This window comes from Vibrio frigidus, assembly GCF_042465995.1.
Classification (GTDB): Bacteria; Pseudomonadota; Gammaproteobacteria; order Enterobacterales; family Vibrionaceae; genus Vibrio.
This window is the reverse complement of record NZ_JBCDMC010000011.1, coordinates 115,343-164,456: the sequence shown is the minus strand read 5'-3', so window position 1 is coordinate 164,456 and position 49,114 is coordinate 115,343. Positions and strand designations below refer to the sequence as shown.

At 41.7% G+C, this 49,114-nt stretch carries 51 protein-coding genes (1 of these 51 only partly in view); 14 read left to right on the top strand and 37 right to left on the bottom strand.

Annotated features, from left to right (window positions below; genetic code table 11):
* Positions 1–457: 457 nt before the first annotated feature.
* The 7 genes from AACW90_RS18500 to dusA form a co-directional block, all read right to left on the bottom strand.
* Positions 458–1,237 carry a phosphoadenylyl-sulfate reductase gene (locus AACW90_RS18500; protein WP_390237375.1) on the bottom strand — a complete coding sequence of 260 codons (780 nt, stop codon included), beginning with the start codon at positions 1,235–1,237 and terminating at the stop codon, positions 458–460.
* Positions 1,230–2,945 carry an assimilatory sulfite reductase (NADPH) hemoprotein subunit gene (gene cysI / locus AACW90_RS18495; protein WP_390237372.1) on the bottom strand — a complete coding sequence of 572 codons (1,716 nt, stop codon included), beginning with the start codon at positions 2,943–2,945 and terminating at the stop codon, positions 1,230–1,232. Before cysI ends, AACW90_RS18500 begins: the two co-directional genes overlap by 8 nt.
* Positions 2,945–4,762 (bottom strand): assimilatory sulfite reductase (NADPH) flavoprotein subunit, encoded by a 1,818-nt coding sequence (locus AACW90_RS18490; protein ID WP_390237369.1) that lies wholly within the window; start codon positions 4,760–4,762, stop codon positions 2,945–2,947. The genes cysI and AACW90_RS18490 overlap by 1 nt, the downstream gene beginning before the upstream one ends.
* A gap of 123 nt (positions 4,763–4,885) precedes the next feature.
* Positions 4,886–5,116, bottom strand: coding sequence for a hypothetical protein (locus AACW90_RS18485; RefSeq protein WP_195704494.1), 231 nt, complete (start codon positions 5,114–5,116; stop codon positions 4,886–4,888).
* Between the two features lie 186 nt (positions 5,117–5,302).
* Positions 5,303–5,950, bottom strand: coding sequence for a TIGR04219 family outer membrane beta-barrel protein (locus AACW90_RS18480; protein WP_390237366.1), 648 nt, complete (start codon positions 5,948–5,950; stop codon positions 5,303–5,305).
* An 83-nt stretch (positions 5,951–6,033) separates the two neighbouring features.
* The gene (gene pspG, locus AACW90_RS18475) at positions 6,034–6,243 is read right to left on the bottom strand and encodes an envelope stress response protein PspG (RefSeq protein ID WP_195704496.1); all 210 of its coding nucleotides are present in this window, start codon (positions 6,241–6,243) and stop codon (positions 6,034–6,036) included.
* Positions 6,244–6,435: 192 nt separating this feature from the next.
* A complete protein-coding gene (gene dusA, locus AACW90_RS18470) occupies positions 6,436–7,437 on the bottom strand; it encodes a tRNA dihydrouridine(20/20a) synthase DusA (protein ID WP_390237363.1) in 1,002 nt (333 codons plus the stop codon).
* A 450-nt stretch (positions 7,438–7,887) separates the two neighbouring features.
* Here dusA and zur point away from each other — a divergent pair, with 450 nt between their 5' ends.
* Together zur and AACW90_RS18460 are read left to right on the top strand one after the other, a co-directional pair.
* Positions 7,888–8,325 (top strand): zinc uptake transcriptional repressor Zur, encoded by a 438-nt coding sequence (zur, locus tag AACW90_RS18465; RefSeq protein WP_390237396.1) that lies wholly within the window; start codon positions 7,888–7,890, stop codon positions 8,323–8,325.
* Between the two features lie 11 nt (positions 8,326–8,336).
* Positions 8,337–8,798 carry a chemotaxis protein CheX gene (locus tag AACW90_RS18460; protein ID WP_195704499.1) on the top strand — a complete coding sequence of 154 codons (462 nt, stop codon included), beginning with the start codon at positions 8,337–8,339 and terminating at the stop codon, positions 8,796–8,798.
* Positions 8,799–8,926: 128 nt separating this feature from the next.
* On the opposite strand, the gene pgi is transcribed toward AACW90_RS18460, so the two are convergent.
* Positions 8,927–10,579 (bottom strand): glucose-6-phosphate isomerase, encoded by a 1,653-nt coding sequence (gene pgi / locus AACW90_RS18455; RefSeq protein ID WP_390237360.1) that lies wholly within the window; start codon positions 10,577–10,579, stop codon positions 8,927–8,929.
* A 317-nt stretch (positions 10,580–10,896) separates the two neighbouring features.
* On the opposite strand from pgi, the gene AACW90_RS18450 reads away from it, so the two are divergent.
* Complete coding sequence (locus AACW90_RS18450; protein ID WP_390237393.1) at positions 10,897–11,316, top strand: secondary thiamine-phosphate synthase enzyme YjbQ; 420 nt, start codon at positions 10,897–10,899, stop codon at positions 11,314–11,316.
* 48 nt (positions 11,317–11,364) lie between these two features.
* Here AACW90_RS18450 and AACW90_RS18445 read toward each other — a convergent pair whose 3' ends face one another.
* The 3 genes from AACW90_RS18445 to AACW90_RS18435 are packed head-to-tail and all read right to left on the bottom strand — an operon-like array spanning position 11,365 to position 15,082.
* Positions 11,365–12,579: a BamA/TamA family outer membrane protein gene (locus tag AACW90_RS18445; RefSeq protein WP_390237357.1), complete on the bottom strand. Its 1,215-nt coding sequence runs from the start codon at positions 12,577–12,579 to the stop codon at positions 11,365–11,367.
* The gene (gene alr / locus AACW90_RS18440; protein WP_390237354.1) at positions 12,576–13,673 is read right to left on the bottom strand and encodes an alanine racemase; all 1,098 of its coding nucleotides are present in this window, start codon (positions 13,671–13,673) and stop codon (positions 12,576–12,578) included. The genes AACW90_RS18445 and alr overlap by 4 nt, the downstream gene beginning before the upstream one ends.
* A 14-nt stretch (positions 13,674–13,687) precedes the next feature.
* Positions 13,688–15,082 carry a replicative DNA helicase gene (locus AACW90_RS18435; RefSeq protein ID WP_195704504.1) on the bottom strand — a complete coding sequence of 465 codons (1,395 nt, stop codon included), beginning with the start codon at positions 15,080–15,082 and terminating at the stop codon, positions 13,688–13,690.
* A gap of 214 nt (positions 15,083–15,296) precedes the next feature.
* Here AACW90_RS18435 and AACW90_RS18430 point away from each other — a divergent pair, with 214 nt between their 5' ends.
* The gene (locus tag AACW90_RS18430) at positions 15,297–16,037 is read left to right on the top strand and encodes a DUF481 domain-containing protein (RefSeq protein ID WP_390237351.1); all 741 of its coding nucleotides are present in this window, start codon (positions 15,297–15,299) and stop codon (positions 16,035–16,037) included.
* Between the two features lie 72 nt (positions 16,038–16,109).
* Here the strand turns inward: AACW90_RS18430 and rplI are convergent, their stop codons facing one another.
* From rplI to fkpA, 17 genes are all read right to left on the bottom strand, one after another.
* On the bottom strand, positions 16,110–16,562 hold the full coding sequence (gene rplI / locus AACW90_RS18425) for a 50S ribosomal protein L9 (RefSeq protein ID WP_390237349.1): 453 nt from the start codon (positions 16,560–16,562) through the stop codon (positions 16,110–16,112).
* A gap of 33 nt (positions 16,563–16,595) precedes the next feature.
* Entirely contained in the window at positions 16,596–16,823 is a 228-nt protein-coding gene (gene rpsR / locus AACW90_RS18420; RefSeq protein ID WP_000090471.1) for a 30S ribosomal protein S18, read from the bottom strand.
* A 71-nt stretch (positions 16,824–16,894) separates the two neighbouring features.
* Positions 16,895–17,314 (bottom strand): 30S ribosomal protein S6, encoded by a 420-nt coding sequence (gene rpsF / locus AACW90_RS18415; protein WP_195704507.1) that lies wholly within the window; start codon positions 17,312–17,314, stop codon positions 16,895–16,897.
* Between the two features lie 264 nt (positions 17,315–17,578).
* Positions 17,579–18,313 (bottom strand): 23S rRNA (guanosine(2251)-2'-O)-methyltransferase RlmB, encoded by a 735-nt coding sequence (gene rlmB, locus AACW90_RS18410; RefSeq protein WP_390237317.1) that lies wholly within the window; start codon positions 18,311–18,313, stop codon positions 17,579–17,581.
* 33 nt (positions 18,314–18,346) lie between these two features.
* Positions 18,347–20,839 carry a ribonuclease R gene (rnr, locus tag AACW90_RS18405; protein WP_390237315.1) on the bottom strand — a complete coding sequence of 831 codons (2,493 nt, stop codon included), beginning with the start codon at positions 20,837–20,839 and terminating at the stop codon, positions 18,347–18,349.
* 143 nt (positions 20,840–20,982) lie between these two features.
* Positions 20,983–21,621: a flagellar protein MotX gene (motX, locus tag AACW90_RS18400; protein ID WP_390237313.1), complete on the bottom strand. Its 639-nt coding sequence runs from the start codon at positions 21,619–21,621 to the stop codon at positions 20,983–20,985.
* Positions 21,622–21,900: 279 nt separating this feature from the next.
* Positions 21,901–23,199 (bottom strand): adenylosuccinate synthase, encoded by a 1,299-nt coding sequence (locus AACW90_RS18395; RefSeq protein WP_390237311.1) that lies wholly within the window; start codon positions 23,197–23,199, stop codon positions 21,901–21,903.
* Between the two features lie 124 nt (positions 23,200–23,323).
* Positions 23,324–24,256 carry a ChaN family lipoprotein gene (locus AACW90_RS18390; protein ID WP_390237309.1) on the bottom strand — a complete coding sequence of 311 codons (933 nt, stop codon included), beginning with the start codon at positions 24,254–24,256 and terminating at the stop codon, positions 23,324–23,326.
* Positions 24,257–24,527: 271 nt separating this feature from the next.
* A complete protein-coding gene (gene tuf / locus AACW90_RS18385) occupies positions 24,528–25,712 on the bottom strand; it encodes an elongation factor Tu (RefSeq protein WP_275134997.1) in 1,185 nt (394 codons plus the stop codon).
* Positions 25,713–25,856: 144 nt separating this feature from the next.
* Positions 25,857–27,953, bottom strand: a complete 2,097-nt coding sequence (gene fusA, locus AACW90_RS18380; protein WP_390237307.1) for an elongation factor G — start codon at positions 27,951–27,953, stop codon at positions 25,857–25,859.
* 170 nt (positions 27,954–28,123) lie between these two features.
* Positions 28,124–28,594 carry a 30S ribosomal protein S7 gene (gene rpsG / locus AACW90_RS18375; RefSeq protein ID WP_195704514.1) on the bottom strand — a complete coding sequence of 157 codons (471 nt, stop codon included), beginning with the start codon at positions 28,592–28,594 and terminating at the stop codon, positions 28,124–28,126.
* A gap of 111 nt (positions 28,595–28,705) precedes the next feature.
* Positions 28,706–29,080: a 30S ribosomal protein S12 gene (rpsL, locus tag AACW90_RS18370; RefSeq protein ID WP_005417208.1), complete on the bottom strand. Its 375-nt coding sequence runs from the start codon at positions 29,078–29,080 to the stop codon at positions 28,706–28,708.
* 240 nt (positions 29,081–29,320) lie between these two features.
* Positions 29,321–29,596, bottom strand: a complete 276-nt coding sequence (gene tusB / locus AACW90_RS18365; RefSeq protein ID WP_390237300.1) for a sulfurtransferase complex subunit TusB — start codon at positions 29,594–29,596, stop codon at positions 29,321–29,323.
* Between the two features lie 9 nt (positions 29,597–29,605).
* Positions 29,606–29,965 carry a sulfurtransferase complex subunit TusC gene (gene tusC / locus AACW90_RS18360; protein WP_390237296.1) on the bottom strand — a complete coding sequence of 120 codons (360 nt, stop codon included), beginning with the start codon at positions 29,963–29,965 and terminating at the stop codon, positions 29,606–29,608.
* On the bottom strand, positions 29,962–30,354 hold the full coding sequence (gene tusD / locus AACW90_RS18355) for a sulfurtransferase complex subunit TusD (RefSeq protein WP_390237293.1): 393 nt from the start codon (positions 30,352–30,354) through the stop codon (positions 29,962–29,964). Before tusD ends, tusC begins: the two co-directional genes overlap by 4 nt.
* Positions 30,351–31,031: a helix-turn-helix transcriptional regulator gene (locus tag AACW90_RS18350; RefSeq protein ID WP_390237390.1), complete on the bottom strand. Its 681-nt coding sequence runs from the start codon at positions 31,029–31,031 to the stop codon at positions 30,351–30,353. The genes tusD and AACW90_RS18350 overlap by 4 nt, the downstream gene beginning before the upstream one ends.
* A gap of 189 nt (positions 31,032–31,220) precedes the next feature.
* Positions 31,221–32,033 carry an FKBP-type peptidyl-prolyl cis-trans isomerase gene (gene fkpA, locus AACW90_RS18345; protein WP_390237291.1) on the bottom strand — a complete coding sequence of 271 codons (813 nt, stop codon included), beginning with the start codon at positions 32,031–32,033 and terminating at the stop codon, positions 31,221–31,223.
* Positions 32,034–32,169: 136 nt separating this feature from the next.
* Here fkpA and AACW90_RS18340 point away from each other — a divergent pair, with 136 nt between their 5' ends.
* On the top strand, positions 32,170–33,153 hold the full coding sequence (locus AACW90_RS18340) for a WD40 repeat domain-containing protein (protein WP_390237289.1): 984 nt from the start codon (positions 32,170–32,172) through the stop codon (positions 33,151–33,153).
* Positions 33,146–33,373 carry a SlyX family protein gene (locus AACW90_RS18335; protein ID WP_390237286.1) on the top strand — a complete coding sequence of 76 codons (228 nt, stop codon included), beginning with the start codon at positions 33,146–33,148 and terminating at the stop codon, positions 33,371–33,373. The genes AACW90_RS18340 and AACW90_RS18335 overlap by 8 nt, the downstream gene beginning before the upstream one ends.
* 64 nt (positions 33,374–33,437) lie before the next feature.
* Here AACW90_RS18335 and AACW90_RS18330 read toward each other — a convergent pair whose 3' ends face one another.
* From AACW90_RS18330 to kefG, 5 genes are all read right to left on the bottom strand, one after another.
* Positions 33,438–34,391 carry an isoaspartyl peptidase/L-asparaginase family protein gene (locus AACW90_RS18330; protein ID WP_390237284.1) on the bottom strand — a complete coding sequence of 318 codons (954 nt, stop codon included), beginning with the start codon at positions 34,389–34,391 and terminating at the stop codon, positions 33,438–33,440.
* 119 nt (positions 34,392–34,510) lie between these two features.
* Positions 34,511–35,122, bottom strand: coding sequence for a peptidylprolyl isomerase (gene slyD / locus AACW90_RS18325; protein ID WP_390237281.1), 612 nt, complete (start codon positions 35,120–35,122; stop codon positions 34,511–34,513).
* 104 nt (positions 35,123–35,226) lie between these two features.
* A complete protein-coding gene (locus AACW90_RS18320) occupies positions 35,227–35,424 on the bottom strand; it encodes a YheV family putative zinc ribbon protein (protein WP_390237279.1) in 198 nt (65 codons plus the stop codon).
* A gap of 22 nt (positions 35,425–35,446) precedes the next feature.
* Complete coding sequence (gene kefB, locus AACW90_RS18315; RefSeq protein WP_390237277.1) at positions 35,447–37,243, bottom strand: glutathione-regulated potassium-efflux system protein KefB; 1,797 nt, start codon at positions 37,241–37,243, stop codon at positions 35,447–35,449.
* On the bottom strand, positions 37,227–37,847 hold the full coding sequence (gene kefG, locus AACW90_RS18310) for a glutathione-regulated potassium-efflux system ancillary protein KefG (protein WP_390237273.1): 621 nt from the start codon (positions 37,845–37,847) through the stop codon (positions 37,227–37,229). Before kefG ends, kefB begins: the two co-directional genes overlap by 17 nt.
* Before the next feature lie 157 nt (positions 37,848–38,004).
* Between kefG and AACW90_RS18305 the strand changes: the two genes are divergently transcribed.
* The 3 genes from AACW90_RS18305 (at position 38,005) to AACW90_RS18295 (ending at position 41,265) form a co-directional block, all read left to right on the top strand.
* Positions 38,005–39,921 (top strand): ABC transporter ATP-binding protein, encoded by a 1,917-nt coding sequence (locus AACW90_RS18305; protein ID WP_390237270.1) that lies wholly within the window; start codon positions 38,005–38,007, stop codon positions 39,919–39,921.
* Complete coding sequence (locus AACW90_RS18300; protein WP_390237267.1) at positions 39,918–40,379, top strand: TIGR02444 family protein; 462 nt, start codon at positions 39,918–39,920, stop codon at positions 40,377–40,379. Before AACW90_RS18305 ends, AACW90_RS18300 begins: the two co-directional genes overlap by 4 nt.
* 166 nt (positions 40,380–40,545) lie before the next feature.
* Positions 40,546–41,265 carry a glutamine amidotransferase gene (locus tag AACW90_RS18295; RefSeq protein ID WP_390237264.1) on the top strand — a complete coding sequence of 240 codons (720 nt, stop codon included), beginning with the start codon at positions 40,546–40,548 and terminating at the stop codon, positions 41,263–41,265.
* Between the two features lie 139 nt (positions 41,266–41,404).
* Here the strand turns inward: AACW90_RS18295 and AACW90_RS18290 are convergent, their stop codons facing one another.
* Positions 41,405–42,001: a LysE family translocator gene (locus AACW90_RS18290; RefSeq protein WP_390237261.1), complete on the bottom strand. Its 597-nt coding sequence runs from the start codon at positions 41,999–42,001 to the stop codon at positions 41,405–41,407.
* 127 nt (positions 42,002–42,128) lie between these two features.
* Between AACW90_RS18290 and AACW90_RS18285 the strand changes: the two genes are divergently transcribed.
* From AACW90_RS18285 to crp, 5 genes are all read left to right on the top strand, one after another.
* Positions 42,129–43,520, top strand: a complete 1,392-nt coding sequence (locus tag AACW90_RS18285; RefSeq protein WP_390237258.1) for an aminotransferase-like domain-containing protein — start codon at positions 42,129–42,131, stop codon at positions 43,518–43,520.
* Entirely contained in the window at positions 43,517–44,488 is a 972-nt protein-coding gene (locus tag AACW90_RS18280) for a hydrolase (RefSeq protein WP_390237255.1), read from the top strand. Before AACW90_RS18285 ends, AACW90_RS18280 begins: the two co-directional genes overlap by 4 nt.
* Before the next feature lie 15 nt (positions 44,489–44,503).
* A complete protein-coding gene (locus AACW90_RS18275) occupies positions 44,504–44,716 on the top strand; it encodes a YheU family protein (protein ID WP_390237252.1) in 213 nt (70 codons plus the stop codon).
* Positions 44,717–44,806: 90 nt separating this feature from the next.
* Positions 44,807–45,676, top strand: a complete 870-nt coding sequence (locus AACW90_RS18270) for a phosphoribulokinase (RefSeq protein ID WP_390237249.1) — start codon at positions 44,807–44,809, stop codon at positions 45,674–45,676.
* A 246-nt stretch (positions 45,677–45,922) separates the two neighbouring features.
* Positions 45,923–46,555 carry a cAMP-activated global transcriptional regulator CRP gene (gene crp, locus AACW90_RS18265; RefSeq protein ID WP_102523323.1) on the top strand — a complete coding sequence of 211 codons (633 nt, stop codon included), beginning with the start codon at positions 45,923–45,925 and terminating at the stop codon, positions 46,553–46,555.
* Between the two features lie 78 nt (positions 46,556–46,633).
* Here crp and AACW90_RS18260 read toward each other — a convergent pair whose 3' ends face one another.
* The 3 genes from AACW90_RS18260 to AACW90_RS18250 form a co-directional block, all read right to left on the bottom strand.
* Positions 46,634–47,098: a GNAT family N-acetyltransferase gene (locus AACW90_RS18260; RefSeq protein WP_390237387.1), complete on the bottom strand. Its 465-nt coding sequence runs from the start codon at positions 47,096–47,098 to the stop codon at positions 46,634–46,636.
* Between the two features lie 211 nt (positions 47,099–47,309).
* Entirely contained in the window at positions 47,310–48,956 is a 1,647-nt protein-coding gene (gene groL / locus AACW90_RS18255; protein WP_390237245.1) for a chaperonin GroEL, read from the bottom strand.
* A gap of 69 nt (positions 48,957–49,025) precedes the next feature.
* Positions 49,026–49,114: the 3' portion of a co-chaperone GroES gene (locus AACW90_RS18250; protein ID WP_195704535.1), read on the bottom strand. It continues 202 nt past the right edge of the window; 89 of the gene's 291 nt are visible here — the last part of the coding sequence; the start codon falls outside the window, past its right edge — the gene reads right to left on this strand; its stop codon occupies positions 49,026–49,028.

The following is a 49,114-nucleotide window of genomic DNA, read 5'->3' as shown; positions in this document are numbered from 1 at the left end:
TCAAATTAGGTCACTCAGTTCATTGAAACCGTTGTTGATTTCGTGCCCTAAGGCAGAGAATCATCTTCGATTGTCATCAACGAGTGCCCACACAGATTGATATAGGTTTAAATTGTTAAAGAGCGTTACTTCTCGGTTGCTGTAAAGCTTTCCTTGAAGCGGACGTGCATTCTAGCGATTTAAAGTGAAGAGTCAAATACTTTTTCATTTTAATTTCGAAGGCTTTTTCAAGCTGCTCGTCTTACTGATTTATCCGCAAAGCCTTGTGGGCTCTACCGTGTCAGTGAGGCGCATTATAGAGAACGAATTATCTTTGGCAATACTTTTTTTGCCTTTTTTGAAGAAAAAATGACACTTGAATCTAATTCCTATTCTACGTGTCATTTTTACCATTTTACTCATAGGTGGCTAACAAGTTATCCACAGACTTATTATAAACTGATTATAAAATAATCATTTATATGCCTGAACCAGCTTCTTGGAAGTCGTCGTCTTCATGAAGTCCACATTCTCTTTTCAGCCCGAAAAATCGTGTTTCTTCTTCTGTCATTCCCGCTTCCCACTTTTTTGTCGTGTGAGTATCGCCGACAGACAAGTAACCTTGATCTCGTAACGGATGATATGAGAGGCCGTTTTCTACTATATAGTAGTGCACGTCTTTATTAGTCCAGTCTGCGATGGGCAAAAACTTGAACACACCATTTTGTATAGACAAGATGGGCAGGTTTGCCCGAGAGCTGGATTGCTCTCTTCTTAATCCAGAAAACCAAACCTTCGCTGAAAGTTCATTGAGTGCCCTTCTCATAGGCTCGACTTTATTTATCTTATTATATTTCTCTATTCCGCTTACGCCTTGTTCCCATAATTTACCGTGTCTCGCTTCTTGCCAAACCGAACTTTCTATTGCACGAAAAACCTTCAGGTTTAGATTCAGCTTTTCTGCCAGCTCGTCGATAAAAAGGTAAGTCTCAGGAAACAAGTAACCTGTATCGGTTAAGATTACGGGAATGTCTGGCTTAATCTCATTCGATAGGTGCAGCATCACTGCGGCTTGAACACCGAAACTCGATGAGACTACATGGTTCCCAGATAGGTTTTCTATTGCCCACCTCACACGCTGTTGAGCTGATAGCAATTCTAACTCACCATTAATTTCAGCCAATTTCAGGCTTTGTTCCACCTTATTTAGTGCTAACAGTTCACGTAAGTTAAGCGTTGCATTAAAAGTATCACGCATAAAAGTCTCTCTTAGAGATAATCACTTCCTCGATAATTCCGACTCGTATGGTGAAGTCACCAAAACTCTCATTTTCGTCACGTTCTATTGCCCACCTACCGATCAAGGTATCTAACTCTTCTAGAATCTGCTTGTCCGTGATGTTCTCTTTATACATCTTTGGCACCCGAGTCCCAGCTCTATTCCCGCCTATATGTAGATTGTATCTGCTTGGTGCCTTACCGACTAAACCAACTTCCGCTAACATTGCGCGGCCACAGCCATTTGGACACCCCGTCACTCTTAGAATAATGTTGTCTTGTTCTGGAAGGCTATGTTTCTTCAAAATGCCTTCAACATCGGTAACAAATTGAGGCAGGATTCGCTCCGCTTCCGCCATCGCTAATGGACAAGTGGGAAAAGCAACGCAGGCCATAGAGTTTTGTCTTTGAAGTGAAACTGTGTCATCAACTAATCCATGAGCGCGAGCGATAGCATCAATTTTGTCTTTTTGGTCAGCCGTCACTCCTGCAACAATTAGGTTCTGATTCGCGGTCATTCGAAAATCACCTTTATGAATCTTGGCTATTTGAGCCACACCTGATTTTAGCGGCTTATTCGGAAAATCAAGTAATCGGCCGTTTTCGATGAATAGAGATAGGTGATACTTACCGTCAATTCCTTTTAGCCAACCAATACGATCTCCGCGTGTTTTAAACTCATACGGACGACTATTTAGAAATTGAACATTCGCCCTTTTTTCTACCTCCGCCTTAAACACGTCAATACCCACTCTATCTAGGGTATATTTGGTTTTTGCATTTTTACGGTTAGATCGATTCCCCCAGTCACGCTGGGTCGTAACGACCGCAGCGGCAACGTCTAACGTTTTATCCAAAGAGATAAAACCAAAGTCGTCCGCTTTTCTTGGGTATGTAGAAGTATCGCCATGCGTCATAGCAAGTCCACCCCCAACAAGTACGTTAAACCCTATAAGCTTTCCATCTTCTGCTATGGCCACAAAATTAAGGTCATTCGCATGAACATCAATATCGTTGTTTGGAGGAATAACCACTGTGGTTTTGAATTTACGAGGCAGATAGTTACTTCCGAGGATCGGCTCTTCGTCTGTCGTTTCAACTTTTTCGCCGTCTAACCAAATTTCAGCATAGGCACGGGATTTTGGTAACAAGTGCTCACTTATTTTCTTCGCCCACTCATAAGCTTCTTGATGTAATTCCGATTCAATCGGGTTGCTAGTACACAGTACGTTCCGATTAACATCACCAGCAGTAGCAATGGAGTCAATACCAATGGCATTAAGTGTTTGATGCATTAACTTAATGTTTGGCTTTAAGACACCATGAAACTGGAATGTCTGCCTTGTTGTGAGTCGAATGCTTCCATAAGAGGTGTGCTCATCTGAAAACTTATCTATGGCTAACCATTGTTGCGGAGAAATAATTCCACCCGGCATACGCGCTCTAAGCATGACATTATGCAATGGCTCTAACTTCTGCTTTGCACGTTCCGCACGAATATCTCTATCATCTTGCTGATACATGCCATGAAAACGAATTAGCTGAAAATTGTCATTTGTAAACCCACCAGTAATTTGGTTTTTCAAGTCCAATTTAATTGTTCCGCGAAGGAAGTTACTCTCTCTTTTAAGGCGCTCATTATCAGAAAGAGGTCCTAATTCTTCACCTATTACTACTTGCTCATTCATTAGTACACATCCCTCTGATAACGCTTCTGCTTGCGTAAATTGTTGATAAATTCTTCTGCGATTTCTTGGCTTAGCTGACCATGCTCTTTAGCAATAGTAATTAGCGCATCATTAACATCTTTGGCCATTTGAGTCGCGTCTCCGCATACGTAGATATATGCGCCTTGTTCAATCCATTGCCAAACCTGTTCTGCATTTTCTAATAGCCGATTTTGAACATAGACTTTTTCTTTTTGATCTCGACTAAAAGCGACATCTAGCTTTGTCAAAAGACCAGATTTAAGGTGTTTCTGCCATTCAACCTGATAAAGAAAATCTTGCGTTAAGGTTCTATCGCCAAAAAATAACCAATTCTTACCCTCAGCACCTCTATTATCACGTTCCTGCACGAAACTTCTGAATGGCGCGATACCAGTACCAGGCCCTATCATGATAAGCGGTGCATTATCGTCCGCTGGTAATTTAAAGTTATTATTGTTCTCAACGAATACCTTCACTTTGCTCCCTTCTTCAAGGCGCTGTGAAAGGAAACCTGATGCTCCACCATGACGTTGTTCTTCACCTTTTTTATACTCGACAAGTCCAACGGTTAAATGGACTTCATCTTCAACTTCGGTTTGAGCTGAAGCGATAGAATAGAGGCGTGGTGTTATTTTGCGGAAAAGCCCAACCAATTCTTCAGCTGATAGCTTTGTTTTCTTTTCAGTAAGTACATCAATCACCTGAGTATTCGATGCGTATTGACGTAACTTATCTTTATCTTCAACAAGTTTTTGTAACTTTTTGCTACCTGAAAGCTCTGCATATTTAGTGACAAGTTGCGGGTTACTCGCAGTAATTTCAAATTTGGAAATAAGTGCATCACGAAGTGATACGCTTTCCCCTGATACATTCACACTCTCAACACCTGAGAGTCCAACTTGATTAAGAACCGCGTCAACAAGATCCGTTCCGTTTTCATACCATACACCCAGAGCATCACCTGGCTGATAAGTGATACCTGAACCATCCAAATCGATTTCGATATGACGGACATCTTTACCAGAATCACGACCTGTAATTTTTTGATTGGTCAGCAGAGAAGCTGTGTATGGGCTCTGTTTTGTATAAAGACTAAGACCCGTCTGGGTAGAATTCAGCGTCTGAACGGCTCCAAAAGAAATGGAACTAGATAACGCTTCTTTAACTTTACTTAATGCATCAGTACTCCATTGTTCCGTTGATTCATCATAATCAACATCGCAATCAAGTCGCTCGATAAATGAAGTTGCTCCCAATTTGGCTAAATACGTATCAAAGTCTTTGCCCGTTTGACAATAATACTCGTAGCTTGAATCACCTAGAGCGACAACGCCATATTGTAAACCATCCAATTTTGGTGCCTTTTTCGATTGCAAGAATTCATGCAATTCAATGGCATTATCTGGCGGTTCACCTTCACCATTGGTCGAGGCCACAAAAATCACATGTGTTTCTTTAGCTAGGTTCTTACCTTTATAATCACTTGCATCAAATAACTTTACAGCGATACCTTGAGCTTCTGCTGCCGATTTAATGGACTCCGCAACACCTTTTGCATTACCTGTTTGGGATGCAAAAATAATAGATAGCTTGCCCGTTGGCTCAGAGCCATTTTCAGCCAATGTTTGGATATTCGGTGCATTTACTTCAGAAGACTGAGTCTGACTTAGACCCCAAAAATAACCGCTAACCCAAGCTAACTGCTGGGGAGACAGTTCTGATATGGCTTGTTTTAACTGACCTGTTTGTTGGTCATTTAGCGGACTTGCTAGTGCTGAGAGTTCCTTCGATAACATTGTCACGACATTCCTATTAGTTGCGTGACTATAGATTAACCACTCACGCTAATAACAAGAAAGAATAGAAGTTCATGTTTTATAACTTTTTGAGATAAGGAAGCTTAAAAAAGCGGTATTTCGTTATTTTTGTTCAACCCTAACTTGATTAAATCCAACGGCCATTGCCGATTTAGAAGCCAAATCCAAATCAAGATATTGACATCCTTCACCTTCAGAGTCGGTCAATAACACAAGCCCACCATGAGCATGTCTAAATTCAACTATCCAGCTTCCATCTTGCACCGAAGGTTCGATAATGGCTTCGATAAGCTGATTTTCCCTATATAGCGTTCTTAATTCTGTCAGCGTCATAGCAACTTTCCTTATCGCCCATTAGCCAAATAATGCCGCATTCGAGTGAATATTATCTGTAACACGTAAATTAAGCATGGCTCATAAGCTTACATATGTTAAATAATTTTTAGTTTTTATTACTAACAGGTATAAAAAAACACCACGTAATAACGTGATGCTTTAAAAATCAAACAATGTTGTTATCTACAAAATAACACTGACACCAATAAACCAACCATCTACGAATACCGTCGCCTCATTCTCTTTATCTTCATAGAAAGTGTAGTCCATGACTCGATACCCTGTTCTCAAAGCAACATCCACCGTCTGTAGAGCAAGGGTGTATTCGAAGCCTGCAATAAAGTCGGCTGTTTTTTTATTGCCACTATTATAAAAATCGAACTGCCCTATGATATCGATATCGGTCTTGGGGATACCTATTGCTCCATTCGCGTATAAGCCCCATGTTGTCATATTGAAACTTTCATCCGTACCTAAATAGGTATATCGACTATTTTGGTAATTTGATGCATTAATACCAAGATCGAGAGCTAAAGTATCGTGCTCTATAACATCGTAATAAAACGTAAAATCATATTTATCAAAAGCCGTTTGCTGAGAATCAATTTCACTGTATCTAAACTTGAAATGCGGAGCGTATGGGAGATCGGTTTCTAATATGAGGGTTAAGAAAGGCGTTTTGTCTTCATCATAACGTACATCATTGACCTTAGTACTTCCCCACCAATAATCTAAACCAACCTCACCACGGTAAAAATCGTCTGCCATTGCCGATTGAGCAAACAGTGCCATTACACAGCCAAACAACAACTTTTGTCCCATTTGTACCATTTCAATCTCCCTTTCATTAACCCTTCAGTAACTCTTTGATACTAGCATAGTTAATAATATAGAAATTCAACAGGTTCAATCCATTAACGAGCAGACACAATGTAATTTTTGTAAACCCACACACCAATTGCGATCACAATAATCCAAGGCAACAATTTAATTATAAAACCGACCATACCCATCAAAAACATGACAAATATTGAAACGCCTAGTGCAATAAACACCGTCATCATACTAAGCCCAGTAAAAAATAGGATACCGATAAACATGATAAAAAATAGTAATTCGAACATAACACTCTCCCGTAGATTCCCACACCTGATTGATTCGATTAAACATGGGATTGGTAGATAACATAGCAGGATCCAAGCCACATTTTATTTAAATAAAAGTTCTTACATATCAAGTAATAAAGAACTATCAACATGAGCCTTGGTGGTTAATTGCTTTTTTACTGGTAAATTTCACCACCAATATGGTGAAATTTACACGTTAAGTTCTTTTGGTATTTTTGCTAATGCCGTTTCTACCACTTCAACACCTGCCCCTTTTTTATGCGCATTTTCACTAATGTAACGACGCCATTGACGCGCTCCAGGCATACTTTGAAAAAGCCCCAACATATGACGTGTGATATGCCCCAACTGAGCCCCGTTTTCTAATTGGCTTTCGATATAAGGGTACATTTCATGGACCACTTCACTGCGTTTCTTAATTGGCTTTTCTCGTCCGAAAATTTGTTGATCAACTTGAGCAAGAATATAAGGGCTCTGATAGGCTTCTCTACCAACCATAACACCATCAACATGCTTTAGATGCTCAATGGATTCTTCTAATGTTTTCACTCCGCCATTTAAGCCTATATTCAAATGTGGAAAGTCCAGTTTCAACTGATACGCTCTTTCGTAATCTAGAGGTGGAATCTCTCTGTTTTCCTTCGGGCTTAAACCACTTAACCACGCCTTACGTGCATGGATAGTAAAATCATTACAACCACCAAGTTCATGCACTTTAGTAATAAAAGTAGTTAAAAACTCATAGGAATCCAAATCATCAATACCAATGCGAGTTTTAACGGTAACTGGTATATCAACCACATCTTTCATTGCTTTGATACAATCAACAACAAGATCGGGCTCTGCCATCAAACAGGCCCCAAAACGTCCGTTTTGAACACGATCAGAAGGACAACCTACATTCAGATTAATCTCATCATAACCACGTGTTTGCGCCAATTTTGCACAGGCAGCTAAATCAGCCGAATTAGAACCTCCTAACTGTAACGCAAGAGGATGCTCCTCTTCGTTATAAGCTAAAAAGTCACCTTTGCCATGAATGATCGCGCCTGTTGTCACCATTTCTGTATAGAGCAACGCCTCTTGAGTCAACAAGCGATGGAAGTACCGACAATGCCTATCCGTCCAATCGAGCATGGGCGCAATGGAGAAGCGTGAACTAGCGTATTTACTGGGTTTATCGGTGTTCATTAAGATTTAGTCTCAAAATATGTTACGTAATAAAGCCACAAACTACCCAAAATTTACCTGAGTTATTTTCTATAACGCTCTTAAAGTCCTCCTTTATTGAAAGCAGGACAATGACGAACTGCATCATCAAAACACGTCAACGATAAAGCGGTGACTTAAGGTTTAAGGTAATCGTTAAAAAGAGTTCGCGCATTATACACAGAGAAAGCAAAACTCTAAAAAGAAAGTATACGCTAAGTCATTCCTCTCACTTGTAATTTGGTTTTCCCATAAACATAAGAGATCTAGAGAAGGCTAGCATTTTTACCTTAAATATTAATTTTGATTTTCGATTAACTTGATCCCTCATTACCTTTCGCTTAGGGTATGAATTGCTTTCCAAGTATTATGTTTGGAAAATTAGTGTATTATTATAAAAGTCCAGTTTTAAAGGTGGCTGATTTGGACATTATGTTACTTGAGCATGTATCAGGTATTTGTGAGGCTCGAGGGGTTAGATTTACACCCCAGAGAAAAAGAGTATTTGAACTGATTTGCACCAATAAAAGTGCATCAAGTGCTTACGATCTGCTGGAACAACTAAAAAAGAGTGAACCTCAAGCTAAGCCACCAACAATATATAGAGCACTAGATTTTTTGCTAGAACAAGGGTTCATCCATAAAGTTGAATCTAATAATAGCTTTATATCCTGTTGCTCATGTGGTCAAAATGAGCATTACTCCCAACTTCTAATTTGTGACCAGTGTGGTAATGTTGCTGAACTACAAGATGATAATCTGATGACCTTGCTTGCTGGCAATGCCGAAAAGCACGGGTTCAAAATAACAAATCATGTCCTTGAAACACACGGTACTTGTAAAGCGTGTCTTTCAATCATGAAACAATAAGAAAGAGTGTTATGCGCGCTGAATTTGTAAACCCGTTTTTAGCTTCTTTGATGAACGTATTAAAAACAATGGCCTCCCTAGAGCTGAAACCGCTAAAACCGAGAGTCAAAAAAGATGAAATCGCTCGTGGTGATGTATCTGGTCTGATTGGTATGGTCGGTGACAAAAGTAAAGGCTCGATGTCTATTACTTTTGATGAAGGTCTCGCACTAGAGATCATGCAGAATATGCTGGGTGAACGTCCAAACGGTATTAATGAAGAAGTCACTGATATGGTGGGTGAAATCACAAATATGGTTACTGGTGGAGCGAAACGAATTTTATCTGATAGTGGCTTTGAATTTGATATGGCGACCCCTATCGTTGTATCCGGTAAAGGGCATACTATTCGCCATAAATGCGACGGGGCAATAATTATAATGCCTTTCACCTCCGAATGGGGTAACGCGTTTATTGAGATTTGTTTTGAATAAAACTGATTTTTAAAACCAAAAATAAAAAAGGTTGATGTGATACATCAACCTTTTTTTGTTTTCCAAAACGTAATGCGTAAATAGCTTGCTCTCGATAAACAGGAACAAGCTATTTAACATCTCATCTATTAAGCTTTGTACGTTTTAAATGCGTTAATTAGACCATTTGTTGAGCTGTCATGTGAATCGATTGGTGATTCATCGGCTAGTTCAGGAAGAATTTGGCTCGCTAGCTGCTTACCAAGCTCCACACCCCATTGGTCAAATGAGAAGATATTCCAAATAACACCCTGAACAAAGATTTTATGCTCATACATGGCAAGTAAGTTGCCTAGTGTACGGGGGGTAATTTGTTTAACCAAGATAGAGTTAGTTGGTCTATTACCTTCGAACACTTTAAATGGTACAAGGTCTTTGACTTCTTCTGCTGTTTTACCTGCTGCGATAAATTCAGCTTCTACTTGTTCTTTGCTCTTACCGAAAGCAAGGGCTTCCGTTTGAGCAAAGAAATTAGACATCAGTTTCTGATGGTGATCACCGGCTGGATTGTGGCTGATTGCAGGCGCAATGAAATCACAAGGAATCAATTTAGTGCCTTGGTGAATTAACTGATAAAACGCATGTTGTCCATTTGTACCAGGTTCACCCCAAATAATTGGGCCTGTTTGGTAGTCAACAGCTTCGCCATTGCGATCAGTGTATTTACCATTCGACTCCATGTTACCTTGTTGAAAATAGGCCGCAAAACGATGCATATATTGGTCATAAGGTAAGATTGCCTCTGATTCTGCACCATGGAAATTGTTGTACCAAAGACCTATCAAAGCAAGAATAACGGGGACGTTTTTCTCAAATGCAGTGTCAGAAAAATGATTATCCATATCGTGAGCACCGGCCAACAGCTCAATGTAATTATCATAACCGACACAAAGTGCAATGGACATACCAATGGCTGACCAAAGTGAGTAACGACCACCAACCCAGTCCCAAAATTCAAACATGTTTTCAGTATCAATTCCGAACTCTGCTACTGCTTTTCCATTTGTAGAAAGCGCTGCGAAATGTTTCGCTACGTGGGCTTCGTCACCCGCAGAGTCAAGGAACCAAGTACGTGCTGAGTGCGCGTTTGTCATCGTTTCTTGAGTAGTAAATGTTTTTGATGCAACCAAGAACAATGTTGTCTCAGGATTCACTTTTTTCAATGTTTCTACGATATGAGTACCATCAACATTCGAAACGAAGTGCATGTTTAAATGGTTTTTATAAGGTGTTAACGCTTCTGTTACCATATAAGGGCCAAGGTCCGAACCGCCGATACCAATGTTTACAACATCAGTAATCGCTTTGCCTGTATAGCCTTTCCAGTCACCTGAAATAACGCGATCGGTAAAGCCTTCGATCTTTGTCAAAACCGCATTTACATCAGGCATGATATCTTTGCCTTCTAGCATGACTGGTTTGTTACTACGGTTACGAAGAGCACAATGTAATACTGCGCGTCCTTCTGTTTGGTTGATTTTCTCACCTGAGAACATCGCGTCGATTGCTGCCTTCAATTCTGTCTCATCGGCAAGAGCAAACAATTTTTCCATTGTCTCTTGATTGATTAAGTTTTTTGAGTAATCAACCAGAATGTCGTCACCAAACTTAGTAGAAAAGTTTTCAAAACGATCTTCGTCTAATGCAAATAACGTATCAAGCTCCATATCTTGTGCTGATTCAAAATGCGTTGTTAAAGCCTTCCAAGCCTTTGTTTGCGTTGGATTAATATTTTTCAACATAGTCTCTGTCCCGATGCCACAGTAGGTTAAATTCAATTAAACGTAGACGAATTTCTACGATAACTGAATAGCCAAATTAAAAATAAAATTTTCTCGTTATTGAAAAATGAGCGTTTATTTCGATGAAAACTCACTTTGAAAGCCGTATTTTCAACGATCGACAGTCTCAATTGGCTCTTTTATTATAATTAGAGTGAGATTATGACGTAACTGCACAGATTTAGTATTGAGTTACATCAGTTCTCAATTTGATCACTAGTTTTACCTGTTCGGCGTTATAATTTAAAGTACTTTCTATAAAGTTGAGTAACTTTCCTATGTGGCAACAGGCGACAATTCACTTACAACCTAAAAGCAGGGGCTTTCATCTCATTACAGATGAAATCCAGCAAAACGTTCAAGAAATTTCGGCCATTTCAATAGGCCTTCTTCATCTGTTTATTCAACATACCTCAGCAAGTTTGACACTTAATGAAAATGCAGATCCAACGGTACGATCCGATATGGAAAGTCACTTTCATAAGTTTGTGCCAGAAAGAGCGAGTTATTATCAGCACATATATGAAGGAGATGATGATATGCCTGCACACATAAAAGCATCACTACTTGGTGCCAGTATTACCATCCCTATCAGTAATGGAAACTTGGCTCTGGGTACTTGGCAAGGTATCTATTTAGGAGAACATAGAGAGTATGGCGGTTCAAGAACCATCATTGCGACAATTTCTGGAGAATAACCGTAAACTCTATTCGTAGCGGAGGTTCTATTGATGCCTCCGATAACATTAAAATGGTTGATTCACCATTACACGAAAAATACTATCTTCACTTCCCCATGCAACCTCAGTACGAACAACGACGCCCTCTACTTGAAAACGAATCGCACCACCGGCGCTCCATTTCATATCTTCATGCAGGGTCTTTAAGTCATATTCATCTGCTACTCGTCCTACATCCGTAAACGCGACCCATTGCCACCATGGCACATTATATAGGCTGAATACTGGCCATGAACCCAAGGGTTGCCATTCAGGCATCACTCTATATTCCGCGGTGTAACTGATAGCAGATCGACCATGAAAACGCCCGGCAGTAAAACTTCGCAATCGAAATAATCCACCAAGCTTTACACTTTCATATTCAGGAGGGCGTTGGCATTGATTGTTTGAACAATTATTCCATGTCGGGGTATCTGCCGTATAAACACTGAATGCCAGAACTTGCTTATTGAAAAAATCGTTTAGGGGGCCGATATCCCAGTACTGACTATTATGTAAGGCCACTACCGCCCATTGGCTATCGTTTTTATATTCTGGAGAATAGGTTACTTCGACTTGCGTTCTAGACCCTTCTGTTGGGTTCCTATTATCATTCTGATTATTCCAATCAAATTCTAATTTAACTCCCCACGTTTCTTCGGCACTTTGGTCGTTTGTACTTAACTCTCTAGAGGCAAAAAAAGGTTGGATTTCAAATGAGCTAACACCACTTGTAAATGGGTTTGATCCTTTGACCTCTCGATTAGGCGTATACCCCGCTGCTACACCAAGGTTTTTACCTTCTCCCCACGGCAAAATATATCGAAAAGAAAAACGATACTTCTCTTCAATACCTGTTGTCTCTGTTACATCCAATGACGAGGAGTTATTGTTGCCTTGATCTCCAAGGTAATAATCGTAATCTACAAATTTACCATTATACAATTCAACGCCTAATAGCCAGTTTCCAGGCGCTTGATAATTAGCAAGTGCGCCGTAAGTAACATAAGTATCTTTGTCAGAATAGAGCCCCATGACCAATAGACTCATCTGGGGTTGTAGAATACCCGTCGCTACACCAGCAACACCAACGGTATTACCCATGGAATCCGAGGTGAAAAAGAAGGGAACAACAGCAGAATCTGGAACCCAATTTGGCCAACCATTACTGTATGCAGGTGTACTGCATACCAATAAAATAAAAGATGAAATGAGGCTGACAAGGAAGGTTAAAGCTTTCATTCCTTTCGCTCAGTGAGATATTGCATCTCAACTCGAGGAGTTAACTTAGTAACCAGTTCATAGGCGATCGTACCGATATGTTTCGCGACGTTTTCCACTGGCAGTGGCGCTCCCCATAGAATGACCTCATCGCCTACGCAATCTATTGCTTCTGGCCCAAGATCGATAGTAAGCATGTCCATTGATACTCGCCCCGCAATAGGCGCGATTCTACCGTTAACCCAAACGGGTGTTCCATACGGAGCCGTTCTAGGATAACCATCACCGTATCCAATTGCGACAACCCCGATCTTAGTATCACGTTTGCTGGTCCAGATAGCACCGTAACCCACGCTTTCACCCGCCTTAACGTCTCGTACAGCAATTAAGCATGATTTAAGGGTCATAACAGGCTTGCAGTGGTAATCTGTCGCGTCATCGTCTGAGAACGGTGACACACCATACATAATAATCCCGGAGCGATTCCATTCTAAGCGGCTTTCCGGCCACACAAGAATACCAGCTGACGCCGCAATCGAACGTTCACCTTCATACGGTTCGGTTAGTTCTAGAAATAATTTCGTTTGCTCTAACGTGACTGGGCTTTGTCGTTCATCAGCGCAGGCAAAATGGCTCATAAAACGAATCGGCTTGGCAATATTATCGCAACGATTAATTCGATCAACAAAGTCAGAAAAATGTTCCGGCCTAACACCAAGTCGATGCATACCGCTATCAAGCTTAACCCATACTTTGACTGGCGTTTCGAGTGTTGCCTGCTCTAAAGCCTCAAGTTGTTCAATGCTATGAACCGCGGTCTGAATATTATTCGTCGTCAAAATAGGCAAATCAAGAGAAGAGTAGAATCCTTCTAAAAGCAGAATAGGTTTTACTATCCCTCCCGCCCTTAATTGCAGAGCTTCTTCTATACGAGCGACACCGAACGCGTCCGCGCTGTCTGAATTTTGAGCGATTTTCAATAAGCCATGACCATAGCCATTAGCCTTCACTACAGCCAATAACTTACTGTTAGGCGATTTTTGACGAATGATATCTAGGTTGTGTCTAAGTGCTCGTAAATCAATAACGGCAGTGGCTGCTTTCATATAGCTCATGGACTATAACCTTATTATTCGTCGTCAAATGCAGGGCCTGCATAGTTATCAAATCGAGAATATTGACCTTGAAAGGTAAGCCGAACAGAACCGATTGGGCCGTTACGTTGCTTACCAAGAATAATCTCAGCTATACCTTTCATCGTACTATCTGGATGGTAGACCTCATCCCTATAGATAAACATGATCAAGTCGGCATCCTGCTCGATAGAACCCGATTCACGTAAATCGGAGTTTACTGGTCGTTTATCAGCACGTTGTTCTAGGGAACGGTTTAACTGCGAAAGCGCAACAACCGGGACATTCAGTTCTTTAGCCAAGGCTTTAAGCGAGCGTGAAATTTCTGCAATTTCTAACGTACGATTTTCGCTAATTGAAGGGACGCGCATTAATTGAAGGTAATCTATCATTATCATGCTTAGGCCTCCATGTTCACGTGCCACTCGTCTTGCACGCGAACGAAGTTCAGTCGGTGTTAGACCTGAACTATCGTCAATCAGCATATTTTTCTTTTCCATTAGAATACCCATGGAAGAAGAAATACGAGCCCAATCTTCATCATCTAATTGACCCGTACGAATCTTGGTTTGATCGACTCGAGAAAGTGAAGCAAGCATACGCATCATTAGCTGTTCTGCGGGCATCTCTAATGAGAATATAAGTACTGGTTTATCTTGAGACATTGCCGCGTTTTCACACAGGTTCATTGCGAACGTCGTTTTACCCATAGATGGACGAGCTGCGACGATGATTAAGTCGGAACCTTGTAAGCCTGCCGTTTTTTTATTGAGGTCAGCAAAACCCGTATTTAGCCCAGTAACACCATCTTGAGGTGATTTGTAAAGTATCTCAATACGTTCAAGCGTTTTTTCCAAGATGGAATCCACACTTTGAGGGCCTTCATTTTCACCTGTTCTTTCTTCGGCAATGGCAAATACTTTACTTTCTGCAAGGTCTAGCAAATCTTCAGATGTTCTACCTTGAGGATCATAGCCCGCATCCGCAATTTCATTCGCGACACCAATAAGGTTACGTACTAATGCTCTCTCGGCAACGATATCTGCATAAGCATTAATGTTCGCTGCACTTGGTGTATTTTTGGCAAGATCCGCTAGGTAAGCAAAACCGCCAACCTCTTCAAGCTGTTCTCTTTGCTCTAGGAACTCAGATAACGTAATAAGATCTAATGGGTTGCTATCTTCTAATATCGCTTTGACACCTTCAAAAATATGACGATGCGGTCGACTATAAAAATCTTTTGCTACCACTCTTTCTGAGACAGTATCCCAACGTTCATTATCCAGAAGCAATCCCCCTATCACTGACTGCTCAGCTTCCAGAGAATGAGGTGGAACCTTAATTGCGTCTACTTGGGTGTCGGCAATATTTTTGTTTCGGATTTCGACCATGGTGATACTCAATAACTAGTTATAGCGCCACATTATAGCGGTATTACATCATTTGTAATCCCCAAATAAAAAAAACGAGAATTAACATCGCATTGACGATTAGATATGCTACATACTTATACTATTATGCCCATTCTTTCAGCGAGCGTATTTCGTGTATTTTAGGTTATTCCCACCATGCATCCGGATTGCTAACGGATTGAGAACTTGCGGATTGATAGTAAGCGGACTATTTTTCAGCCCATCAACGTTGGCAGAAGATAGCCTTAATGACAACCACGAAAACTCACCGTTAAAATCCGAGATTGAATTTGGTTATCAGTCCCATACAGGAAATACTGATTCTCAAGCATTAAATTCACGTGTGGATGCAGAATACACCTCTGGTCGTCACCGACATTCCGGCGAGTTTAAACTTCATAAACTAGACAAAAATGGGGAAGAGGATAAATTTCAACTGACATATGAGGCACAAAGTGACTACAAATTAGGTATAGGCATTTACTTGTATGGCGGATTCAAAGGCATTGACTCTAGGCACAGCGCCTACTACAAAGATTACACCTTATCAGGTGGCCTCGGTTATCAGGTTGTAAATTCAAAAGACTTATTGGTGGAAGTAGAAATCGGGCCAGGTTACCGGTATCAGGAACCGAATCTAGATGAATTAGATGATGATGACATTATCTTCCCAAATATCGTACAAGAGCCTATTTTTAGAGGGCAATTCAGCTCCAACTGGCAAATAATTGATAGCTTTTCCCTTTCTGCTAAGGTGACATTAACGACGGGTGAAAGTAACTCTAAAGTGGATACGGAATTGAGTGCGATCAATAATATTACTGATGATATTGCTTTGAAAATCGTTCATGAAAAGCAATCCCATAGCAAAGTGCCTAATGGTTTAAGCGATACAGAGTCTAGCTTGTCGGTAAACTTATTATTTATTTTCTAAACGCTGAATAACAGACATAAAAAAACACCAGCCAATGGCTGATGTTTTTTTCGTAGTCATCTGGTACTGAAATTACTCAGCAGCAACAACTTGTAGAGTAACAGTAGCAAATACTTCTGAATGAAGTTGGATGCTAATGTCAAACTCACCAATGTTGCGAAGAGCGCCTTCAGGAAGACGAACTTCACTTTTAGCGACTTCAACGCCTGCCGCAGTAATTGCGTCAGCGATGTCACGAGTACCGATAGAACCGAATAGTTTGCCTTCGTCACCAGCTTTAGATGCGATAACAACCGCTTCTAGAGCATTAACTGTCTCAGCGCGAGCTTCTGAAGCAGATAACTGCTCAGCAACTTTAGCTTCAAGTTCAGCACGACGAGCTTCGAACATTTCAATGTTAGACTTAGTTGCCATAACTGCTTTATTCTGTGGAATAAGGAAGTTACGAGCATAACCAGATTTAACATTAACTGTATCGCCAAGGCTACCTAGGTTACCGATTTTATCAAGTAGAATAACTTGCATTGTTTAATCCTCTCTCTTAATAAAACGTACCGATTACTGATGCTTATCAGTATAAGGTAGTAGTGCTAGGTAGCGCGCACGCTTAATAGCGCGAGCTAATTGACGCTGATATTTTGCGCTTGTACCAGTAATACGACTAGGTACAATTTTACCAGCTTCAGTGATGTAATTTTTAAGAGTTGCTACGTCTTTGTAATCAATCTCTTGTACGCCTTCTGCAGTAAAACGGCAGAATTTACGACGACGGAAGAAACGAGCCATGGGCTATCTCCTGATCTTAAATTTTTGATTAAGTATGTTGAGAATTATTAACGACCTAAGGTCAATAATAATTACTCAGCTGCTTCTGGCTTAGCTTCTGTACGTTCTTCACGGTCATCACGACGTGGAGCACGTTCATCATCACGACGTGGAGCACGTTCTGCACGCTCTTCACGTTGTTTAAGCATAATAGACTGCTCAGTAACTGCAGCTTTAGTACGCATGATCATGTTACGTAGAACTGCATCGTTAAAACGGAAAGCAGTTTCTAGTTCGTCAATCACATCTTGACCAGCTTCTACGTTCATAAGAACGTAATGAGCTTTATGAAGCTTGTTGATTGGGTATGCCATTTGACGACGACCCCAGTCTTCTAAACGGTGAACTGTACCGCCAGCTTCAGTGATAGAACCAGTGTAACGCTCGATCATGCCAGCAACTTGCTCGCTTTGATCAGGGTGCACCATGAATACGATTTCGTAATTTCGCATGTTTGCTCCTCACGGATTAGTAGCTTCCACAAATGGCCCGGTCGTCCAAGGGAAGCAAGGAACTAGTATAAAATGACCGAGAATTAAGGACGGCAAATATTATAGAAAAAAGGTGTCAATGACAAGGGGTATTTTGGCTATTGAATCTAGAATATCGAGCAGGCTCCACCCTATTAGAAATATTATACGATTTAGCACGTTATATAACGAATAGAGGGAGCTCAAACAGTGGGTGTTTACGAACACCTACGAGAAAAACAGAAACTAACTTCTTTGCCTAATTGCTTCGAATAGACAAACGCCTGACGCAACGGAGACATTTAAACTCGACACACTGCCCGCCATTGGAATCTTAATTAGATCATCACACGTTTCTCGAGTTAAACGGCGCATTCCGTCACCTTCTGATCCCATAACAATTGCCAACGGCCCCGTTAATTTGGCTTGATATATGTCGTGCGTAGCTTCACCTGCGGTACCTACAATCCATACTCCTTGCTCTTGAATTGCACGCATAGTACGAGCCAAGTTTGTCACACGAATGAAAGGAATCGTTTCTGCGGCACCACATGCAACTTTGCTTACTGCAGCCGTCAATGGTGCTGACTTATCTTTTGGCACAATCACAGCGGCAACACCCGCAGCGTCTGCATTGCGTAAGCAGGCCCCTAGGTTATGAGGATCGGTTACCCCATCTAGAATAAGAAATAGGGGTTGCTTTTGTGTCGCTAATATTTCATCTAAGTCATTTTCGTTCAGCGTTTTCGCCGACTTAACGCGACCAATAATACCTTGGTGGTTTGCACCTTGCGCTTTGTCATCCAACGCTTTTCGGCCCATTTGCTGAACTGAAATACCAAACTGTTGCAATTGCTTAATTAGCGGCATCAAACGATCATCGTGACGACCTTTCAATACAAAGGCTTCAATAATACGCGCAGGGTCTTTCTCTAACACTGCTTTTACTGCATGGATACCGTAGATAAATTCGTTACTCATTTTTTACTCTTTTTAGATGCTTTATTTAGATAATTAGCTTTTACTATTAGATTGATTATTTTCGGTTTTTTTAGCCTTAGCTTTTTTTGACCTTGGCTTTTTTTTTCGCACTTTTTGAGCCTTGCTTTTTTTATCAGCTGACTCAGGTTTCCCAGCCGCTTCTGTTATTCCATCAGGTCGCTTGGTTGGCTCAACCATCGCTTTTGCTTTTCCACCTCGTCGTTTTGATTTCGACGCTGGTTTTCTATCTGCTGGCGCTTTTTTATCTGCTTCTGTCGCTCGTTTCTTAGCGGTTTTACCTTTGCCACGCGGTTGACGACTTGTTTCAACTAATTCAAAGTCTATCTGCCTATCATCAAGGTTAACAGATCGCACTTTAACTTTAACGCTATCACCCAAACGGTAAATATTACCAAAACTTTCACCTTTCAGGCGTTGGCCTATAGCATCAAAGATGTAGTAATCGTTAGCCAGCGAAGATATATGAACTAAACCATCAATGTGTAAATCAGATAAACGTACAAAGAAGCCGAAACCAGTTACGTTAGCGATAACACCGTCGAGTTCTTGACCCACGTGATCTTGCATATATTCACATTTAAGCCAATCAGACACTTCTCGTGTTGCATCATCTGCTCTACGTTCCGTTATTGAGCATTGTTCACCATATACATCCATATCATCAAAGGAATAATGATATCCACCAGTAGGCGTCCAACGGTCAGTATTACGGCCCTCTTTCTTGGCTATAAGATATTTTATAGCTCTATGTAAAAGGAGATCCGGATAACGGCGTATCGGCGAAGTAAAGTGTGCATAGCGCTTTAACGCTAAGCCAAAGTGCCCTGCGTTATCTGGGCTATAGATCGCTTGCTTCATCGAACGCAGTAGCATGGTTTGAATCAGTTCTTTATCAGGTCGTTCTCCTATGGTTTGCATAAGGTGAGCATAATCCGTTGGCGAAGGTGTTAATCCACCGCTTAGGTTTAGCCCTAACTCACCAAGAAAATCTCTAAAGCCCGTTAGCCTTTGTTCCCCTGGGGTTTCATGGACGCGATAAAGTGCCGGTTCTTTAAGTTTCTCTACCAAAGATGCCGATGCGATATTCGCTAATATCATGCACTCTTCGATAAGCTTGTGCGCATCGTTACGAATCACTGGTTCAATGCGATCTATCTTACGTTCTGCATTGAAGACAAATTTGGTTTCCAATGTTTCAAACTCTATTGCACCGCGTTGGTCTCTCGCGCCTTTCAACACCTTGTACATGTCGTATAGCTCTTCAAGGTGAGGGACAAGTTCCCCATACCTTACTCGAAGCTCTTCATCCCCTGCGAGAATATCACCGACCTTGGTATAGGTAAGACGAGCGTGTGAGTTCATTACCGCTTCATAATGCTTATAACCTGATAACTTACCTGTTTCAGAAACGGTCATCTCACAAACCATACAAAGCCTGTCTACCTGCGGATTTAACGAACAGAGCCCATTTGACAAAACTTCAGGTAGCATTGGAACCACTTGAGAGGGGAAATACACTGAGTTGCCTCGATTTATCGCCTCTTTATCTAATGCCGTTCCTGGTTTTACGTAATAACTTACGTCAGCAATTGCTACCCATAACCGCCACCCACCACTTGGCTTCTTCTGACAAAAAACGGCGTCATCAAAATCACGCGCATCTTCTCCATCAATGGTCACTAGAGGGAGTTCTGTGAGATCAACTCTTCCTACTTTTGCTTCTTCAGGGACCTCTTCACCCAAGCCTTTAATTTGCTTGTCGACGGCTTCTGGCCAAACATTGGGAATTTGATGCGTACGTATAGCGATCTGCGTTTCCATTCCCGGCGCCATATTCTCACCAAGTACTTCAATTACTCGACCAGCCATGCCTCGTGAACGACTGCCACGATCGGTAATCTCGATGACGACGACATTACCCATTCGTGCATGCATTTTTTCTTTTTCAGGAATCAGAATATCTTGATGGATTCGCGAGTCGTCCGGAACAACATAGGAGTAACCTTGCTCTAAAAAGAAGCGTCCTACGATCTGCGTTTTGCGCTCTTCGAGCACTCGAATGAGTCGACCTTCTTTTCGGCCACGCTTATCTGTTCCTGCTGGTTGAACAAGAACATAATCTCCATGAATGATCGTTCGCATTTGATGGTGTGGTAATAAAACGTCGTTCTCTTTTCCGACACTCCCTTCAGGGCGAACCCAACCAAATCCATCGCGATGCCCAATCACGTAACCCTTGATCATCTCAAGTTTTTCAGGCAACGCGTAGCATTGACGACGGGTGAATACGAGCTGCCCATCTCGTTCCATTGCCCTCAATCTACGACGCAACCCTTCATATTGTTCTTCTCCCGATAAACTCAACGCCTCAAACAGATCGTTTCGGTTCATTGGAACATTCGCTTGTTTCAAAAATTCAGTGATAAATTCTCGACTTGGCACTGGATTTTCATATTTTTCTGCTTCGCGATCAGCGAATTCATCTTTGGGTGTATTGTCTGACATGGGCAACCTGCTTTAGCAAGATAGGAGTTATTTTAAGTATATAGAAGTGTGGGAAAAATGAGTAACTAAAAAGACAAACGCCCCATTTAAATAGGGCGTCTTTAATACGGTATGTTCTTAAAGATTGGCGCGTTTTATATAAGCTACCAAAAAACCTCTCGCCTTTTTGCTTTCGCAATAATATTTTGCGGCATGCGCAAAGCTAAACCATCTCTTAATACAGTAATTCTTTTATGTTGTCTTTTATTTGCAGTAACCGAATTATATAACCATCGATAAGCGTCTTCATAATCCAGTGGGCTACCGTAATCACGGAGGAGTAATTCGGCTAAATGGATCCTCGCATTTAAATTACCCATAGCTGCAGCTTCCCGCAGATAAGGAATCGCCCGTTCTTTATCTTGTTGAACGATCGTGCCTCTAGAATAGTAACGACCTAACTGCTCTAAGGCAGCAGGTAAGCCTTGATGAGCCGCGTTTTCTATATAATAAAGGCCTAATTCTACATCTTTTTCGACACAAACTCCCCAAGTCAGCATGTCTCCATAAAGCAGTTCATAAGCCGGTAAGCTGATTCTCGTTGCACGGGCAACGATATCTTCTACCAACTGACATCTATCTGCTTTTACTCGCTCTAGGTGTTTGTTGTTGTTAATCAGTTTTATTAGCTCAGCTTCTGTATATATAGGCACTGGTTCACCCACGTTAGCAATCTCAGCTTTCGCCTTCGAGAGGGGTGACAGCACTAATAACAGGGAAGCAGCTATAAGTTTCAGCTTCATACCTGCACTCTTTAATCATACCGTGATTACTTATCGGCAGTTTACTGCCTCACTTTAGTCAAATATAGATCCTAAAAGTGATCTTTGTTCAGATCTTATACCAAGTTAAGTAAGCTTGTGACTAATATAAATGCCATTCCCCAGTCACTCAAGAGATCCTTGAACGCTTATCAATGGGCCTCTCTGCTCATTAAATCGCTACTTGAGCTCGTTGTTAACACAAAAAAGCCGACTACATTATGTAATCGGCTTTTACTGAGACTTCTTTACCCTTAGCAGTTAAACGCTAAATGGGTGAACTCGAATTATGGTTTCGTGACGGTCAGGACCTGTTGAAACGATGTCGATAGGAACGCCTGTAAGCTCTTCAATGCGCTTAATATAATCAAGAGCAGCTTGAGGCAGTTCATCCAGTGACGTAGCACCATATGTATTATCGCTCCAACCTGGCATTGTTTCATAGATAGGTGTCGCTTCTTCGAAAGCTTCAGCGGCCATCGGAGAAACTTTTAGCACATTACCATCTTTCATTTCGTAGCCAATGCATATCTTAAGCTCTTCTAATCCATCAAGAACATCAAGCTTAGTCAGGCAGAAACCAGAGATAGAGTTGATTTGGATAGCACGACGCATTGCAACGGCATCAAACCACCCACAACGGCGTTTACGCCCAGTTGTTGCACCAAACTCATGGCCTTTAGTCCCTAAGTGGTAACCAACATCATCATCAAGTTCCGTTGGGAAAGGACCTGCGCCTACACGGGTACAATATGCTTTCGCGATTCCGAGAATGTAGCCAATATGACGAGGACCAAAACCAGTACCAGCAGCAACGCCACCGGCCGTTGTATTTGAAGAAGTTACATAAGGATACGTACCATGATCGATATCTAGAAGCGTGCCTTGTGCGCCTTCAAACATGATTTTATCACCACGTTTACGAGCAGCATCAAGTTCATCGGTTACATCAATAACCATCGAAGTAAGCAAGTCAGCATAACCCATCACTTGCTCTAATACGTCTTCATAACTTACCGCTTCTGCTTTGTAAAAATGAACAAGTTGGAAGTTATGGAAATCCATCACTTCTCTTAATTTCTCAGCAAAAGTTTCTTTATCGAATAAATCACCAACACGAAGACCGCGACGAGCCACTTTGTCTTCATAAGCTGGACCAATACCACGGCCAGTAGTACCGATCGCTTTCTTGCCACGAGCAAGTTCGCGCGCTTGGTCTAAAGCGATGTGATAAGGCAAAATAAGTGGACAAGCTTCAGAAATGAATAGGCGTTCGCGTACTGGAATGCCGCGCTCTTCAAGAGGTTTCATTTCTTCAAGTAATGCATCAGGAGATAATACGACACCATTGCCGATAACACATTTTACGTTATCGCGAAGAATGCCTGATGGTATTAGGTGGAGAACGGTTTTTTCACCGTCAATAACTAAAGTGTGACCCGCATTGTGACCGCCTTGATATCTGACAGTATACTTTGCATCTTCTGTTAACAGGTCTACAATTTTTCCTTTACCTTCGTCACCCCATTGGGTGCCTAGAACGACTACATTATTTCCCATCTTTCCAGTTCTGATAGCTAGTTAAAAATGGATTCTAGCACCTAACTCAACATCTTGCAGTCATTTTTTGAGCATAAAAACTTCATAAAACGGTAAGAGTCTAATTACACAAGAAATATCTTATTTAATCACAATTCAACTGTTCATTTTTCTTCCCTAAGAAATGAAAACTTGGGTCGTACTTTTCACCTGAGACATATAAAGGCGGATTAGGAAGGACATTAAGTTGATATTTATCAACGCTATCAGTTGCGATTATAGACACCGGGTCAACAACTACAATCTTTCGCTCCGGAGCGAGTTTATGTACCGATGCACCAACACCTAAACCGCCTTCGGTGTGAAATTTTCCCGCCGTTAGAATCACTTTATGGTTTGGGTATTTATTCAATATTGTGACTATGCTTTCCCCCATGGTTTCATCACGCGTTATTTGAGCGGCAAATAGAGTGTCTATTTGTGCTTTTGTTCCATGATGCATGGTGGCGATAAACTTCTTCTTATATGGGCTATCATCCGTCTCAATTTTCTGCGCGACAAATGATCTCTTTTCATCCGGTAATTTATTTAGGTAGCCTAACCCTTCTTTATTTATACACCGAACAATATCATTCGGTGCATTTGCTGCAATAACAGGTACTGCATTTTTTTTTGCATACTCAATAAGCGGTCGATAATCACTTGGGTAATTAGACCAAGCATCGCCTTGTTTAATCAGAGCTTGCTCGCCAATATTCCCTTGTAGGTAATCATCAATTATTGACTGTTTATCTCGTGAAAACTGTTCCATGGCCAAAACGAAAGCAATATTTTCAGCATTAAGTGCTTGTAATAAATCCGCTTGAAAGTGATGAACACCAGAATGAGAATGCCACTCTCCAACTAAAACCACATCCGCCGTCGCTATATCATCTACAAAAGTGCTTAGGGAAATAGGAACACCAGACCGAGTGAGTTGGTAGTCGTACATATTAGAGAGATAGTAAGCATGTTGCGCCTGTTTTTGCACGCAACCAACGGATAGAAACAGTAACAACAAAAAGAAGATTCTTCGCATAATAAACTATTAATTTCTAAAATAAATCATACCCACAGTATGGCTTATTTCTTATAAATTCAAATCAATACTAATAATATTAGGTGTGAGTTCGAAATAACGGCTCCGTTTCATTCACATTGACTACAAGCTCATTTAGCTCGGTATTCGCTCACAAACAACATTGGTTTATTTTTCAAAGACAAACGGCAGACATTAAAAAAGGAAGCCTAAGCTTCCTTTTTTAAATGCATGTTCTTTCAAACACGTATTATTACAAAATCAATCGAGATTATTCGAAGATTTTAGCAACAACACCAGCACCAACAGTACGACCACCTTCACGAATCGCGAAGCGTAGACCGTCATCCATTGCGATTGGAGCAATTAGCTCAACCGTCATTTGGATGTTGTCGCCTGGCATTACCATCTCTACACCTTCCGGTAAAGTGATGTCGCCTGTTACGTCCGTTGTACGGAAGTAAAACTGTGGACGGTAACCTTTGAAGAATGGAGTATGACGACCACCTTCATCTTTAGAAAGAACGTAAACTTCTGATTCAAACTTCGTATGAGGAGTGATTGAATTTGGAGCCGCCAATACTTGACCGCGCTCTACGTCTTCACGTTTAGTACCACGTAGTAAAGCACCAACGTTCTCGCCTGCACGACCTTCGTCAAGCAATTTACGGAACATTTCAACACCAGTACAAGTCGTAGTAGTTGTCTCTTTGATACCAACGATAACAACTTCGTCACCAACTTTTAGGATACCACGTTCGATACGACCCGTTACTACTGTACCACGACCTTGAATTGAGAATACATCTTCAATTGGTAGTAGGAACGGTAGATCCACTGCACGCTCTGGCATTGGGATATAGTTGTCTAGCGCTTCTGCTAGCTCAATGATCTTATCTTCCCACTCTTTCTCACCGTTAAGTGCGCCTAGAGCTGAACCTTGGATTACTGGAAGATCGTCACCTGGGTATTCGTACTCAGAAAGAAGTTCACGAACTTCCATCTCTACTAGTTCTAGTAGTTCTTCATCATCAACCATGTCACATTTGTTCATGAATACGATGATGTAAGGAATACCAACCTGACGTCCAAGTAGGATGTGCTCACGAGTTTGTGGCATAGGGCCATCTGTCGCAGCTACTACTAGGATACCGCCGTCCATTTGCGCAGCACCAGTGATCATGTTTTTAACATAATCGGCGTGTCCTGGGCAATCTACGTGTGCGTAGTGACGTGCTGGTGTATCGTACTCAACGTGAGACGTTGCGATAGTGATACCGCGCTCACGCTCTTCTGGAGCGTTATCGATTGATGCGAAGTCTTTCGCTACGCCGCCGTATACTTTTGCAAGAGTAGTACAGATAGCTGCAGTTAGAGTTGTTTTACCGTGGTCAACGTGGCCAATAGTACCAACGTTTACGTGCGGTTTCGTACGTTCAAATTTTTCTTTAGACACGATCGTGTTCCTTCCTAGTTATGATTCGCAACGGAATAAGCTCCGATGCGCGCCAGAATTTGCTATATTATGCGTCAACTCACGTTAGCGCAATATTTGAACTCATTGATCTTCCAAAAAAGAAGAAAAATGTGTCCTATTTTTTTAACCACGCTCTGCAATGATTGCATTTGCAACATTTTTTGGCACTTCAGCGTACTCACTAAACTCCATAGAGTAAGAAGCACGCCCTTGTGTCGCAGAACGTAAATCAGTTGCGTAACCGAACATGACAGACAACGGAACTTGTGCACGAATTATCTTCAGGCCAGCTGTTCCCTCGTCCATACCTTCGATGATACCGCGACGACGATTAATATCGCCAACAACATCACCCATCCAGTCTTCTGGAGTCGTTACTTCAACTTTCATCATAGGCTCAAGCAGAACTGGTTGCGCTTCTAATGCACCTGTTCTAAAAGCCATGGAGGCAGCGATTACAAACGCCATCTCACTTGAATCTACTTCATGATAAGAACCATTGAACAATGTAGCTTTGATATCCAGAACTGGATAACCTGCAAGCACACCATTATTCATCTGCTCTTCAACGCCTTTCGCGACAGAGCCAATAAACTCTTTTGGTACCGTATCATTAGCAATTTCGTTAACGAAGACAAAACCTTCGCCAACTTCTGATGGTTCTAGTTTCAGCCATACGTGGCCGTACTGTCCTTTACCACCATGCTCGCGGATAAATTTACCTTCCGCTTTCGCTGTACCACGAATAGTTTCACGGTAAGCAACTTGCGGATTACCAACGTTGCAATTAACGTTAAACTCACGCTTCATGCGATCAACGATGATATCTAAGTGTAGTTCACCCATACCAGAAATCAGTGTCTGGCCAGTTTCGTCATCCATATCAACACGGAACGATGGGTCTTCTGCCGCTAGCTTTCCTAACGCACTCGTCATTTTTTCTTGATCAGCTTGAGAGCGTGGCTCTACAACGATCTGAATAACTGGTTCTGGGAATTCCATGCGTTCTAGAACAATTTTATGGTTCTGATCACACAATGTTTCACCCGTAGTGACATCTTTTAAGCCAATAATAGCGGCAATGTCACCTGCTCGCACTTCTTTCACTTCTTCACGTTTATTTGAGTGCATTTGAACAATACGCCCTAAACGTTCACGCTGCTGCTTAACTGAGTTATAGGCCATTTTACCGCTTTCAACAACACCAGAATAAACACGAATAAAAGTTAACGTACCCACAAATGGGTCCGTTGCAATTTTAAATGCTAACGCTGAAAACGGTTCACTGTCATCGGCATGGCGTTCTATTTCATTCTCGTTTTCATCAATGCCTTTAATTGCAGGTACATCAACTGGAGAAGGAAGGAAATCAACAACAGCATCAAGAACGGCTTGCACACCTTTGTTTTTAAAAGCACTACCACAAGTAGCAAGCACGATTTCATTGTTAAGAGTACGAGTACGGAGACCTAGTTTGATTTCCGCTTCTGTTAGCTCACCTTCTTCAAGGTACTTATCCATCAACTCTTCGTTTGCTTCAGCCGCAGCTTCAACGAGTTCTGTTCGGTATTCTTCCGCCATTTCTTGCATGTCGGCTGGAATGTCTTCATAAGTGAAGGTCATGCCTTGATCGGCTTCATTCCAGTTAATGGCTTTCATCTTGATAAGGTCAACCACACCTTTAAACTCATCTTCTGCACCAATGTTTAATTGGATGGGAACTGGGCTTGCACCAAGACGATCTTTAATCTGATCAATCACTCGTAAGAAGTCAGCACCTGTACGGTCCATCTTATTCACAAATACCAAGCGAGGCACATGATATTTATCAGCTTGACGCCAAACTGTTTCGGATTGCGGTTCAACGCCAGACGCGCCACAAAATACAACCACGGCACCATCAAGTACGCGTAAAGAGCGTTCTACTTCGATAGTAAAATCTACGTGCCCAGGGGTGTCGATGATATTAATGCGGTGTTCGTCAAATTGTGCTTCCATGCCACGCCAGAATGTCGTGGTAGCAGCCGAAGTAATAGTAATACCTCGTTCTTGCTCCTGCTCCATCCAATCCATGGTTGCAGCACCATCGTGCACTTCGCCGATTTTATGTGATAGGCCTGTATAGAACAGAATACGTTCACTGGTCGTTGTTTTGCCTGCATCAACGTGAGCAACAATACCAATATTGCGGTAGCGCTCAATCGGAGTTTTACGAGCCACGATTCTATCCTCTTACTATAGTGACTATTAATGTTTGAAAATATCTATTTGTTTAAAATCAATGCGCTATGCAAAGACAGAAACAAAGAACTATTTTGAAACAATAATATAAGCTTGGTTTTTCCAAAGGAAAAGCACTGCGAAGGACTTCGCAGTGCTTAAAGGTCTTATTACCAGCGGTAATGAGCGAACGCTTTGTTCGCATCTGCCATACGGTGAACGTCTTCACGTTTCTTAACAGCAGTACCTTTGTTCTCTGACGCATCTAGCATTTCAGCAGCTAGACGGTAAGCCATAGATTTTTCACCACGCTTACGCGCAGCTTCAACTAACCAACGCATAGCAAGTGCGTTACGGCGAACCGGACGAACTTCTACAGGTACTTGGTAAGTTGAACCACCCACACGGCGAGATTTAACTTCAACCGTTGGACGAACATTTTCAAGAGCTTCATCAAATACAGCTAAGTGATCTTTACCAGATTTCTCAGCCATAACTTCTAGTGCAGTGTAAACAATTTTTTCTGCAGTAGATTTTTTTCCGTCAACCATAAGGATATTGACGAATTTTGCCAGCATTTCAGATTTAAATTTAGGATCTGGAAGGATCTTACGCTGACTAATTACGCGACGACGTGGCATAGGAATTTCTCCGTTGTCTTCTTCAGGTTATCCAAAACTTTTCAGTTTTTTCAAAATACAATTAATTAAATGTTTGGCCTTACTTAACGCTTGTTCGTAAACAGAGAATCATTAAGACTTAGGTCGTTTCACACCGTACTTAGAACGACCTTTCTTACGGTCATTTACGCCTGCACAGTCAAGTGCACCACGTACTGTGTGGTAACGTACACCTGGAAGGTCTTTAACACGACCGCCACGGATTAGAACAACTGAGTGCTCTTGAAGGTTGTGACCTTCACCACCGATGTACGAAGTTACTTCGAAACCATTTGTCAAACGCACACGACAAACTTTACGAAGCGCTGAGTTAGGTTTTTTAGGTGTAGTAGTATATACACGAGTACATACACCACGTTTTTGTGGGCACGCTTCTAGCGCTGGCACGTTGCTTTTAACAACTTGCTTTGCACGAGGCTTACGTACCAACTGGTTAATAGTTGCCATTAACTAGCTCCTGGTTTGCTGAAATTATGCTTCATGAAAAATCTAACCCTACTATGAGGGACGCAAGATTTTATGCACGGAAGGAAGGTCTGTCAAGGTATTTAGGGATCTTTTTGATCGTAAGGGAATGAACAATTGGTGGTCTTATTGCTTAAATCTTAGTCTAAAGTTATTAAGCATGGCCTTTATTAGAAATAACGTGGTCAACTATATCAAAATCACCACATAGCCAATATGACATCATTCCCATGTAATAGAAGAAGAATGCTTTTCTGTCAGTTCCACAAACCCAACGAAATCGACCGTTTTTTGGGTAATCTCGAGTAGTAGACCTCTGGCTTCTACGTCAGCTACAAGGCTATAAGGTGCAGTAGTGGCGGCGACAAGATAGGTATTGGCTTTGTGTCCCTTTACCGCGGCATATACTGCGTCTTCTACTAAAAGCAGGTCATCACCTTCCACTACATTAGCGGTGGCTTCATCTAGTGAGCGGTAATGTTTAACAATATGCAGCATATCAGTCCCTTAAAAAGTAAGCAGCTTATCGCAACCGTGTAACTGTTTCGCAAGGTCACCGGAGTTTAGTCGGACGGCATCAGCTAAAACCAATTCTACTTCGTCCATACCATTCGCTTTCAAAGAGTTAGAACAAACGTATATCTCTTCGATGTCATAAAGATCCATAAGCTTAAACGCTGGCACATAATCTCTAGAATAAATAGAAGCCGTATTTTGATTTGTCATTAACTGAGTGACTCCATCGCCAATAAAAAACACCGCGATATTTTCACTGTAAGCAGAAGCCGCTAATAGTGCGTCTAATCCTTCACGCCCTTTTGCCGAAGAATGTGGATGAGAACGGAATACAAACCCAATCTTCTTCAAAATTGCACCACTCTGTCTTGCGTCAATAATGCCTCAGCTAAACTACCCAAACCGGCTTGTTCAAAGCCATTAGCCAGATTATAGCTTTCACGTTTGTGTTGAGAGGCTTCTTCTTGGCTCAATACGCCACGACGCAGTGCGGCTGCGACACAAGTTTCTAAACGGATGTTATTTTCAATAGCTAATTTTTGCCAAGCTACCGTTAAGTCAAACTCATCGTTGGCTGGCACCACCAGTTTAGAGCCATTGGTTACCCCTTCTTGATAGAAAAATACGGAGGCGAGTGTATGACCTTTCTCAAGCACTGCATTAGCAAACGCATATGCATTTCTTGTCGATTGAGAGCCATATACGCTGCCGTTAACAACAAGGGTGTAACTTAAACTCACTTTTCTCCATCCTCTGTTTTACGCTGACGAATATAAAGATAGACGGTATGTTTAGAAATATTCAAGCGGTCCGCAACACGGTTAATCGCATCTTTAATATCAAAAATGCCTTTATCGTAAAGCTCCATGACAATCTGGCGATTTTTAGTATTATTCGATACCGACTTATCCGCATTGATATCTTCAATACTCTGTTCCACGGTTTGATCAACCAATTCAACCACATCGCTTGCAAAATTTACTGCGGACGCGGCTTCTTTTGCCTCATCTGTTGGCATGAAAGATTCCAGAACTTGAGAGAATGGTGCATCGAGATTGATATTAATACAAAGCAAGCCGATGACACGATTATTGCCGTTACGAATAGCGATAGTGATAGATTTCATCAACACCCCACCCTTCGCTCGAGTAAAGTAAGGTCTAGAAAAATTACGCTCGGAACCTTCAATATCCTTCAGCATTTTCAGCGCCATATCCGTAATTGGCGATCCTACATGTCTACCCGTATTCTCACCATTAGCTATCTTGATCGCTGATGTATCTAAGCTCTCCAATGAATGAAGAACAATTTCACAGAATGGACCGATTAAACCAGCGAGACCATCCACTACGGCTTCATAGGATCTTAAAATGGTCAGATCATGCTCGCTAAATGGTTCAACAAATACGGAATCCATTTCGAGTAACGCTTCTGCGTGAACGATTTCTGATGTAGCCACTATTTATAGCCTCGATTTAAAAATCAACAAATTAGTGCAAGTTTATCAGAAAATTTGAATTGCGCATCGTTTTGATCAGTTTGGTTTGTCGTCAAAAAAAAAAGGCCCGGATATCCGGGCCTTTGTTATTCGTTCTTTTTGAAGAAATTATTCCGCAGCAGGTGCTTCTGCTGGTGCTTCTTCAACTTCACCGTTATCAATGCTGATCAATTCAACTTCAAAAACGAGAGTTGAGTTTCCAGGAATAGTCGGTGTATCTTGTGGTCCGTATGCTAATTCTGGTGGGATAACAAACTTGTATTTTGACCCTACAGACATAAGTTGCACACCTTCAGTCCAACCAGGGATCACCCGATTAAGAGGGAACGTAGCAGTTGCATCACGATCGTATGAACTGTCAAATTTAGTCCCGTCGATTAATGTCCCGACATAATGCACTTCAACTGTATCAGTTTCTGCAGGCTTATCACCTTCTGCTGGTGTCATTACTTGGTATAGAAGACCAGATTCAGTTTTCATTACGCCTTCTTGCTTTTCAAATTCAGCGCGGAACTCTTCGCTTGCCTTCATTGCTGCTTCAGCATCTGCTGCTGCTTTTGCCTGCATCTTTTCGCTAACAGTCTTTTCAAAACTTTCAAGCGCTAAGCGTAGCTCATCGTCTGTCATTTTTTCTGTATCAGCAAATACATCTTCAATACCTTGAAGTACAAGTTCTTTCTTTAACTCGATGCCAATTTCAGTTGAGCCTTCAATGCTCGATTCAATGTTCTTGGCGAAATAAAGACCGAAAGCGTACGCCGCTTTGTCTTCTTCTGTTTTAAAGTGAACTGCTTTTTCAGCCTCAGCTTGTGCCTGCTCTACCACTGGAGCCGCTTCAACTTTGGGTGTTTCTTCTTTTTGACAACCTACAGCCAACATTACAGTTGCAGCGAGTAGGGACACTTTAAACAAAGGTTTCATTAAATTCTCCAAATTAATGGCATAGCCATTTACGTCAGTACACAGTTCTCATCAAATATAATGAAATGTGCAAAATTATTTATGTATCAATATACTAGGGTTATGCCTCTCGACACAAACTGGATTCTTGATAAGAATGCGAATAATCTCTCATTATATGCTATTGGGTATTGTCATCACTCTGTTAAATGGTTGTTTTTTTTCATCTCAAGATGAAGAAAGATGGACCATTGAGCCAAAAGGCACCACTAGTTTTGCCCTTAGTAGAGATGCCCGCTTTGCATTACTTTACTCAAAAGAGCGTCAATTGTTACTGTGGGACCTGCAAGAGAACCAAGAGTTAGCCTCTTTAGGTAAACAAGATCCCGATGGAAATACGGTTTCCCACATACGTATTTCAGATAACAGTCGATATGCCGTTACATCCACACAACTCAACTTTGCTGTTTGGGATCTTTCCTGGAGCCAAGCTGAAGGACTTTGGTCTGTCTCCGATGGATTAATCCGGGATATAGATATATCAAGCAATGGCGAACAAGTATTATTAGGTCTATCTAATAGAAAGGCCATTTACGTCAATTTAGTCACCGGAAGGCGATTAGAGTTCCTTGCTCACAGAGAAAAAGTCAATACCGTCGCAATTTCCTCGAATGGTAAGTTTGCTTTAACCGGCGGTAATGATTATAAAGCTTATTTTTGGAGTACCGACACTGGCCAACCGCTATTTCAATTTGAACATAAGGCAAGAATTAACAGAATTGCTCTGCAACGAGATGGTAAGTATGCATTTACGTCAGATGGAGCAAGTGATAGCTTTATCTGGGATCTTAAAACGGGTAAGAAAATTTCAGCACTTAAGTCTCTTTCAAGGCAACTAGTGTTCTCTAGCGCGCGTTTTTCCGATGATGGGAGTTACTTAGTCACCGGTTCTCCAAACGGGCGAGTAATGCTTTGGGATACACAAACAGGGAAACGATTAGACGGATGGGATGTGGAACCACTAAAAGATACTCGCCCTCCACGTGCAGTCGTGTATGATGCCGCCTTTGACCGTCAAAACAGAATAATATCGGCGAGTTCTGCTGGTATTGCACAGGCTTGGAATATAGAAGATGACTAACAATACGAATCAAGAATTACAGCAACGCATCGAAGATCTAGAATATAAAATGGCTTTCCAAGAGCAGACGATTGATGAACTAAACGAAGCACTTAGCCAACAACAACTGCTGATCACTAAAATGCTAGATCAGATGAAATATGTCGTAGGGAAGGTAAAGAATCTAGATCCTTCGAATATGGCAGATGCTTCTGAAGAAACACCTCCACCACATTACTAGATGTGAAAAGTACGTTTAAGATTAAGAAGCAATGTTGAATGAGGGAAGGTTAGTCGTTCAGTATCTAGCCTGCTATTTCATCTACAAATATTGCCACTTTTAATTCACCAGACGTATCTATACTGGCGCGATACATACCTGAACTGTTCATTGCATTATGGATGTTTCCTTGGTGATCAATCGCGATTAATCCACCTTCACCACCCATCAATTTTAGCTCACCTTGTATAACCATTTCACTCGCGGTATACACATCTTCTTTAAGATATCGCATTCGAGCCGCGACATCGGCTGCCACCATTTTTCGAATAAAACACTCACCCATACCGGTAGTAGAAATCGCAACATTATGATTCTCAGCAAAGGTACCAGCACCAATAATGGAAGAATCACCAACGCGACCATATTTTTTATTGGTTAAGCCACCTGTACTTGTGGCAGCAGCGAGATTACCTTGCCGATCCAGTGCAACGGCCCCAACCGTTCCAAATTTCTTATCATCTGGAAACTTAGATTCAGAAAGACCGAATATACCCGCCTCTTTCATTGAGAGTAGCTGCTCATAACGGCGATCAGTGAAGAAATAATCTTGTTCGGTGTAATCAAAACCATTTTCAAAGGCAAACTGTTCAGCCCCATCACCGATTAAAAAAACATGTTCACTTTTCCTCAAGACTTCGCAAGCAAGTTCTATTGGGTTTTTAATATGTTTAACTCCGGCAACCGCGCCCGCTTCCATCTGTTTTCCATGCATCACAGACGCATCCATCTCAACCATTTCTGTATGGGTCAACACCGAGCCTTTTCCAGCATTAAAGTGGGGACAATCTTCTAATACTTTTACCGCTGCAACGGTTGCATCTAAGGCATCTCCATCTTCTCTCAAAATGTCGTATCCCGCTCGAACAGATTTTTCAAGGGCCCTTCTTATCTCGCCATCTAATTCTGGTGTTAGATTTTTTTTTAGGATGGTTCCAGCACCACCATGAATAGCTAATGCGAATGGAGATATCGACATAAATCGTCCTTAATCTATAAACAAAAAAACCCTAAATATCTCATAAAGAGTGCTTAGGGTTTTATTTTAATCAAATCTAAACCAACAACAAAGGTTTGTTGGTTTAAGGTTAATCAATCTTAATGTGAACAGCCACAACCGCCGCCGTTTTCACCTTTTTCTTTACCACCGCCACCGCAACAGCCTTCTTTTTTGCCTTCACCGTGATCGTGCCCTTCGCCACCACAACAACCGCCTTCATGATCATGGTCGTGACCACAACCACCTTCATCATGGATGTGACCGTGTTCCAATTCTTCTGCTGTTGCTTCGCGAGTTGCCATTACTTCGACATCAAATGTCAACGTTTGGCCTGCAAGCATGTGGTTACCATCAACGACAACTTCGTCACCATCCACTTCTGTTACTTCAACAGGGATTGGACCTTGATCAGTATCGGCTAAGAAACGCATGCCGACTTCAATCTGCTCTACACCTTGGAATACATTCGCAGGGACACGCTGTACTAATGCATCATTATGTTCGCCGTACGCATCTTCTGGAGTGATGGTTGCAGTGAATTTGTCCCCTGCTTTTTTACCTTCAAGCTCGGCCTCAAGGCCTGTAACAAGGTTGTTGTGCCCATGTAAATAGTCTAAAGGGTTTTCCGCTGTTGCTTCATCAACTACAACACCTTCTTCAAGCTTCACTTGGTATGCAAGGCTCACAACAACGTTCTTTTCAATATTCATTTCTGCTCCAAAGAGAATTAGGGGTAGTTAAACTATCTACCAACAAGATTTATATATGTTCCGAATAGGGGCTATTATGGGGGCAAAAAAAAGAAACTCAAACCCTAGGGCTTAAAAAAACCGATCATATCGTCATTGGCATGCTCTGATGACTCAACAGATTTAGGCAGCCGTTTATCTATATGGCCGCATTCAACGCACTCTACCATTTCAATACTACTCTCTACCCACCAACGAAGTGAATCTTGGCTAGAGCACTTCGGGCAGCTCGCTCCCGCAATAAATCGTTTTTTAATTTTCATCGTAATTTAACCTATTCGAATTCTATTTCCAGTGGTTGGTCGATTGGTTATCGGTTTCCATCTCTTGACCGAATATCTCTTCTAACTCTTTTCGAGACTCTTTTGAACGCTGGGCAAGATCGTTATCATCAGTATGTTTAGGTAACAGCTCTTTTAGCATGGCGTTATCCAGCTTACGAAAGTGATCCTCTGATCTTTTTGCCTGATACGGATGCATCCCTAGTTCAACGAGTAATTGCCTTCCCAAATCCAATGCGCCTAAAAAGGTTTCACGCGAATAATTTGGTACACCATGATTCAATAACTGATAAGCCTCGACACGGCTTCGAGCACGAGCAAGAATTTTCAGATTAGGAAAATGTTGTTGGCAGATTTCCACAATATGTAAGATTTCATCAGGGCTATCGGTACAGGCAACTAAGGCTTCTGCTTTATCAGCGCCTGCTGCACGTAATAGATCCAACTGAGTCGCGTCGCCATAAAACACTTTGTAGCCATATTTTCTCAACAATCTTATTTGGCTTGCATCACTTTCTAATACGGTAATTCGGATCTTATTGGCATACATCAGTCGACCGACAACCTGACCAAAGCGACCAAAACCAGCAATAATTACCCTTGGATTTCGATCAACCACATCTTCTTGCGCAAGCCCTTCATCATTGTTAATTGTTGCAGAAAACCATTTCTTTTGTGCAAGCAGTAACAACGGTGTGGTCACCATAGATAAACTGACCACAACCAATAAAAAAGCAACCAGCTCGGGGTCTAATAAATTCTCAGCCTGCGCTGCGGTGAACAGAACAAAAGCAAACTCACCACCTTGGCTCAAAATCGCTGCCATTCGACTTCGAGCCTTTGCTTGCGTGCCAAAAAGACGGGCCAAAATGTAAAGAATAGCCCCTTTTATTACGACAAGACTGACAACAGCCAATACTATTTTAATAGGCTCTAAAATGATAAGGCCTAGGTTTACTGCCATGCCTACTGCGATAAAAAACAACCCTAACAACAAGCCTTTAAACGGTTCAATAGCCACTTCTAATTCATGTCGATATTCACTCTCCGCAAGCAGAACACCAGCGAGAAAAGTACCAAGTGCCATAGACAAACCTAGACTTTGCATAATTAACGCTATACCAATAACCACAAGAAGAGCAGCTACGGTAAACAACTCTCGCACACCGCTCGTCACAACGTATCGAAAGAGTGGGCGCAATAGGAAATGACCACCAACGAGCAACACAATAATAGAACCAAAAGTCGTCATGGTATCGAGCCAGTCACCACCCCCGTTACCTCCTGCAAGTACAGGCAATATAGCCAACATTGGTATCACCGCGATATCTTGGAACAATAAAACAGCAAAGCCGGATTGACCTGTTTCTGAGCCTCCTAAACCCTGCTCTTCAATAACTCGAAGGGCTATCGCAGTAGAAGACAAGGCTAACCCCATCCCTACCACCAAACTGGTTTGCCATGATAGTCCAAAGAGACTCGCGATGCTGGCAAGTACGCAAGAAGTCACCACGACTTGAGCACCACCTAAACCTAGAATAGGATTTCTCATCTGCCATAGTTTTTTGGGGTTAAGTTCTAGTCCGATAAGAAAAAGTAATAACACCACACCAAATTCAGCAAAATGGAGAATTGCGTCGACATCACTAATTAATCCAAAACCCCACGGGCCAATCGCGACACCAGCAAGTAAGTACCCCAAGACAGAGCCTAGGCCCATTCGTTGTGCAAGTGGTACGGCAACAACGGCTGCGGATAAAAAAATCACACTACTTTGCAAAAAATCATTCGTCATTGCCATCAGCTAAGTCCTCCGATTTTTCTATTTCGTACGATTCCCATGGATTCATTAACCAATGGCGGTAGGCTTCAGCATGCTGTAATCGTTCCACATCAGTGATATGCCTAGCCCAATGTAAAACTATCGGCTCCATCCAGTTCATTCGACACAAACCCGCCGTTAACTCAAATGGCTGCAATATCTCTTCCATTGGGTATTTGTTATAGCCTGACGGGTCAAAAGCTTCTCGTGCACCTCCGGTTGTAATAACACTACGCCAATACTTTCCCTTTAAAGCGCAATTGTCACCAAAGGCAAAGCCTTTACCCAACACTCGATCCATCCATTCTTTCAAAAGTGCAGGGCAAGAGTACATAAACAAAGGGTGTTGAAATACGACGATATCGTGAGACAATAAAAGTTGATGTTCTTTTTGAACATCAATAAAAAAGTCTGGATACTGGGCATAGAGATCATGAACCGTTACGTGCTCGAGATCTTGTATCTTTTTTAGCATCACATTATTGGCAACAGAAGTACCCGGTTCCGGATGGACAAAAATCACCAAAATACGTGGTAGAGGCATAATCGCGTCTATCATTCCTTGAAGAGCTTCCTTTTGCATTTAGTTATCATCGATAGTTTATTCAAACCAATGATATGCTAGCTTTATTCATTTTTTAGTATCAAACATCATATCGCAAATTGCATAATGATCGACTTTTATTCTCAGAACGCCTACTATTCCCGCGTTTAAACCATTTCCTATCAATAAGATTTCTATGATTACGTTTTCAGATATTCAACTGCTGCGAGGCGGTAAAGCTCTCCTAGAACAAGCCACTGCGACTATTCATCCCGGAGATAAGGTCGGTTTAGTGGGTAAAAATGGTTGTGGTAAATCCACACTATTTGCGCTGCTAAAAGGCGAACTGTCCATTGACGCCGGATCCTTCGCTCAACCCGCACACTGGGAACTTGCTTGGGTAGCGCAAGAAACTCCAGCTTTAGAACGCCCTGCTCTGGAATATGTTATTGATGGTGATAGGGAATATCGAAATCTAGAAGCTCAATTAACCAGAGCGGAAGAGGTTGATAACGGCACCTTGGTTGCCGACCTGCATGGAAAGATAGAAACAATAGGTGGATACACTATTCGAGCCAGATCGGCCGAACTACTCAATGGTTTAGGTTTTAGTCAAGAACAGATGAGTTGGAATTTAACCCAGTTCTCTGGTGGTTGGCGCATGCGATTGAACTTGGCACAAGCTTTATTATGCCGCTCAGACCTGCTGCTACTTGATGAACCAACCAACCACTTAGATCTCGATGCGGTTATGTGGCTAGAAAAATGGCTGCAAAACTATCCGGGGACGCTTATCTTAATTTCGCATGACCGAGATTTCCTAGACCCAATCATAAATCGAATTATTCATGTAGAAAATCAGCTTCTTAATCAATATACCGGTAACTATTCATCGTTTGAAAATCAGCGCGCTGAAAAACTAGTCCTGCAGCAAGCGATGTTCCAAAAGCAGCAGAAGCAAGTTAACCATATGCAGAGCTATATCGATCGTTTTCGCTATAAAGCCTCTAAAGCAAAACAAGCTCAAAGCCGAATCAAAGCGCTAGAAAAGATGGAGAAGGTTCTCCCTGCTCAACTGGACAACCCATTCAACTTTGAGTTTCGTATTCCTTCTGCTCTACCAAACCCAATATTAATGATGGATGAGGTCTCGGCAGGGTATGACGACAGCCTTATTTTAGAAAAAATTCGACTGAACTTAGTTCCCGGTAGCCGAATCGGCCTTTTAGGACGAAATGGAGCGGGTAAATCCACTCTAATTAAGCTGCTTTCCGGCGAACTTGCACCACAAGGTGGGGAGCTCACCTATTCACAAGGTGTCAACATCGGCTACTTTGCCCAGCACCAGTTAGAGACCCTTCACCCTGAAGAAACGGCATTGCAACATATGATGCAAATAGCGCCAAAACAGACAGAACAAGAACTTAGAAACTATTTGGGTAGCTTTGGATTTCATGGTGACAAAGCGTTAGATAAAGTCGCTCCTTTTTCGGGAGGAGAAAAAGCCCGCTTGGTTCTAGCGTTAGTGGTTTGGCAAAAGCCAAATCTATTACTACTCGATGAACCAACCAACCACCTTGATTTGGATATGCGTCAAGCATTGACGTTTGCATTGCAAACTTTTGAAGGTGCGATGGTTATCGTCAGTCACGATAGATATTTACTGCGCGCGACAACGGACGATCTCTATCTTGTGCACGACCGCCAAGTTTCTCCATTTGATGGTGACCTAAATGATTACTACAAGTGGTTGACGGAGCAAAATAAAGCCGATAAAAAAGAGGCCGCACAAGATCTTCCCGCTAAGAATGGATCTAATAATGCGACATCGAAAAAAGAGCAAAAGCGCAAAGAAGCCGAATTTCGCAAACAAACCGCGCCGCTCAGAAAAGAGCTGGAAAAACTTGAAAAGAAAATGGATAAGCTTAGTGTAACGCTCACGGAAACCGAACAAGAGTTATTAGACACATCGCTGTACCAAGCTGAAAATAAAGCTAAACTTAATCAAGTATTAGCACTCCAAGCAACATCTAAATCTTCTCTAGAAGATATCGAACTAGAGTGGATGACCATTCAGGAATCGCTAGAAGAAATGGAACAAGAATTTAAATGACAAAACTCGCTTCTTTTTCACTCACCTTAGAACGTTTATGGCAATTCAGTTTGCAGTATTACAACGTGCGAGGCGTTAAAGAAGCGTGTCTTTCTCTACAAAATAATTACCACGGAAATGTCAATTTATTGCTTTTATTGAAGTGGTTAGATGAACAAGAGCTTATTTTTGATGAACACGATTGGACGAAAATCCAACACTGCCTTCATCGCACTGAAGAACTAATTTTACACTTTCGAACTTTACGAAAAAAAGCAAAATCACATCTACCAGCCACGCTATACAGAGAGTCGCTAGAGTTTGAGTTATTACTAGAGAAGCAACAACAGTCCGATTTAGTCAACTGCATAAACTCCATTGAGTTCTCAACAAATAAAACCGAACCGCTGACATTACGCTACTGCCGCTCACTCAATGCAGAACACCTCTTTAATAATTTCCCCAAGCCCTCTAGCTAAGAGGTTGTCAAAAAATCATTGAACACTAAAATTCCGTATAAATTAATCCATTACTTATAGAAAAAAACTCATTATAAGGCCAATATAAACCGCCACTTACTGTATAAGTCTTAGCCTGATTATAGGTTAAATAGTTTTTAGATCATGGATGGTCAAAAGGGTAAAAATGAAAAAAATAATCATCGTAAATGTGGGTTCAGCACCCGAAGCACAATTTAAAAAATTTGGCGATTTTGAAGTTTGGGCAAAAAATGCCATTACAGAAAAAAAACTTACTTCAGATAAACAGACCCTCGACATCATTTTTCACGACGGTATATTGAACCCGCTCCCCAGTTTAGACACGATTGCTGGTGTGATTATTATGGGCTCTTTGTCCATGGCGACAGAAAAAACAGACTGGATGCTTCGCCTCTCAACAGAAATTTCTCAACTTGTTCACAACCAGATTCCCTTGTTAGGCATCTGCTTCGGTCATCAACTTATCGCACAAGCGATGGGTGGAGAGGTCGGTTACCATCCTAAAGGGCTTGAGATAGGCACTGTCGATATACATAAACTAAGTGCCGCAGAAAACGATCCTATTTTTTCTCATTTACCAGCACACTTTTCCGCTCATGCCGTTCATTTCCAATCGGTATTAACGCTACCAAAAACAGCTACACTGCTGGCTAGTAATGATTTTGAACCTCACCACGCCTTTAGAATTGGGAAATGTACTTGGGGTGTTCAGTTTCATCCAGAATTTACAGCGGACATTATGCGGCTTTCACTTGCAGGTTTAAAAGAACATATACCTAAAGAGTTTGAGCAAAAGCACACCGCTATTTCTGAAACCAAAAATGCACGTGAAGTTCTAGTTCGATTCTATGAATACTGCTCATGAAGAGTGTGGAGAGCGATTATCGGGCATAAAAACATATCTTTATTGTCCGTTCTTCATCCTCATTCTTATGAGGATGAAGAACATCGAAAACCTAAACCGCATAGAATCACATAACAAAAGGTTATTTTCGGACCAACTTTTACCAAATAAACACAACACAAATAGCAGTCAACGATCCCATACAAAGGTTAAATCGTCTCCAAGCAAGTGTGCTTGATAACCAGCGACCAATTAATGTTCCAAAACCAACCCAAATAGATGACGTTTGTATCTGAGTAATCCAAAAGATTACCGCAATAACCAATATTGACCACCAATATTCATGACCCTGCAACGAAAATGAGCCTATTGCGGTAACCATCATCATCCATGCTTTCGGGTTAAGATATTGAAATAACGCGGCGGCTACGAATGTCATTGGCTTACTGCTAGTATTTTCGTGTTCAGACGCTGGTTTAGCATTCGCGATCTTCCAAGCTAAGTAAAATAAATAACTGCTGCCCACCCATTTCATCGTATCTTGTATAACCGAGTATTGCTGGAAGACGAGACCAAGGCCTGAAGCCAACAATAGAATCATGCTCATTAAACCGACACCGATACCAAAGGCATGTGGCAACGATCGTCGATATCCAAAGTTGGCACCTGAAGCCGTCAACATGACGTTATTTGGTCCCGGAGTTCCTGTCATTACAATAGCGAACATCGCTATTGAGATAAAAAATTGCCATTCCATTTTGAATTCCTCACTAATTAGAAATTGTATCGATACAATTTCTAATTATCGGTTGATTTTCTCGTTTATTACGTACAAAATGACCATAACAATGCATCATCTAAAGATCAAAGGATTTATTGTCACCATGACAATCATAGATTTTCAGTTATCCAATACAAACAGAATGCCTAAATACAAACAGATCGCAGAGCGATTGGCTGATCAAATTGAAGCTGGTCATTTAGTGGCGAACGATAAACTACCCACCCATCGTCTATTGGCCGACAAATTAGGTGTTACCGTTGGCACGGTGACTAGAGCTTACTCTGAGGCAGAACGAAAAGGCTTAGTGGAAGCACGAGTCGGTGCTGGCACCTATGTGGTAGATAAAAAAAAGGCATATTGGGCATTTGATCAAGGGGATAATTATGAGTCAAACGAATGCAATTTCGGCTTCAATATCCCCCCTATGTTTGATCGTAGCGACATGCTGAAAGAAGCTATGGAGAAGGTTGCTCAATCACCCCAAGCGCTTAACCAGTTTATGATCTATCAAAAACCAACGGGCATTGACTCTCATAGAGAGATTGTGGCTGATTGGTTAAATGAACATGGCGTTAAACTTGACGCAGACAGATTATTGTTTTGTTCTGGTGCACAGCATGGGATGCAGATGGTATTTGAGGCATTCACTCGAGCGGGAGACACCATTTTAGCGGAAAAACTTACCTATCCAGGTTTGATTAGTTTAGCCAAACAGAAACAGCTAACCGTTAAAGGTATTGAAATGGATGAAGAGGGGATTACCCCTCATGCACTTGAAGCGGCTTGCCGGCAATTTCAAGCTCGATTTATCTATTTGACCCCTACATTACAAAATCCTACAACAGCAACCATGTCTTGGGAGCGTCGTATCGCTATACTAGACATCTGTAAACAACATGATCTATATGTCATAGAAGACGATGTGAATGGTCTTCTTCCCGCAGATGCCCCACCACCAATGGTTAATTTAGCACCTGAGCAGGTTATTCATATTGGTGCTTTCTCCAAATGTCTAGCCCCGGGGTTACGCGTGGGTTACATTCAGCCTCCCACTAAACTGCACCCACACCTTAGTATTACGTTGCAAAACCATAGCTGGATGATTAGCCCATTACTTACCGCATTAGCGTGTGAGCTGCTTCGTTCCAACAAGCTAGAACATACCTTAGATTATATCCGGACTGAAATGAGAGGAAGGTTAAAACTCGCACTGACCTATTTATCTGACTTTCAACTCCAATACACCCACGACTGCTTTCATATATGGTTAACATTGCCTGACCACTGGCGCTTAAGCGACTTTGTCCAAAAAGCAGCATGTGATGGCGTTATCGTAAAATCAGCGGAACTATTCACACCTCCAGCCGCCAACGTGCCTCCTGCCGTACGACTTGCATTAAGCTCACCAATCGATCAAGCTCAGGTGGAAGTCGGGTTAATTAAGTTGAAAGCCTTATTAGATAGCACCCCAATCAGTGATTTTACTTTATGACCGAGTTTAACGCAGCAAGAGGATTAACTAATCCTCACGTACAGACCGTTATTCCTAGAATGATTCGGAAACAACCGCTTTTCTCTGCTCAATGGCAGACATTAGAAACACCAGACGGAGACTTCCTTGATCTTGCTTGGAGTGAAGATTGGACCAGCACAACAGTGAAAGAGAAGCCTATTTTTGTCCTTTTTCACGGCTTAGAAGGCAGCTTTGATAGCCCATACGCCAATGGCTTGATGCACGCTTTTTCTCAACAAGGTTGGCTATCGGTCATGATGCATTTTCGAGGCTGTAGCGGCAGGCCCAACCGGCTAGCGAGAGCTTATCATTCTGGTGAAACCGAAGACCCACGTTTCTTTTTGGAGCATATACAAAACGTATTTCCAGATCAGCCAAAGGTCGCTATTGGTATATCGCTTGGCGGAAACATGCTGGTTAATTACTTGGCTAAATACAATCACGATCCAATAGTAGAAGCGGCCACCGTCGTCTCTGCACCTCTCGATTTAGCGGCATGCTCATCAAGAATTGAACAAGGATTTTCCAAGATTTATCGGAACTATCTATTAACCTCTCTAAAGAAAAATGCGTTACAAAAACAGGATCAACTGGAATCAGAACTTGGCGTTTCAACGCAGGATTTAAAAGCCATAAAAACGCTTTATGGCTTCGACGATATGATAACCGCACCGTTACATGGATTTAAAAATGCTAACGATTATTATCAACAATGCTCTGGCATCCATGTTATTAATAAGGTCAACATCCCTTTGCAGGTCATTCATGCCGAAGACGACCCATTTATGACTCAAGCGGTAATACCAGACTTTCCATTAAACAAAAACATACACTATCGTCTATTTAAACAAGGTGGTCATGTGGGTTTTTTATCCGGAACCCTGACGAAACCCATTTTTTGGTTAGAACAAGCAATACCCAAATATTACCAACACATCGCATCATGAATAAAAGTAGGCTTTATGATCATTCCATGGCAAGAAATAGATAGTGAGACGCTTGATAATCTAATTAAAGAGTTTGTGTTGAGAGAAGGGACAGATTACGGCCAAAATGAAGCCACCTTAGACGATAAAGTCAGTCAGGTACGAAGTCAGCTTAATACAGGAGAAGCGGTGATTGTTTTTTCTGAGCTTCACGAAACTGTCGATATTAAACTCAAGCGCGAGTTCTGATAACAAAAAGTAAAGCGTTTATTCTTTTTATAGAATCTCATACACTAATTTCATATCAGCATTATCATCAATGTAACGACAAGGAATCTCATGTCAGCAAAACATCCGATTATCGCAGTTACAGGTTCATCTGGCGCAGGAACAACAACAACATCTGAAGCATTCAGAAAAATGTTTAATATGATGGACGTGAAAGCCGCGTGGGTGGAAGGTGACAGTTTTCACCGATTTACTCGTCCGGAAATGGACATTGAAATTCGAAAAGCCAAAGAACAAGGCAAACACATTAGTTACTTTGGTGCAGAAGCCAATAACTTCCCTGCCCTTGAACAGTTTTTTAGGAAATATGGCGATGAAGGTCAAGGCCAAGTAAGACGATACTTACATTCATTTGATGAGGCTGTACCTTATAATCAAATGCCTGGCACATTCACCCCATGGCAAGACTTAGCAGAAGATAGCGATGTGCTTTTTTATGAAGGCTTACATGGTGCCGTTGTCGATGGCGATATTAATGTTTCACAACATGTTGACTTACTGATCGGCATGGTCCCCATTGTAAACCTTGAGTGGATCCAAAAATTTGTACGTGACACGCGAGATAGAGGCCATTCACGAGAAGCAGTGACCGACTCCATCGTTCGTTCTATGGATGATTATCTTAACTACATTACCCCTCAGTTTTCTCGAACGCACATAAACTTCCAACGGGTTCCGACTGTCGATACCTCAAATCCGCTTAATGCGAAAGCGATACCCAGTTTGGACGAAAGCTTTGTCGTAATTCGATTACGTGGAATGAAGAACGTAGACTTTCCATATCTTTTAGCCATGATTGATGGCTCTTTTGTTTCTCGCCATAATACGCTCGTGGTGCCAGGAGGAAAAATGAGTTTTGCTATGGAATTAATAATCAGACCAGTTCTACAACAATTAATAGAAACCGGAAAAATCGGCTAAAAATTAAGCCTGAATGCAGTTTAGTTCTGATACCGTGACGATGTGCACAGTTTTGCTTAGAGAAACGGGAAATCAGGGCGATCAAAATCAAGAAATTGACTGCAAAAAAGGATACTATTCTTAACCTATATACATGTGTAGCTTGCAGCTACGAATTTAAGATCTTAAGCTAACGTCACCAATAATATGGGGACACAGCAAAGGAAAGCTGCTGGCACAGGCCCTACAGATAATAGTGAGATAATTATGGTTCTTGGTAAACCTCAAACCGATCCAACGTTAGAGTGGTTTCTTTCGCATTGTCATATTCATAAATATCCTTCCAAAAGTACGCTTATCCATGCTGGAGAAAAAGCGGAAACTCTGTATTACATTGTGAAAGGCTCTGTAGCTGTGCTTATCAAGGATGAAGAAGGTAAAGAGATGATTCTTTCTTACCTTAACCAAGGAGACTTCATCGGTGAGCTAGGTCTATTCGAAGAAGATCAAGAGCGTACCGCATGGGTTCGTGCCAAATCACCATGTGAAGTAGCTGAAATTTCGTTTAAGAAATTCCGCCAGCTTATTCAAGTTAATCCTGACATTTTAATGCGTCTTTCGGCTCAAATGGCAAGCCGTCTACAAACGACTAGCCAAAAAGTTGGTGACTTAGCATTCTTAGATGTAACGGGTCGTATTGCTCAAACACTTCTGAACTTAGCAAAACAACCAGATGCGATGACTCACCCAGACGGCATGCAAATTAAGATCACTCGTCAAGAGATTGGTCAGATTGTAGGTTGTTCTCGTGAAACTGTTGGCCGTATTCTTAAGATGCTTGAAGAACAGAATTTAATTTCTGCTCACGGTAAAACTATCGTAGTTTACGGTACACGTTAATACCGCCACAAACAGCATTGATTAAAAAGCAGCGTTTACGCTGCTTTTTTTATGCCATAAGAAAAGATACGCATTGGTTTATACTCGCAGCTCCATCCTATAATTAATGAGTGTTTGCCCTCTGAGATCCACTTGCCGCTCTTCTATTACCTTAAACCCATAGTGTTCAAAAAAAGGCTTTGCAGTAATGCTGACATGCGAATAAAGTCGACCAATTTTGCTTTTATTACCTTTCTGGAAAATTTGTTGCATTAAAGCGCCAGCAATCCCCATACTTTGATGATTGTGATCGACATAAAAATGACCAATCAACCCATCAGACTGGAGATCGGCATAACCCACTATCTTGTTATCAATTTCGGCGACAAAAGGCGCAAGCTTATCCAGAAGTGCCTGCCAACTATCAAGCGTAACTTCATCTGATGCCCAAGCTTCTATTTGCCGTTCAGAGTAGTCCTTTCTGTTTACACTACGAACAGTATTAAAAAACAACGTTCTCAACGTACAGGCGTCTTCTGGAACATATGATCGCACTCGGATAATACTCTGCACTTCGTCACTTCTCTTCTAATTTATAATTAATATTTGGTAAGCCTAACCAGTAATTAAACCATTTTCTATAGGTATAAAAAAACCGAAGCGATAAACTTCGGTTTTTTACTATAACAAGGTTTAGGATTCTCTAAACTGTGTGACTTCGGAGCACAACTAACGCTGCTATCAAGTCATTCAGTAATGAGAAACTAAATCCTTCTTACATCATGCCTGGCATGCCACCCATACCACCCATGCCGCCCATATCAGGCATTCCGCCTGAATCTTTAGCTGGCATATCGGTAATCATCGCTTCTGTTGTGATCATAAGACCAGCAACCGATGCGGCGAACTGTAGCGCACTACGAGTTACTTTAGTTGGGTCAAGGATACCCATTGCAATCATGTCACCGTATTCGCCTGTCGCAGCGTTATAGCCATAGCTACCTTCGCCAGCTTTAACGTTATTAGCAACAACAGAATCTTCGTCACCCGCATTTTCAACGATCTGACGCAATGGTGCTTCCATAGCACGAAGTGCAACGCGAATACCTACGTTTTGCTCTTCGTTAGCACCTTCAAGACCAACGACTTTCGATGCAGCGCGAATAAGTGCAACACCACCACCAGCAACAACGCCTTCTTCAACGGCTGCGCGAGTAGCGTGAAGTGCATCTTCTACGCGATCTTTCTTCTCTTTCATTTCAACTTCGGTTGCTGCACCGACTTTGATTACTGCAACACCGCCAGCGAGTTTAGCGACACGTTCTTGTAGCTTCTCTTTGTCGTAGTCTGACGTTGCTTCTTCGATTTGTTGACGAATTTGAGATACACGCCCTTGAATCATGGCTTCTTGACCAAGGCCATCAATGATCGTTGTGTTCTCTTTAGTGATAATAACGCGCTTAGCTTGACCAAGGTCTTCTAGCGTTGCTTTCTCAAGTTCTAGACCAATTTCTTCAGAGATAACCGTACCAGAAGTAAGTACTGCGATATCTTGAAGCATTGATTTACGACGATCACCAAAACCAGGTGCTTTAACAGCCGCTGCTTTCACGATACCACGCATGTTGTTTACAACGAGTGTTGCTAGTGCTTCACCCTCTACATCTTCTGCAATGATAAGCAGTGGACGAGATGCTTTTGCAACCGCTTCTAATATTGTAAGTAGTTCACGAATATTAGACACTTTCTTGTCGATAAGAAGAATGAATGGGTTTTCTAGTTCAACCGAACCCGCTTCTTGGTTTGTGATGAAATACGGCGATAGATAACCGCGATCAAATTGCATACCTTCTACAACATCTAGTTCATCCTGAAGCGCTTGACCTTCTTCAACGGTAATAACACCGTCACGACCAACTTTTTCCATAGCTTCTGCAATGATGTTACCAACAGTATCATCTGCATTTGCAGAGATAGTAGCAACCTGTGCGATAGCCTTAGAGTCCGTACAAGGAACAGATAGACCTTTCAGCTCTTCAACTGCTGCGATAACCGCTTTGTCGATACCGCGCTTCAGGTCCATTGGGTTCATACCCGCTGCAACGGCCTTAAGGCCTTCAGTAATGATAGATTGAGCAAGTACTGTCGCAGTAGTTGTACCGTCACCAGCAGCATCATTTGCTTGAGATGCTACTTCTTTAACCATTTGTGCGCCCATGTTTTGGAACTTGTCTTCAAGTTCAATCTCACGCGCTACAGATACACCATCTTTAGTAATCGTTGGTGCACCAAAAGATTTGTCTAGTACCACGTTACGACCTTTTGGTCCAAGTGTTACTTTTACCGCATCAGCCAGAACGTTAACACCTTCTAGCATCTTGATTCGTGCTTCGTTACCAAATTTTACGTCTTTAGCAGCCATCTTTAATATCCTTTCCTAAATTCTATATCTAATTGCTTGTCGTTTAAGAGTGAATTACTCAACGCTTGCTTATTCAACAATAGCCATGATGTCGTTTTCAGACATGATCAACACTTCTTTACCATCAATTTTCTCAGTTTTAGTGCCGTAGCCTTCTG

Bases quoted from the DNA above. Each gene is read 5' to 3' on its own strand.
- alr (WP_390237354.1), bottom strand. From the start codon at position 13,673: ATGAGCTATATGAAAGCAGCCACTGCCGTTATTGATTTACGAGCACTT.
- AACW90_RS18395 (WP_390237311.1), bottom strand. From the start codon at position 23,199: ATGGGAAATAATGTAGTCGTTCTAGGCACCCAATGGGGTGACGAAGGT.
- cysI (WP_390237372.1), bottom strand. From the start codon at position 2,945: ATGAATGAGCAAGTAGTAATAGGTGAAGAATTAGGACCTCTTTCTGAT.
- AACW90_RS18275 (WP_390237252.1), top strand. From the start codon at position 44,504: ATGATCATTCCATGGCAAGAAATAGATAGTGAGACGCTTGATAATCTA.
- crp (WP_102523323.1), top strand. From the start codon at position 45,923: ATGGTTCTTGGTAAACCTCAAACCGATCCAACGTTAGAGTGGTTTCTT.
- groL (WP_390237245.1), bottom strand. From the start codon at position 48,956: ATGGCTGCTAAAGACGTAAAATTTGGTAACGAAGCACGAATCAAGATG.
- kefG (WP_390237273.1), bottom strand. From the start codon at position 37,847: ATGCAAAAGGAAGCTCTTCAAGGAATGATAGACGCGATTATGCCTCTA.
- AACW90_RS18295 (WP_390237264.1), top strand. From the start codon at position 40,546: ATGAAAAAAATAATCATCGTAAATGTGGGTTCAGCACCCGAAGCACAA.
- rplI (WP_390237349.1), bottom strand. From the start codon at position 16,562: ATGCAAGTTATTCTACTTGATAAAATCGGTAACCTAGGTAGCCTTGGC.
- rpsF (WP_195704507.1), bottom strand. From the start codon at position 17,314: ATGCGAAATTACGAAATCGTATTCATGGTGCACCCTGATCAAAGCGAG.
- tusB (WP_390237300.1), bottom strand. From the start codon at position 29,596: ATGCTGCATATTGTTAAACATTACCGCTCACTAGATGAAGCCACCGCT.
- AACW90_RS18270 (WP_390237249.1), top strand. From the start codon at position 44,807: ATGTCAGCAAAACATCCGATTATCGCAGTTACAGGTTCATCTGGCGCA.
- AACW90_RS18280 (WP_390237255.1), top strand. From the start codon at position 43,517: ATGACCGAGTTTAACGCAGCAAGAGGATTAACTAATCCTCACGTACAG.
- slyD (WP_390237281.1), bottom strand. From the start codon at position 35,122: ATGAATATTGAAAAGAACGTTGTTGTGAGCCTTGCATACCAAGTGAAG.
- rlmB (WP_390237317.1), bottom strand. From the start codon at position 18,313: ATGAGTAACGAATTTATCTACGGTATCCATGCAGTAAAAGCAGTGTTA.
- AACW90_RS18340 (WP_390237289.1), top strand. From the start codon at position 32,170: ATGCGAATAATCTCTCATTATATGCTATTGGGTATTGTCATCACTCTG.
- AACW90_RS18480 (WP_390237366.1), bottom strand. From the start codon at position 5,950: ATGGTACAAATGGGACAAAAGTTGTTGTTTGGCTGTGTAATGGCACTG.
- rpsR (WP_000090471.1), bottom strand. From the start codon at position 16,823: ATGGCTCGTTTCTTCCGTCGTCGTAAATTCTGCCGTTTTACTGCAGAA.
- pgi (WP_390237360.1), bottom strand. From the start codon at position 10,579: ATGTTGAAAAATATTAATCCAACGCAAACAAAGGCTTGGAAGGCTTTA.
- AACW90_RS18330 (WP_390237284.1), bottom strand. From the start codon at position 34,391: ATGTCGATATCTCCATTCGCATTAGCTATTCATGGTGGTGCTGGAACC.
- kefB (WP_390237277.1), bottom strand. From the start codon at position 37,243: ATGGCAATGACGAATGATTTTTTGCAAAGTAGTGTGATTTTTTTATCC.
- AACW90_RS18390 (WP_390237309.1), bottom strand. From the start codon at position 24,256: ATGCGAAGAATCTTCTTTTTGTTGTTACTGTTTCTATCCGTTGGTTGC.
- pspG (WP_195704496.1), bottom strand. From the start codon at position 6,243: ATGTTCGAATTACTATTTTTTATCATGTTTATCGGTATCCTATTTTTT.
- dusA (WP_390237363.1), bottom strand. From the start codon at position 7,437: ATGAACACCGATAAACCCAGTAAATACGCTAGTTCACGCTTCTCCATT.
- AACW90_RS18445 (WP_390237357.1), bottom strand. From the start codon at position 12,579: ATGAAAGCTTTAACCTTCCTTGTCAGCCTCATTTCATCTTTTATTTTA.
- AACW90_RS18500 (WP_390237375.1), bottom strand. From the start codon at position 1,237: ATGCGTGATACTTTTAATGCAACGCTTAACTTACGTGAACTGTTAGCA.
- AACW90_RS18490 (WP_390237369.1), bottom strand. From the start codon at position 4,762: ATGTTATCGAAGGAACTCTCAGCACTAGCAAGTCCGCTAAATGACCAA.
- AACW90_RS18285 (WP_390237258.1), top strand. From the start codon at position 42,129: ATGACAATCATAGATTTTCAGTTATCCAATACAAACAGAATGCCTAAA.
- AACW90_RS18335 (WP_390237286.1), top strand. From the start codon at position 33,146: ATGACTAACAATACGAATCAAGAATTACAGCAACGCATCGAAGATCTA.
- rpsG (WP_195704514.1), bottom strand. From the start codon at position 28,594: ATGCCACGTCGTCGCGTAATTAGTCAGCGTAAGATCCTTCCAGATCCT.
- AACW90_RS18450 (WP_390237393.1), top strand. From the start codon at position 10,897: ATGTGGCAACAGGCGACAATTCACTTACAACCTAAAAGCAGGGGCTTT.
- fkpA (WP_390237291.1), bottom strand. From the start codon at position 32,033: ATGAAACCTTTGTTTAAAGTGTCCCTACTCGCTGCAACTGTAATGTTG.
- AACW90_RS18350 (WP_390237390.1), bottom strand. From the start codon at position 31,031: ATGGATTCCGTATTTGTTGAACCATTTAGCGAGCATGATCTGACCATT.
- AACW90_RS18460 (WP_195704499.1), top strand. From the start codon at position 8,337: ATGCGCGCTGAATTTGTAAACCCGTTTTTAGCTTCTTTGATGAACGTA.
- rpsL (WP_005417208.1), bottom strand. From the start codon at position 29,080: ATGGCAACTATTAACCAGTTGGTACGTAAGCCTCGTGCAAAGCAAGTT.
- AACW90_RS18435 (WP_195704504.1), bottom strand. From the start codon at position 15,082: ATGGTCGAAATCCGAAACAAAAATATTGCCGACACCCAAGTAGACGCA.
- AACW90_RS18300 (WP_390237267.1), top strand. From the start codon at position 39,918: ATGACAAAACTCGCTTCTTTTTCACTCACCTTAGAACGTTTATGGCAA.
- rnr (WP_390237315.1), bottom strand. From the start codon at position 20,839: ATGTCAGACAATACACCCAAAGATGAATTCGCTGATCGCGAAGCAGAA.
- AACW90_RS18320 (WP_390237279.1), bottom strand. From the start codon at position 35,424: ATGAAAATTAAAAAACGATTTATTGCGGGAGCGAGCTGCCCGAAGTGC.
- AACW90_RS18485 (WP_195704494.1), bottom strand. From the start codon at position 5,116: ATGACGCTGACAGAATTAAGAACGCTATATAGGGAAAATCAGCTTATC.
- motX (WP_390237313.1), bottom strand. From the start codon at position 21,621: ATGAAGCTGAAACTTATAGCTGCTTCCCTGTTATTAGTGCTGTCACCC.
- AACW90_RS18290 (WP_390237261.1), bottom strand. From the start codon at position 42,001: ATGGAATGGCAATTTTTTATCTCAATAGCGATGTTCGCTATTGTAATG.
- zur (WP_390237396.1), top strand. From the start codon at position 7,888: ATGTTACTTGAGCATGTATCAGGTATTTGTGAGGCTCGAGGGGTTAGA.
- AACW90_RS18305 (WP_390237270.1), top strand. From the start codon at position 38,005: ATGATTACGTTTTCAGATATTCAACTGCTGCGAGGCGGTAAAGCTCTC.